At 60.6% G+C, this 57,671-nt stretch carries 42 protein-coding genes and 1 pseudogene (2 of these 43 only partly in view); 32 read left to right on the top strand and 11 right to left on the bottom strand.

Annotation, left to right across the window (positions count from 1 at the left end):
• The 7 genes from L0Y14_RS03195 to metG form a co-directional block, all read left to right on the top strand.
• Positions 1 to 253, top strand: partial view of a hypothetical protein gene (locus tag L0Y14_RS03195; RefSeq protein ID WP_005965676.1) — the final stretch only. It extends 524 nt beyond the left edge of the window; the window shows 253 of its 777 coding nt (coding positions 525-777); the start codon falls outside the window, past its left edge; its stop codon occupies positions 251 to 253.
• Positions 254 to 299: 46 nt separating this feature from the next.
• A complete protein-coding gene (locus L0Y14_RS03190; RefSeq protein WP_005965674.1) occupies positions 300 to 863 on the top strand; it encodes a hypothetical protein in 564 nt (187 codons plus the stop codon).
• A 3-nt stretch (positions 864 to 866) separates the two neighbouring features.
• Positions 867 to 1,808 (top strand): hypothetical protein, encoded by a 942-nt coding sequence (locus L0Y14_RS03185; protein ID WP_006474320.1) that lies wholly within the window; start codon positions 867 to 869, stop codon positions 1,806 to 1,808.
• Positions 1,805 to 2,461 (top strand): hypothetical protein, encoded by a 657-nt coding sequence (locus tag L0Y14_RS03180; RefSeq protein ID WP_006474321.1) that lies wholly within the window; start codon positions 1,805 to 1,807, stop codon positions 2,459 to 2,461. The genes L0Y14_RS03185 and L0Y14_RS03180 overlap by 4 nt, the downstream gene beginning before the upstream one ends.
• Positions 2,458 to 3,648: a PASTA domain-containing protein gene (locus L0Y14_RS03175; protein WP_006474322.1), complete on the top strand. Its 1,191-nt coding sequence runs from the start codon at positions 2,458 to 2,460 to the stop codon at positions 3,646 to 3,648. Before L0Y14_RS03180 ends, L0Y14_RS03175 begins: the two co-directional genes overlap by 4 nt.
• A 21-nt stretch (positions 3,649 to 3,669) precedes the next feature.
• Positions 3,670 to 4,347, top strand: coding sequence for a PASTA domain-containing protein (locus L0Y14_RS03170; protein WP_006474323.1), 678 nt, complete (start codon positions 3,670 to 3,672; stop codon positions 4,345 to 4,347).
• A gap of 151 nt (positions 4,348 to 4,498) precedes the next feature.
• Positions 4,499 to 6,553, top strand: a complete 2,055-nt coding sequence (gene metG, locus L0Y14_RS03165; protein ID WP_005966497.1) for a methionine--tRNA ligase — start codon at positions 4,499 to 4,501, stop codon at positions 6,551 to 6,553.
• Between the two features lie 108 nt (positions 6,554 to 6,661).
• Here metG and L0Y14_RS03160 read toward each other — a convergent pair whose 3' ends face one another.
• Positions 6,662 to 20,632 carry a glycoside hydrolase family 9 protein gene (locus L0Y14_RS03160; protein ID WP_251859246.1) on the bottom strand — a complete coding sequence of 4,657 codons (13,971 nt, stop codon included), beginning with the start codon at positions 20,630 to 20,632 and terminating at the stop codon, positions 6,662 to 6,664.
• Positions 20,523 to 24,551 (bottom strand): PKD domain-containing protein, encoded by a 4,029-nt coding sequence (locus L0Y14_RS03155; protein ID WP_006475757.1) that lies wholly within the window; start codon positions 24,549 to 24,551, stop codon positions 20,523 to 20,525. Before L0Y14_RS03155 ends, L0Y14_RS03160 begins: the two co-directional genes overlap by 110 nt.
• Before the next feature lie 431 nt (positions 24,552 to 24,982).
• Between L0Y14_RS03155 and rsxA the strand changes: the two genes are divergently transcribed.
• The 8 genes and pseudogenes from rsxA (at position 24,983) to L0Y14_RS03115 (ending at position 31,382) form a co-directional block, all read left to right on the top strand.
• Positions 24,983 to 25,564, top strand: coding sequence for an electron transport complex subunit RsxA (rsxA, locus tag L0Y14_RS03150; RefSeq protein ID WP_005965747.1), 582 nt, complete (start codon positions 24,983 to 24,985; stop codon positions 25,562 to 25,564).
• Between the two features lie 10 nt (positions 25,565 to 25,574).
• Complete coding sequence (gene rsxB, locus L0Y14_RS03145; protein ID WP_005965746.1) at positions 25,575 to 26,144, top strand: electron transport complex subunit RsxB; 570 nt, start codon at positions 25,575 to 25,577, stop codon at positions 26,142 to 26,144.
• A gap of 4 nt (positions 26,145 to 26,148) precedes the next feature.
• Positions 26,149 to 27,783, top strand: a pseudogene (gene rsxC, locus L0Y14_RS03140) (electron transport complex subunit RsxC); the annotation flags it as partial.
• Positions 27,784 to 27,795: 12 nt separating this feature from the next.
• The gene (locus L0Y14_RS16575; RefSeq protein ID WP_240992121.1) at positions 27,796 to 28,269 is read left to right on the top strand and encodes an Hpt domain-containing protein; all 474 of its coding nucleotides are present in this window, start codon (positions 27,796 to 27,798) and stop codon (positions 28,267 to 28,269) included.
• A gap of 3 nt (positions 28,270 to 28,272) precedes the next feature.
• Entirely contained in the window at positions 28,273 to 29,310 is a 1,038-nt protein-coding gene (gene rsxD, locus L0Y14_RS03130; RefSeq protein WP_005965742.1) for an electron transport complex subunit RsxD, read from the top strand.
• Complete coding sequence (rsxG, locus tag L0Y14_RS03125) at positions 29,307 to 29,960, top strand: electron transport complex subunit RsxG (protein WP_005965741.1); 654 nt, start codon at positions 29,307 to 29,309, stop codon at positions 29,958 to 29,960. Before rsxD ends, rsxG begins: the two co-directional genes overlap by 4 nt.
• Positions 29,953 to 30,645: an electron transport complex subunit E gene (locus L0Y14_RS03120; RefSeq protein ID WP_039960535.1), complete on the top strand. Its 693-nt coding sequence runs from the start codon at positions 29,953 to 29,955 to the stop codon at positions 30,643 to 30,645. The genes rsxG and L0Y14_RS03120 overlap by 8 nt, the downstream gene beginning before the upstream one ends.
• Before the next feature lie 2 nt (positions 30,646 to 30,647).
• Entirely contained in the window at positions 30,648 to 31,382 is a 735-nt protein-coding gene (locus L0Y14_RS03115; RefSeq protein ID WP_005965738.1) for a 16S rRNA (uracil(1498)-N(3))-methyltransferase, read from the top strand.
• Positions 31,383 to 31,388: 6 nt separating this feature from the next.
• Here L0Y14_RS03115 and L0Y14_RS03110 read toward each other — a convergent pair whose 3' ends face one another.
• The 8 genes from L0Y14_RS03110 to L0Y14_RS03075 all read right to left on the bottom strand — a co-directional run bounded on the left by L0Y14_RS03110 (position 31,389) and on the right by L0Y14_RS03075 (position 43,548).
• On the bottom strand, positions 31,389 to 31,862 hold the full coding sequence (locus L0Y14_RS03110; RefSeq protein WP_005965736.1) for a chemotaxis protein CheW: 474 nt from the start codon (positions 31,860 to 31,862) through the stop codon (positions 31,389 to 31,391).
• Positions 31,859 to 38,374 (bottom strand): hybrid sensor histidine kinase/response regulator, encoded by a 6,516-nt coding sequence (locus tag L0Y14_RS03105; protein WP_251859245.1) that lies wholly within the window; start codon positions 38,372 to 38,374, stop codon positions 31,859 to 31,861. Before L0Y14_RS03105 ends, L0Y14_RS03110 begins: the two co-directional genes overlap by 4 nt.
• A gap of 96 nt (positions 38,375 to 38,470) precedes the next feature.
• Positions 38,471 to 40,507: a methyl-accepting chemotaxis protein gene (locus tag L0Y14_RS03100; protein WP_138921933.1), complete on the bottom strand. Its 2,037-nt coding sequence runs from the start codon at positions 40,505 to 40,507 to the stop codon at positions 38,471 to 38,473.
• Between the two features lie 62 nt (positions 40,508 to 40,569).
• On the bottom strand, positions 40,570 to 41,175 hold the full coding sequence (locus tag L0Y14_RS03095; protein WP_240991742.1) for a chemotaxis protein CheW: 606 nt from the start codon (positions 41,173 to 41,175) through the stop codon (positions 40,570 to 40,572).
• A gap of 195 nt (positions 41,176 to 41,370) precedes the next feature.
• On the bottom strand, positions 41,371 to 41,763 hold the full coding sequence (locus L0Y14_RS03090; protein ID WP_269747089.1) for a response regulator: 393 nt from the start codon (positions 41,761 to 41,763) through the stop codon (positions 41,371 to 41,373).
• A 142-nt stretch (positions 41,764 to 41,905) separates the two neighbouring features.
• The gene (locus L0Y14_RS03085; RefSeq protein WP_050798746.1) at positions 41,906 to 42,265 is read right to left on the bottom strand and encodes a response regulator; all 360 of its coding nucleotides are present in this window, start codon (positions 42,263 to 42,265) and stop codon (positions 41,906 to 41,908) included.
• Positions 42,266 to 42,356: 91 nt separating this feature from the next.
• Positions 42,357 to 43,085 (bottom strand): rhodanese-like domain-containing protein, encoded by a 729-nt coding sequence (locus L0Y14_RS03080; protein ID WP_040820136.1) that lies wholly within the window; start codon positions 43,083 to 43,085, stop codon positions 42,357 to 42,359.
• 76 nt (positions 43,086 to 43,161) lie between these two features.
• Positions 43,162 to 43,548 (bottom strand): hypothetical protein, encoded by a 387-nt coding sequence (locus L0Y14_RS03075; protein WP_039960219.1) that lies wholly within the window; start codon positions 43,546 to 43,548, stop codon positions 43,162 to 43,164.
• Positions 43,549 to 43,881: 333 nt separating this feature from the next.
• Between L0Y14_RS03075 and gshB the strand changes: the two genes are divergently transcribed.
• From gshB to L0Y14_RS03015, 12 genes are all read left to right on the top strand, one after another.
• Entirely contained in the window at positions 43,882 to 44,829 is a 948-nt protein-coding gene (gshB, locus tag L0Y14_RS03070) for a glutathione synthase (RefSeq protein ID WP_006475713.1), read from the top strand.
• Positions 44,826 to 45,857, top strand: a complete 1,032-nt coding sequence (locus tag L0Y14_RS03065) for an FAD:protein FMN transferase (protein ID WP_005963201.1) — start codon at positions 44,826 to 44,828, stop codon at positions 45,855 to 45,857. Before gshB ends, L0Y14_RS03065 begins: the two co-directional genes overlap by 4 nt.
• Before the next feature lie 8 nt (positions 45,858 to 45,865).
• Positions 45,866 to 46,750: an energy transducer TonB gene (locus tag L0Y14_RS03060; protein ID WP_005963203.1), complete on the top strand. Its 885-nt coding sequence runs from the start codon at positions 45,866 to 45,868 to the stop codon at positions 46,748 to 46,750.
• Positions 46,751 to 46,791: 41 nt separating this feature from the next.
• Positions 46,792 to 47,355 (top strand): YqgE/AlgH family protein, encoded by a 564-nt coding sequence (locus L0Y14_RS03055; protein WP_005963206.1) that lies wholly within the window; start codon positions 46,792 to 46,794, stop codon positions 47,353 to 47,355.
• Positions 47,352 to 47,747 carry a Holliday junction resolvase RuvX gene (gene ruvX / locus L0Y14_RS03050; protein WP_005963208.1) on the top strand — a complete coding sequence of 132 codons (396 nt, stop codon included), beginning with the start codon at positions 47,352 to 47,354 and terminating at the stop codon, positions 47,745 to 47,747. Before L0Y14_RS03055 ends, ruvX begins: the two co-directional genes overlap by 4 nt.
• Before the next feature lie 49 nt (positions 47,748 to 47,796).
• Positions 47,797 to 48,357, top strand: coding sequence for a bifunctional pyr operon transcriptional regulator/uracil phosphoribosyltransferase PyrR (pyrR, locus tag L0Y14_RS03045; protein WP_005963210.1), 561 nt, complete (start codon positions 47,797 to 47,799; stop codon positions 48,355 to 48,357).
• Positions 48,354 to 49,334 (top strand): aspartate carbamoyltransferase catalytic subunit, encoded by a 981-nt coding sequence (locus L0Y14_RS03040; protein WP_006475714.1) that lies wholly within the window; start codon positions 48,354 to 48,356, stop codon positions 49,332 to 49,334. The genes pyrR and L0Y14_RS03040 overlap by 4 nt, the downstream gene beginning before the upstream one ends.
• Positions 49,335 to 49,338: 4 nt before the next feature.
• A complete protein-coding gene (locus L0Y14_RS03035; RefSeq protein ID WP_006475715.1) occupies positions 49,339 to 50,634 on the top strand; it encodes a dihydroorotase in 1,296 nt (431 codons plus the stop codon).
• A gap of 32 nt (positions 50,635 to 50,666) precedes the next feature.
• Positions 50,667 to 51,539, top strand: a complete 873-nt coding sequence (locus L0Y14_RS03030; RefSeq protein ID WP_006475716.1) for a dihydroorotate dehydrogenase electron transfer subunit — start codon at positions 50,667 to 50,669, stop codon at positions 51,537 to 51,539.
• A gap of 88 nt (positions 51,540 to 51,627) precedes the next feature.
• Positions 51,628 to 51,954 carry a BolA family protein gene (locus tag L0Y14_RS03025; RefSeq protein ID WP_040820132.1) on the top strand — a complete coding sequence of 109 codons (327 nt, stop codon included), beginning with the start codon at positions 51,628 to 51,630 and terminating at the stop codon, positions 51,952 to 51,954.
• Between the two features lie 24 nt (positions 51,955 to 51,978).
• Positions 51,979 to 52,284 carry a glutaredoxin family protein gene (locus L0Y14_RS03020; protein WP_240991744.1) on the top strand — a complete coding sequence of 102 codons (306 nt, stop codon included), beginning with the start codon at positions 51,979 to 51,981 and terminating at the stop codon, positions 52,282 to 52,284.
• 194 nt (positions 52,285 to 52,478) lie between these two features.
• A complete protein-coding gene (locus L0Y14_RS03015) occupies positions 52,479 to 52,871 on the top strand; it encodes a hypothetical protein (protein WP_005963222.1) in 393 nt (130 codons plus the stop codon).
• Between the two features lie 22 nt (positions 52,872 to 52,893).
• On the opposite strand, the gene L0Y14_RS03010 is transcribed toward L0Y14_RS03015, so the two are convergent.
• A complete protein-coding gene (locus tag L0Y14_RS03010; protein WP_005963223.1) occupies positions 52,894 to 54,234 on the bottom strand; it encodes an alanine/glycine:cation symporter family protein in 1,341 nt (446 codons plus the stop codon).
• A 184-nt stretch (positions 54,235 to 54,418) separates the two neighbouring features.
• Between L0Y14_RS03010 and L0Y14_RS03005 the strand changes: the two genes are divergently transcribed.
• The 5 genes from L0Y14_RS03005 to L0Y14_RS02985 form a co-directional block, all read left to right on the top strand.
• The gene (locus L0Y14_RS03005; protein ID WP_006475718.1) at positions 54,419 to 54,781 is read left to right on the top strand and encodes a hypothetical protein; all 363 of its coding nucleotides are present in this window, start codon (positions 54,419 to 54,421) and stop codon (positions 54,779 to 54,781) included.
• Between the two features lie 28 nt (positions 54,782 to 54,809).
• Complete coding sequence (locus L0Y14_RS03000) at positions 54,810 to 55,661, top strand: TRAP transporter TatT component family protein (protein ID WP_005963227.1); 852 nt, start codon at positions 54,810 to 54,812, stop codon at positions 55,659 to 55,661.
• Positions 55,662 to 55,801: 140 nt separating this feature from the next.
• The gene (locus L0Y14_RS02995) at positions 55,802 to 56,800 is read left to right on the top strand and encodes a TRAP transporter substrate-binding protein (RefSeq protein ID WP_006475719.1); all 999 of its coding nucleotides are present in this window, start codon (positions 55,802 to 55,804) and stop codon (positions 56,798 to 56,800) included.
• A 9-nt stretch (positions 56,801 to 56,809) separates the two neighbouring features.
• Positions 56,810 to 57,145, top strand: a complete 336-nt coding sequence (locus tag L0Y14_RS02990) for a cupin domain-containing protein (protein WP_305790619.1) — start codon at positions 56,810 to 56,812, stop codon at positions 57,143 to 57,145.
• Positions 57,146 to 57,206: 61 nt separating this feature from the next.
• Positions 57,207 to 57,671: the 5' portion of a TRAP transporter small permease gene (locus L0Y14_RS02985; RefSeq protein WP_005963232.1), read on the top strand. Its footprint extends 24 nt past the window's final position; 465 of the gene's 489 nt are visible here — the first part of the coding sequence; its start codon is at positions 57,207 to 57,209; its stop codon lies beyond the right edge, outside the window.

Below are 57,671 nucleotides of genomic sequence, written 5' to 3'. Positions count from 1 at the left end.
CAGCTTCTGGGGCACCAGTCGCTCCTCATCAAACCGCACCCAGGTCTCCACCTCCCAGGTCGATGCCACCTACGCCTCGAAATACTCCTACACCGCCGAGGGGGCCAGCCTACTGCGCACCAAGCTCAGCCCGGTGCCGCCTCCACCAATGCTGGAGGAGCGCATCCGCGGCCTGATGGATAACGAAGAGGCACGCCGCCAGGCCAGCCTGGAGAAGAAACGCACGGAACTGGGGCTCGACACACCCAGCTGATCGACAACTGAATCTGCTGGACCTCACAAACAACGGAGAGTGATAGATGAGCGTCGGAACAGACCTTTTGAATGCACCCTTCCCGGAGATGGTCAAGACCCTCGGCGTCGGCATCGCCGAGGCACAGTATGAGCTTGATTTGGTATCGATGAAGATCGCGCGAATGATGGCTGGGTATCAGCCAGACGAGGAGCCCGAGGATGGCAGTGCGCCTGCCCCCTCGGCCAGCGGGCCAGAGCGCACGCTGCTGGTTCCACTCGGCGACGGCAACCAGTACAGCCTGCTGGAGCTTGGCTTCACCCCCAACTTCTACCAGTTTGTCGACACCATGATCGAGCTGAAGATGTCAATCTCCATGTCACGAGAGACCAACATCTCCCGCTCGTCCACCACGGTGAACGCCAGTGTAAAAGGTAAGGTGGGGTTCTTCTCCGCCTCGGCGAAGATGCGCGTCTCCACCGTCAGCGCAAGCTATGCATCGAAATACCAGTATTCGGCCGAAGGCAGCTCGCTGATGCGCACCAAACTGGTGCCGGTGCCGGCGCCAGCGCTCCTCGAGGAGCGCATCCGCGCCATGATCGCAGCCAGTTCACCCGCCCCTGGAGGCTGACCGATGCCCGGACGCACCTGGCGGGATCTGCAGCACAATCCCGCGCCCGGCCCCAGCGACCAGTCGATCCCGGTCGGCGACAGAGCAAGTGGCACAGCACGAGCCGTGCAACAGTCACCGCGGCTGGCCGCCCTGCTGCAACAACGCAAAGCCCTGGAGAGCCGCTTGCACACCCTCACCTCCGGCGAAGGGGAGCCGCTCGACCCTCGCGATGCGGCACGCTTTCAGGTACCGAGCTTCGCTGAGCGCCGCACCCAACAGCGCGCCTGGGAGGCACATCGCGAGGCCCTGCAAAGACGCTCCGCCGAGTTGCGAAGAGCAGCACGCAGTGGCAGCAGCCGGCCCGGCTCAGCAGCCCCCTCAACTAGCACCACCCGCTCCGACGCAACCAGTCATGGCAGCTCGGTCAACCAGTGGCTGGCACGCCGCGACACCCAACGCCAGACCCTGCGGGAGGCGGCGCGGGACCGGCTATCGCCCCTCAACAACCTCGCCAATGTTGGCCGGCAACTAGGCGGCTCGCTCTCCCGCACCTCTGCACAGCTGCGGAATCTCGATCGACAGCTGGCCGAACATGGCCTTGATCAGGAGCGTGAGGAGCTGCGTAAACTCGGCGCCGACAAACTCTCCAAGGCCACCGCCCAACTCGACAAATACACCAAGATGGCAGAAGCTCCGCAGCGTGCGGTGGAGAAGATCGATCAATTCTGGCAGGACCGCCAGCGGCAGATCAGCGGCGCAATGGACCAGACCGGGCCCTATGCGGAGCGCACGCGACGGCGCCTCTCTACCGACAACGGCGGCTCTGGCGACCTGTTCGAGCGCATGCAGCGCAACCGCATGCGTGCACTGCAGCGACGCCAGGAGCAGCGCCGTGAGGAAGAACGCGACCAGGCCCGCCGTGATCGCGCACGACACAACCGCCAAGGAGCCTTAAGCAGATGAGCACTCCGAGCCGTTTCATTGCAGAATCACTGGAGGAGCTGCTGGTGTCGATCGCGGATGGCGTTCGCGAGGCGCAGGACGCACTCAATAGCGCCCCACCACTGGATCGTTTCGGCCGCCCCCTGCCCAGCTACCACCTCCCCTATCTCGACTTCCAACTACAGGCCACGATGGAGACAGTCAGCAGTAATAGCGGCGCAGTGCGACTGCGCATCATCCCACTCAATGGCAGCAACACTGCAACTCAGGAGATCTCCAGCACCCTCTCCGGACGGTTGGTGGCGGTACCGCCGGGTGAGGGCTTGCCAACGCCGATCCTCAGCCTCTCATCAACTCGTGAAAACGCACGCCGCCACACCATCAGGGTCACAGCCAGCAACTCGGCGGGCGAGATCCTAGTCGGCCAGACGATTGAGCTGAATCTCAACATGGAGGCCTCCAAGCAGCTTTCACTGATCCAAGGCATCACCCTCACCAGCCAGCGGGCCGGCACCCGTCTGGCCGATGCGCTGCTGGTAACCGACGCAACCGGCAGTGCCGAAACGCGCTTCGATATCGACCCCGGCATCCCCGCCAAGGCGGTGTTGGTGGTAAGCGCTGAGCTTGGCAGCGAGGTCGCCCATCTGAGCCTGCCGGCGGGAGGTGGCGCATGAAGGTCATCGAGGCGTTCGCCCGCATCCTCAGCGATGAGGGCGCAGATGCTGTGGGGGTCACCGTCAATCTCGAGGTTTATGTGCTCAGCTCGCGGCGCTGGGTGCGACTCGCCTCGGCCAAATCAGCAGCCAAAGGCATCTGGCAGGCCAAGGCGACTCGTCTGCGCTCGGGCGCCTTCTATGCCCCAATGCTGCGTCTGACAGAAGCGGGCAATCCGGCACCGCGGGTACTGGCGCAGTCGGGCAAGCTCAGCTACAACGCCACCAGCCAGGTGCTGAGTGTCGATTTCGGTCAGGTGGAGCGGCTCGCAGAGACCGCCTATCCGCTGAGCGCCTCGAACAGCCGCTTCAGCCGGATCCAACATACCGTAGCCGGTCAGGCGAAACGGGCCGAAGTCTCCAGCGCCACCCTGATGCGCAATATAGCCCTTGCATCCAACATCAACCTGTCACGCACCACCGCGGCAAGCACCGGCAATGCAACAGTTGCGACAGGCAACACCACACTCCTCGATACCTACAACGCTGAGGTACTGAAGCTCAGATCAAACGAGGCAAAGCTGCAATCTCAGCTCAGCCAGAAAGATCAACTGCTCGCCACACGCCAGCAGGATCTAAGCAAGGCCAGCAGCCGCATCGCAGAGCTGGAGAGCACGCTCGCCAAAAGCCTGGCTAACGAGGCCAAGCTGAAGGAGGAGAACGCGAGCTTCAGTGCCGCAGCCAGCCACAAGGCGCCGATCCAGGACATCGCGGCCAACATTGGTGCCGAGGTCGATGCCGCGAACCGGCGACTGCACGATGCACAACACGGCTATCGTTTTGGCAAGATCGAACTCGACCTGCGCGGCAGCGGCAGCGACGACGGTCAATCAATGGCGTTGGCAAGTCTGGTCGACCTGAGCCGGCTCAGCGCTGGCGTTGCCCTGCCCGGAGTGAAGCTGGAACTGCTGCCAAAGCGTGAGCGCCCCATCACCAGTGACAACGTCAAGGTACCCGATGTCAGCGGACTGACCGAGACCGCGGTACGGCGTCTGCTTCAGGCAGCCGGACTGCGCCTGGAGCCCGTCAGCAAATCACTCGGCCCCAAACCGAAGATACCGGTCGGCCAGGCGATCCAACAGTCGCCCAAAGCTGGCGCCGAGATTGCCCGGGGCGAGCGGGTGCTGGTGGTGTTTGCCACGCCCTGATTGCAGAGAGGAGAGATAGCGATGAGTGGAGAGATCCGGGATCTGGTTCGCGATGTAGTGGCCTCGCCACTGGGCGACATCATCGCCTCAGTGGGTGAGGGCGTAGCTGAGGCGCAACAGGTGCTGGATGACGGCGCACTGGCCAAGACCCTGGAGATCTACTCCGAGGGCGGCGAGGCGGCACTCGCGCTACTACGCGATATCGGCTACCGCCCCACCTTCTATGCGCTGCCTGAGACCACCGGCGAGGTGCGGGTCTCACTGCACCTGGGTCGATCGATACAGGGCGGCGCAACGCCGACATCCGCAACCGCGCCTCAACCTGCGGTCGCGACACAACTCTCGCGGATCGGCCGCAATCTCGGTATCAGGCCGCGCCTCTACGCGACACCGGTGGATGCCGGATACGCCAACCGCTACGGCTACCAGGCCAACATCAGTGCAAAACTGACCTTTAAAATCATCCCGGTTCCGGCGCCTGAGGGGGCCGACGAGCTGCGCAAGATGCCGAACCTGGTCGGCCACAGCCTCATCGAAAGCCGCACCATCGCCGACTCGCTCGGCCTGGAGATCCGCCTGCAAGACAGCCAGGGCGACCCACTCGATACAGCAGATGAGGCCAGCCTGGTCACCGCTCAGCAACCGGCTGGGGAGCAGATTGTGCGCCTTGGGGATGAGATCCTCCTGACTCTCGGTTGAACTGCCCCCCCCGTCACCCGATCAACCTGAGCCACTGAAAACGGCTCAGGTTCAGCGCGTTCCCCCTCATCCCATCAGCCGCTTTGTGGCATAATGCGGCGCTTTCAGCGGCCCAACGGCCTGATCAAACCGCTCCCGGAAACTGACGCAGATGAACGCCACACCTCGCAAGATTCTCATCACTAGCGCCCTGCCCTACGCCAATGGACCGATCCACATCGGCCACCTGGTGGAGTATATCCAAACCGACATCTGGGCCCGCTTCCAGAAGATGCGCGGCCACCAATGCCACTATGTCTGCGCCGATGACGCCCACGGCACGCCGATCATGCTGCGCGCCCGCCAGGAAGGAATTGAGCCGGAGGCGCTGATCGCCCGGGTTAGTGAGGAGCATCAGGCCGACTTCGCCGCCTTCCGCATCGGCTTCGATAACTACCACTCGACCCACTCCGAGGAGAACCGCGAGCTCTCCAAGACGATCTATGAACGCAACCGGGACGCCGGCCATATCGCCAAGCGCATGATCACCCAGGCCTATGATCCGGTGGAGAACATGTTTCTGCCCGACCGCTTCATCAAAGGCACCTGTCCCAAGTGCGGCGCCGAGGATCAGTACGGCGACAACTGCGAGATATGTGGCGCCAGCTACTCCCCGGCGGAGCTGAAGGACCCGGTCTCGGCGGTCTCCGGCGCCAAACCGGAAGAGCGCGAGTCGGACCACTACTTCTTCAAGCTGGCCAACTTCGAGGCGATGCTGAAACAGTGGACCCGTGCCGGCCACCTGCAGCAGGAGATGGCCAACAAGCTCGGCGAGTGGTTCGAGTCTGGCCTGCAGGAGTGGGACATCTCCCGCGACGCCCCCTACTTCGGTTTCGAGATCCCCGACCATCCCGGCAAGTTTTTCTATGTCTGGCTCGACGCACCAATCGGCTACATGGCTAGCTTCAAGAACCTCTGTGAACGCACCGAGGGGCTGGCGTTCGACGACTACTGGCAGGCCGACTCCGACGCCGAGGTCTATCACTTCATCGGCAAGGACATCGTCTACTTCCACTGCCTGTTCTGGCCGGCAATGCTGGAGGGGGCCGGCTTCCGCAAGCCGACCGCAGTCTTCGCCCACGGCTTTCTCACCGTGGACGGGCAGAAGATGTCCAAGTCCCGCGGCACCTTCATCAAGGCCCGCACCTATCTGGACCACCTCAATCCGGAGTATCTGCGCTACTACTTCGCCGCCAAGTTGGGCGCCGGGGTCGACGACATCGACCTCAACCTGAAGGACTTCGCCCAGCGGGTGAATTCGGACCTAGTGGGCAAGGTGGTCAACATCGCCAGCCGCTGCGCCGGCTTCATCAAGAAGCGTTACGATGGCAGGCTATCCAGCCACCTCGCTGAGGCCGACCTGTTCAACCAGTTCGTCGAGGCAGGCGACAGCATCGCCGAGCGCTTCGAAAAGCGCGAGTTCAGCCGCGCAGTACGCGAGATCATGGCGCTGGCCGACCGGGCCAATCAGTACATCGACGAGAAGCAGCCCTGGGTGATCGCCAAGCAGGAGGGCAAGGAACAGGAGCTACAGGATATCTGTTCCGTGGGCATCAACCTGTTCCGGGTGCTGATCGGCTACCTACGGCCAATCCTACCCGCCACTGCCACCGCCTCCGAGGCCTTCCTACAGGTCAAACCGCTGCTGTGGGACGACCTGCAGAACCCGCTGATCGGCCACCAGATCAGTAAATTCAAGCCACTGATGACCCGGGTCGAAGAGAAGCAGATTGCGGCGATGCTGGAGCATTCGAAAGAGGATTTGAAGCAGCAGGCGACGCAGCAGAGCAAGCCGAAGAAGACTGCCACCGAAGGCCACCTGAGCAATGATCCCATTGCCGACACCATCGAGTTCGGTGACTTCGCCAAGCTCGACCTGCGCATTGCACGAATCGTTGAGGCCAACCATGTGGAGGGGGCAGACAAGCTGCTGCAGCTGACCCTCGATCTGGGCGGCGAGCAGCGCAACGTCTTCGCCGGCATCAAATCCGCCTATCAGCCCGAAAACTTAGTGGGCAGACTCACCGTGATGGTGGCCAACCTGGCACCGCGCAAGATGCGCTTTGGCGTCTCTGAGGGGATGGTGCTGGCCGCCGGCCCCGGTGGCAAGGATCTGTTCATCCTCAATCCCGATGAAGGCGCCGAGCCGGGGATGCGGGTCAAGTAGAGCGGTTTGCCGGCGGGGGCATTGCTGACCGCCGTGGTTGTCGGCACTGTCGCTGTCGCTGTCCAAGGAGACGTCGGTGGGGTCGAGGCGGTTGAGGTCGTAGTTCTCCTACCAGGTATCGGAGAGGATGTCGTTGCCAGCAGCGTCCGTGCCGCTACTCTCGTTGGGGACGCCATCGCCGTCGTTGGCGATGCCCAGATAACGCATCAGCGCCGCGTACTTGGGCGAGCTCTCCTGCTCCAGATACTCCAGTGCCCCCCAACTGCCCCACTTGCTGGGGCGGCCAATGTCGCTGAAGTTCATGAACAGCGCCCCACCACGGGCCTCCCATCCCGCCAGGTAGCGGTCGTAGAGAGTGCCCATGCGCGGATCGCGGTTAGCGGCGATGAAGAGATCGGTGAGGGCCTGGTTGTTCTCCAGCCCCAACACCCCCACCAGGTGCTGCCCCCCCTCATAGCTGTAGAGGGGCAGGCCGTACTGGGCCGCTAGGGCGATATGGGTGTCGATGGCCGAGAAGGTGGCCGCCAGTTGCCCACCGGGGGGGCCATCGCTCAGCTCGCCGCCCTGCTCCAGTTGGTTGAAGAGCCTGGTCAGGCCGCCGTCGGCCTCCTGGGTCCAGGCCTCTACCTCGGCCTCGTAGCGGGCCAGCCCCAGGTTGTCGATGTAGGGGGCGATGGCGAGGGCGTCGATGCCGTGGTCGATGCAGGGGCCTTCGTCCCAGAGGGGGCACTCCAGAGCCTGCTCGGCGACCCGGCTCCAGGCCGCCTGGGCCCCCATGACGCAGGTGACGCGATAGGCGTCGTTGCCCCACACCTGCTTCCAGAGATGGCAGATCTCGGCGGTGCGCTTGCCGAACCAGTTAAGCAGCTTGGTGTGACCGTCGGCTACCGCGTCGGGCCAGAGTGCCTCACCTTGGGAGCGCACCCAGCCGGACTGCTCGAACTGGCCGTTCCACACCTCGTTGGAGTACTCCAGGTAGACCTGCAGGGTGGGGTCGAGCTGCTCCTTGGCCAGGCGCGCAAATTGGCGCACGAAGTCGTCGTCGGCCTGGTGCGGCAGGGTGAACCAGGGGGGGCGCTGGAGGGTATTGGAGAGCTCGGTCATCACCTCCAGGGGTACCCCGTAGTCGGTGGTGTAGCGGGCATCCAGCGGCTCCGGCCGGTCGGCCCACCGCCCCAGGGGGGAGTTGTTGGTGCGCATCATGTCCATGAAGCGCAGCACCTGGTAGGGGCGGGTCTTCTCCAGGAAGGCGGGCTTGAACAGCGGCACCGGCTCGCCACTGGCGGCCAGCTCCTCGGCCAACGCCTCGGGGATGATACGGATGTTGCGGATGTAGTCGCCCGTGCCCTCGGGGTCGGTGGCGGAGATGGTGAGGGTCGCCGACTCGCCCGGATCAAACACCACCAGGTGGCGGCCTGGGCTCGACTCCGCATCGATCTTGTGCGCCCCCAGGCCATAGCTCATGGTCCCGGCGCCGTCATAGAGCACCACATAACGGCCGCCGGGGAACTGGGGATAGAAGGCCCAGTAGGTGGTGACGCGGGTGAAGATGGGGGCGTCCGCCGGGGCCGGCATGGAGCGCACCCAGCCGTGTTCGTCCAGGTCCAGCAGCGCCTGCTCTCCGGTATCCCATGAGTTCTCCGCGCTGCAATCGGGCTCGGGCTCATTGGCCCAGAAGTCGCATTGGGTGAGCCATTCGCGCGACATTTTGAAAAGGTCGATGAAGGGGGACTGGCTGGTCCAGTCGACGATGCCGCCCAGGTTGCCGCCCAGGCGCGGTGGTGGCCCCTGGTCGCGGGTGGGGTCGGTGCGACCGATGAACTCGGCCAGGTTATCTACCCCGTCGCCGTCCGGGTCCTGGTGGGCGTCGTTGGGATCGTTGGGGTTGAGGCCGAAGTGGCGCTCCCAGTCGTCGGCCATGGCGTCGCCATCCACATCCTCGTCGAAGATCTCCAGGCGCAGGGATTGGCTGATGGGGCGCAGCCCGGCGCTCACGCTGACGATGGTGATCTGGATGTTCTCGCGCCCCTCGATCTGGTCGTCGTCCAGGGCGGTGAGGGTCACGCTGGCCGAGGTCTGGCCGGTGGGCAGGGTGACAGTGTGGCTCGCCAGGGTGTAGTCGCTCCCCTCCTGGGCGCCCCCCTGGAGGCCGAGCTGAACGGTGACATCACTCTCGTAGGGGCGGTCCAGGTTGACCCGCAGCGCGGCCGCCCCCCCCTGTTCGCTGATCTCGCCGGCGGAGAGATCGAGGGAGACCACCGACTCATAGGGGGTGCCGTTGAGGTAGCCCAGCAGGGCGTCGTACTTGGGCGAATGGGTGTCGGAGAGGTTCTCCAGGGCCGACCAACTACCGTACTGACTAAAGGCGCCTATGTCCTTCTGGTGCATGAAGAGGCCACCGCCGCGCGCCGCCCAGCCGTCCAGCAGGTCGGTGTAGGCGCGCCCCATGCGTGGGTCGCGGTTGGCGGCGATGAAGAGCTGGGTGATGGGTTCGTTGTAGATCACCGCGCCGTTACCGGCGATGTGTTCGCCGCCGCGCGAGCCCACTAGCGCCATCCCGTAGCGGTCGGCCACCGCCTTCTGCGCCCCCACGTCCTCCATCACCGCGGCCAGGGCGCCGCCGGGTGGGCCATCCTGGATCAGCCCCCCCTCGTGCACCTCGCGGAAGAGGCTGGTTAGGCCGCCGTCGGCCTCTTGGGTCCAGGCCTCCACCTGCTGCTCGTGGGTGGTGATCCCCAGGTAGCTGCCGAACTGGGGGGTGATGGCGAGGGCGTCGAGGCCGTGGCCGGCGCAGGGGGCGCCCTCCCACAGGGGGCACTCCAGGATCTGCTCGCTGATCCAGCTATTGCCGATCTGGCTCTCCACCACGCAGTGGACCCGCCCCGCCGACCCGGCCCAGACCGATTTCCAGATGTCGCACATCTCGGCGGCGCGCTTGCCGTACCAGTAGAAGCGCTTCTGCAGGTAGCTCTCGCTGGCCTCGGGCCAGGCTGCCTTGCCCTGCTCCTCGATCCAGCCCCCGTTGGCGCTGAACATGAAGTTGTGGGCGTACTCCAGATAGACCGGTAGATTGGGCCGCAGCCGGTCCCGCACCAGGGTGGCGAACTGGCGCACATAGTCGTCATCGGCGTTGTGGGGCATGTTGAACCAGGGGGCGGCGTCCGCCGCGTCGGCCAGCGCCACCATCACCTCGGCGGGCACGCCCTCCTCCCCGGCGTAGCTCAAACTGTCCATCAGCGGGCGCTCGGCCCAGGTGGCGGGGGGGGTGCCGTCGATGCGCATCCAGTATTTGAAGTTCAGCACCTGGAAGGGGCGCGTGCGCTCCAGGAACTCCGGGTTGAACAGCGGCAGGGGGTCGACCGACTCGAAGGCCTCGGGGATGAGGCGCATGTTGCGGATGTAGTCGCCAGTGCCATTAGGGTCGCTGGCGCGGATGCGCAGGTGGAAGCCACCGTCGGCCCGGTCCAGCATCACCACATGCCGTCCCGGTGTCGACTCCTCCTCGATCAGGCGCATCCCGCCCAGGTACTCTAGGGTCCCCTCACCGTCGTAGAGCAGCAGATAGCGCCCGGCGGGGAACTGGCGCGGCACGTCCCAGTAGGTGGCCACGGAGGTGTAAACGGGGTCCGCCCCGGGGGTGGGTACGGAGCGCACCCAGCCGTTCTCGTCCAGATCCAGCAGCGCGTTTTCGCCAGTATACCAGGCGGTATCGGCGGTGCAGCCGGGGTCGGGATTGTTCACCCAGTAGTCGCACTGGGTGAACCAGGGGCGCGCTAGCTTGAACAGATCGATGAAGGGGCGCTGGCCGCTCCAGTCGCGCACATCGGTGAGCACGGTGCCGAGGCGATGCTCTCCAGTCGGGGTGGAGCTGGGGTCGGTGGGGTCACTATTGGCCTGGAACTCGACCCGATTGGAGAAGCCGTCACCGTCGGCATCACTGGTGGCATCGCTGGCATCCAGGGGATTGAGGCCGTAGCGGCGCTCCCAATCATCGGGCAGGGTGTCGTTGTCGTCGTCGGCATCGAGGGCGTCCGGGATGCCATCGGCATCATAATCCGGCAGCAGGTGTTCGATATGTGCCGCGGCCTGCTGACGCAGCCCGTCCAGTTCTGCCTCGCTCCAGGCGTGGGGCCGGTCGTGGCCGACCTCCATCGCATCGAGGGTCGCCTGCAGCCAGGCCTGGGCCTCTGTCTTGGCGGCCGAGTCATCACTGGCGGCGATCTGCTGCTCCAGCTTCAGCAGGTAGCGATAGTCGTCCACCGCTTCACGGTAGCGCTCCAGCTCCAGAGTGTGGCGCAGGCTACCGTCGGCATGGGTGAAGACGGCGGCCTGTTCGCTTTCGCGACCGTCCAGGTCATACCAGGGGTCGGCATGCACCGAGCTCCACATAAACTGCATGTGGCCCCGGCAGCCGAACTCCCGCGCCAGCTTGTACTGATAGACGCCCCGGTGGTAGCGGCTGCGCAGGTTGTAGCTGGCACACTCGCTGCCCTGATCGACGATGTGCTGCAGCCCGGCGGCGCTGTGGTGGGTGACATAGATGCGATCGACCACCCCGGCGAAGGCGGCGCGGGGATCGCTGGCCGGATCGGTGAGGCTGGAGAAGACGCTGGTGCGGCTCTGGGGGTCGGCTTGGTGGAAGGCCTGGGCGGCTGCCAATGAGTCTTGGATCACCTCACCCGCAGGCTCGTCACCAACCGTGTGGATCAGCGACAGCCAGTTGTTGGCCGCGCCGTGGGACTCGATCGCCGCCAGCAGGTCGGCCAGCACCTCCACATAGGGTTTGCCATAGGCGCTGGTATCCTGGGTCGAGTAGGTCGAGAGCCCTTGGATGCCGATGCCGCCGTAGCTGTTGATCTCGCCGCTGTAGAGGCCCTGCAGGGCCGCCATGGTCTTGTCGGCCTGGCTGAAGTCGATCACCGGCTGGCCATCGCTGTAACCCTTGAACAGCGGGCCACCGATGCCGCCATCGACGCCGGTCATGCCGTAGCGGTGCAGCAGCGCGATCGAGGCCTGCAGCTCCGCCTCCTGCTTCGCCGCCACCTCGGGGAAAACGCTACCGGGGTATTGGGGCGCCAGCCCCAAGTAGCCCAGCGGCACATCGGCAGCGGGCAGACTGTAGGGGCGGACCTCTACCGCGACCGGCAGCTCCTGGCTCTGGCCGTTGCTGAAGCTGAGGCGCAGGCTGCCCTCGATGGTGCCTGGGGCGAGCTCTGCCGGGGCGTGCAGATCGAACCAGAGGCGGCGCGACTGTCCGGCGGCCAGCTCCAGCGGCAGCTGCAGCGGGTCGAGGATGCGCGGCCGGCTGGTGTAGACCGAGCCATCCTGGGTGACCCGGGAGAGCTTGTTGCGCACCTGGCTGGCCGTCACCTCCACCCCCGGTAGCTCCAGCACCGCGTCGGTCAGCTGCTGAGCCTGATGGGCATACAGGCTGATCGTCAGCGGCTCATACTCGCCCTGGGCCAGAGAGACGCTGAGTGCGTCGACCTGCTCCGCGGCATCTGGCCAGTCGGTAGCATAGACATCCAGCGCCGAGCTGCGTTGGAACAGAGAGAGCGCACCATCCAGGGCGTTGCCTATCGGTTTGACGTGTTGCGGCAGAGGTGGCGCAACCTGTTTATATTCGTAGCCATACTGCTGCTTCAGCTGCTGCCAGAGCTCGGCGAGAAAGGCCTCGCCCCGGGCCGCCTCGCTGGTCGGATAGATCACCAACGCCGAGAGGGCCAGAGTGTAGGGGCTGTCGTTGCCCTCGAAGCGCAGGTTGAGCTGGCCGTCGCTGACCAGCACATCGAACTGCAATGGCTGGTAGCGGGCCGGGATGTAGCGCTGCCAGATGTCGTCACCGGGCAGATCCTCCGCGTCGTCGTAACGGTAGTATCTGGCCCAGAAATCGGCCACCGTCGGCTGTTCGTCCAGAACCTTCTCGCCCTCGGCGTAGACCGCCCGGTGTTCGTAGTTGGGGTAGTACTCCCAGTAGCCGGGGTCCTCCAGCACCATCCAGACGTGGTATTCACCGTCCGGTAGGTCGAAGTCGAGGCCGCCGCTGTTGAGCGAGATCCAGTCGCGCAGCAGGTTCTCCGGGTGGCGGCGATCCTCGGTACGTTTAATCTCCGCATCGGCGGAGAAGCCGTAACCGCGCTGGGCACGGTAGCTGGTGGAGGCGTAGAGCGGCGTGAACTCGTGGAACAGTGGACTTTCGAGACTACCGGCGTCGAGCTTGATCAGACGTGGAAAGTCGTTGCTATAGGCAGGCTCAGGCTCCAGTCGCACATCATCGATGGTGAGGGCGACAGCGGCATCCGCGGCGGAGAGCACCAGCCGGGTGATGTTTGCCAGGTCGAGACGGCGGCGCTCCCTGATCACCGACTTCTCGCCGACAAAGATCTGCAACGGCACATGGATGGTGGAACGCCCCGGCGCGGCCACCGTGTACCAGTTGACCCGCGACCAGTAGTCGTTGGACTTTACGTCGCGGATCTCGACATAGAAGCGCTGCGGCTCCGTCGAGGGGTTGTCGACCTCGAAGCGCAGCCAGTCGTAACCACGCCAGTCGGACGGGATACCCTGGGCGTTCCAGCCATCCAGGTAGCGGCCCGGCTGCAGCAGGCCAGAGCGTTCACCATTGAGCGCCTGATCGGTGTAGTCCCAACCGCTCTGGATGAAGGGCGGCGTGCTGCCCTGCTCGAAGTCGGCCAGCAGCCGCGGCGCAGCGGCATGTTGCGGCTTGAGGCTGTCGATATCCACACCCTGCAGGCGCTGGCAGACCTCGCGCCCGGCAAAACCCTCATCGTCACAGTAGCCGTGCAGCAGGATCTCCTCAAAGCTGACCGGCGGGTTGTAGTCGAGGGGCTTGAGGCTGGTCTCGTCCAGGCTGAAGCCCTCCTCCGGCTGGGCGCAGGCCTCCACCAGGCTAAGGCTGACATCATCGACAAACAGGCTGCCGGGGCCGTAGTTGAAGAAGTAGAGGGTGACCTGATCCGCTTCTGGTACCCGGAACACCAGCTCCATCTGGCGCCAGTCGCTGTCCCCTTCCAGCAGGGTCTGGCTGATGGTCTCGCGGCTGTCAAACTCCAAGTAGAGCAGGCTAGTCTGGCCCCACAGCCCCTCACGCAGATCCGCCGAGGCCAGCTTGGCCCGCAGCCGGTAGGTGCCGGCGGGCAAGCTCAGGTTCTGGTAGATCGCCGCCTTGGCCGGGCCATAACCCTGGATCAGCGCCGAGCGCTCGCCGGCAAATGCGGCCAGGTCGGTGTGGTTGAGCTGGATATCACCCTCCCAGCGGAAGTCGGTCCAGCCGGGGATATGCAGCGGGTCGGCATCGAACTGCTCCATCCCGCCGTTGGCGATCAGCTCCGCACCTGGCGCGCCGGTCAAACGGACCGGCAGCTCGATCTGGCTGCTGCGACCCTGCGCATCGCTGACACTGAGACGGACGCGGGTCAGGCCGCAGGCCGCCCCCTGAGGGGTCAGGGTCAGCTGGGCACCATCCAGGCTGGCAGTCAGGTTGGCGTCATCGACTGACTCGACCGCCCAGCTCAGGCCCGCACCCTGCTCCAGATCGAGGGCCAGACCAGTCAGATCCAGGCTCCAAGCACCCGCTGCCATCGGCTGCACGATCTCGACAAAGTCGGCAGGATCGAACAGCGGGGCCAGATCGTAATCGAGCCGATAGACCCGGCGACTGTTGGCCGGCAGGGTCTCGCTGAAGCTATCGGCCTGGCTCTGCAGGCTGCGCTGCTCAAACACTACCTCGACCGGGCTGTTGGCGCTCAGCCCTGGCAGCTGGGCGGTGAACAGCTGCTCGCTGTGGTGGTCGTTTCTCACCAGGATCAGCAGTCGGCCGTCAATGCCCTTATGGATCGAGACATCCAGCGCCGGATTGGGAAACAGGCTGCCCAGCGGATAGGCACGGCGGCTGGCCGCATCCAGCGGTCTCAGGTCGGCGCGGTCGCCCAGGCCATCGCCATCGGAGTCGGCCTGGACCGGATCGGTGCCGAGCAGCGCCTCCTCCTGGTTCAACAGGCCATCGCCATCCTCGTCGTGGCGAATAGTCAGGCCCTCGAAGACGTAGCGGTAGCTGTCGTTGTAGTAGGCATCCACATAGACGTTGACCCGGGCCGGCCCCTCCAGCAGGAAGGCGCCCGGCTCGGCCTGGTTGATCTGCAGCCACTGATCGTTCTGATCGAGGATGTAGCCGCTGACTACCCCGTCCCGGCGCAGCAGACGCAGCTTGCCGCTGGTCCTGCGCTGCGGAAAGCTGGCGCCCACACTCTGGCCCTGGTCATCCCACTGGTAGAACCAGGTGTAACCGGGGATGCCCGAGTGGATCTTGTGTTTGACGCTGACATGGCGGCCGTTGAGGGTCTGTTGGTCGAACCCATCGTCGGTGAGGCGCAGGATGAGGTTCGGCTGATAGGCGTTTTCGGAGAACTGGCTGAGACTGGCGTACTCCAGGATCACCTCCAGGTCGCCACGATAGCTCTGCTCGCTGAGCAGGCCGGTGTGCTCGACCCCATTGGTGGCGGTGCGCTCAAACACCAACTGGCCATCGACCAGGCGGATGCCCGCCTCGCCCAGCAGGCTGAAGCCGGTCAGCACATCCAGATCACCCTCGAACTGGGCCTGGGTCAGCAGCCTCGGGTTGCCGCTATCGGCAGGGATCAACCGATCACTCTGTACGGCTGTTCTGTAGGCGGAGTAGCCCTTCTCACCCGTGGCCACCGCCTCATCACCATAGCTGCCTGCAAAGATGGCCCAGTCGTACTCCTTGTCCTCGTTGAACCAGGAGAGCATGCCGATATTGTTTTGGCTCAGATAGGCGAACAACAACTGGATCCAGCTATTCTTCTCCACCAGATTGGCCCCTGCATTGGTCTGGGTCGCCACCTCATTGATCGCTACGGGTTTGTCTGCAAGGGCACGCAGACGCGCCAGCATCGCATCGAACACCTGGGCCGGTGTGCGCCAGGTCTGATCGGCGGCACGACTGGCCCAGTTGTAACCGTCGATGCCGAACCAATCTACATAGGCATCTCCCGGATAGTAGTCTTCCGCAATCCAGCCATAGCTGCCGTGATCACTGGCATTGACCGACCAGACCCACTGCACATGTTCCCGGCCCAGGCCGATCGCCGTTGCCGCATCGTGGACATGCCGCCACATGGCGATATAGTCGGCCGGGTTCTCACCCACAGAGCGGGCCGACCAGGGATACCAGTCGCCATTCATCTCATGGGCCAGGCGTATATAGACCCGCCGGTCATCCGTCGTGCCAAACTGTCCATCCGGACCACTGAGAAAGCCCTTTAGCCCATCCATCCAACTGGTGAGGTAGGCATCATGGTCACCATTGGCGATATCCGCCTCGATGCTCTCCGGATCGACCCCATCCAGATAGGGTTCCCAGCTAATCAGCGGCACATTGCCGTTATTCCAGATATTGGGCAGTTGGTAGGTCACCAGATTGTTGCGCTGCGACTCGCCAAAGCTGGTGAAGAGGGTGACCACCGCGTGCTTCTTATCCTGCTGCCAGGCCTCCATGGCTTGCAGATCCGGGATCGCCCACCCCTGGTTGCCGTGGTAGACGCCCAACAATGTCTTGCCGGCACTCCCTTGGCCCGGAAACGCATTGGCATCCAGCGGGCTGGTTGCGGCATAGAACTCGCTCAGGTTATAGAAGCCATCGCCATCCGCATCGAGACCGGCATCTGTTGCATCCAGGGAATCCAAACCATATTGGAGTTCCCACTCATCAGGCATCCCGTCATTGTCATCATCGGGGTCCAGGCTATCCAGGATGCCGTCACCATCGGTGTCGGTCTGGTCCTGTAGCACAACATTGAAGCGGACCTCATCAACCCAGCCCTGGAAATTGCCGAACTTCAGCTCGATGTCACGCTGGTCGAACAGCTTGTCCTGATTGTCGTGGGCGACCTTCACCAGCTCTTGGCCGTCAACCTGCAGGATGTAGTGACTGCGGTTGTAGATCATTTGGACGTAATGCCATTCATGCGGGCGCAAGGCGTTGTCGATTGCATCGCCTGAATTCTGCGTCTTGCCCAAGTCAGCCCGGATATGGCTGGTCCAGTTGTAGCGGGTCAACTGCATGCCGCTGCCCCAAGACTGGCGCAGGTAGAGAAGGTTCAGCACATCGTCATTGACCGGTCCCAGGGAGTCAAAATAGAACAGCCCGTCGATAGTGACCTCGGCGACATCCTCATAGCGCTTGCCCTCGGGCAGGTAGTCGCTGATGTTGAAGCTGACTTGGGCCTGATCGCCGAAACCGTCGAAGCGCAACGCGGAGCCCGCCGGATTCTGCATCCAGTACAAGTCACCGTCATCAAAACGGGCGTTACCCGATAAGGTCAGGTCGGCCATCACCCCGTTGGCGTCCGCTAGGCTGCCGTCCAGATGGAACAGGGTGGAGGCACTGTCATCGGGGAACGGCTCCAGGGGAATATCCGTATTGCCGTAGTCGCGGGTGTTGATGCGGGTTTCGGCATACCAGCGGCGGCCTTCCGCGGTAATCACCTCGGCAGCCAGTTTCCACACGGGCCGGCTGAAATCCTGGCGCAGGAGGTAAGCGGGATCGGCGCTGACGGGCTGGTCGTTTTCATGCCAGAGGATCCGGTAGCTTTGGGGTTCGCCATTTTTAAACGCCAGAATGGGCCTAAACACCCCGTTCTCCACCGGTTCCACCGACAGGGTGAATTCAGGGTGGGGATACTGCTCGTCATCGCGGGGGGTCAATACCGCCAAGGCGGTCAGCATCCCCGCCATTTTCTCAATGGTGAACTCACCGTTGATGTTCCAGCCGTCATAGCTCTTTTCGAGCAGGCCGTAGACTTCACCCCCCGTATCCCAATCGGGATTATCCAACGGCCAGGTGTAATCGCTGATGTCCCGCTCGTAGGTGTTGCTCCAGCTATAGCCGGTTACCATGGGCGAAACCGGCAAGCCGGTTACGGGGGCTTCGATGCCGTCGTGTAGCGATTCCTGGTCAACGGTTGAACGCAGGCGTTTATAGCCCATGCCCGTGATATAGGTCATGTTGGAGGGATTGGCGCCCAGGGTGAAATGGATCTGGTCCTGGGCCGTTTCCAGGTAGTCCAGGTCACCGTAGAGTTCGTGGGCGAGCAGCAGATCCCAGCCGTAATCGCTCACCGGGAAGAACCAACCCACCAGATTCCACCGTTTCACCGTGCCGTTGACGAACAGGTCGTAAGGGGTTTCATTGGCGGCGTCCACATACCAGTCCACCGCCTGCCGGAAACGGGCCACCGACGTCTGTTTCAACACCGCGTCCACCGGGTACGCAATGCCGTCGCGTTCCCACAAGGCCAGGGTGCGGGTGGCGTAGCCATATCCCATGTTCATCAGGTACACGCCGTCATACCGCAGCAGGGGCTTGTGGTAGCGCACGAAGGCGTCGTGGTAACGCTGTTCCCCGGTGAGGGCGTAGAGTTCAATGGCCGCCCAGGCGCGGGCGTGTTCATGGCCTTCATCCCCGTCCCGGGCATCCCCCTTGCCGTAATGGTGATAACCATGCATCCCCGGGTTGGCCTCCAGCCAATCCCACGCCTTGATGGCACGTTGTTTGAGCAGGTCGGCCAATGCCGGGTCATGTTGGCGCAATACGGGGCTGCGCGCCGCCCGAGCCAGGGCCGCCGCGTAACCGCCGGTAACGGTAGTGTCCTTGGGGGACAGATAGCGGGTCAGATTGGGGGTCTCCCCCGGCATGGTGGACTGGTAGTTCATCTCCTTGGGCTTGCTCATGCCAAACACGCCGCCGTCCACCGGATCCTGCATCTCCTTGAGCCAGTTGATCTCGAGCAGGAATTCCTGCAACAGATCGGGAACGCCGTCGCCAGATTCCGGTACCCCGAGGTTGTCGTGCATCACCCGTTCGCCGTACACGTCCAGGGTGGTGATCAGGGTCCAGGCCGTCAGGGAACTGTTCCAGGTGTAGGGCGAATAGTCCCCGGCATCCATGTGCCCGCCGCTGATCTCCACATGTTGGCCTTCCTGGGTGGTGGGGTATCGGATGGTGTCCGGCGTGACGCCCAAACCAGCCAGGAAGGGATCCAGATCGGTGCTGTCGTAAACGTAGGTCTGATCTTCCACCGTCGCCTTGTGGGTGAAGCGAGTATAGGGCTTGATCAGCTCCTCGCCGCGCCGCTGGTGGTACATACCCAACGCCAGGGTGTTCAGGCTGCCGCGGTAGACATCGCTGTGGATGGGGAACGGCTGGCTGATGCCCGTACGGTGGCGCAGGTAGTATTCACCCGGGGTGGTCAGGGCGGAGAAATCCAGTTGGTAAACCTTGTTGTAAGGATGGTTGGTGAAGGTTTCACGCCAGCCTTCCGAGGCTTCCAAGGTGCCCGTACCCTGGAACACCACCTGGTGGTCCTGGGTACGCACCACTTCAAAATCCAGGTCGGTGGGCTCGTATTCGCCCGCGCTGCCCATCATCAATCCCAGATAGGCCTTTTTACGATCCGCCGGACGGTAGCCGTATGGATCCACGTGCAGCAGGTCACTGAGCTGTGATTCCGGTTCGAAGCGGAACCTGGCATGGATGGCGGTTCCGGTCAGTTGGGTATCCACATCCAGCGCGTATTCCTGTCCGGCACTCAGCGGTCGGCCCAGGTGAATGAAGATGTTTTCCCCAATGCGCAGATCACCGACCCGGTAGGGGGCGTAGAAGGTGCGCCGTTTTAGGCCAGTTCCCACCACCGGCACACTGTCACCCGCGCTGTCGGTGACGCTGAAGAGGGCCGGGTTTTCCGCTTTGGCGATCTCCACCGGGGGGCGTATGAAATCGGTATTGTTTTCGTTGCGGGTCGGAACCAGGGTCAGGCGCAGCCACTGATCGGACACGGCGTGTATCCGCACTTCGCCCGGTTCCTGCATCCGCACCAGCGTTTCCAGTGCGCGCTGTTGTTCCCCGCTCAGAACGGGGCCCGCCCCCCCGGCCGGCGGCTGGGTCCGGGGCGTGGAGGCGGCATCATCGGGCAGGGAACCACTATGGTATTCCACAAGATCGCTGAAGCCGTCACCATCACTGTCGGCGGCGGCGTTGGCCGCATCCAACGGCTGCAGATCGCGCCCATCGGCAATGCCGTCGTTGTCGTCATCCTGGTCGGCGTTGTCCCCGATGCCGTCACCGTCATTATCCCCCCATTCGGCCCTGTCGAAGGGGAAGACATCCTGCCCATCCTCCACGCCGTCGCCGTCATCATCCGGATCGCGTTTATCGGGGAGGCCGTCATCGTCGGTGTCGAAATCCAGGTTGAAACGGATTTCATCCGCCCAGCCGTGGAAATCGCCGAAGCTCAGGCGGATGTCCTCGTGCCCATACAGGTTCAGCTGTCCCCGGCCGTGGGCCACCTTGAGAATTTCCTGCCCGTCCACGTACAGCAGATAATGGGTACGGTTATGGGTCAGCTTGATGTGATGCCACTGATTCCGGCTCAGGGCGGTGTTGACCGCCTCCCCGGAGTCCCCATAGCTGCCCAGATAGGCGCTCAGGTCGGTCATCCAACTGTTGCGGCGGATTTCCACCCCGCTATCCCAGCTCTGACGCATGAACAGCAGTTCCAGCCGGTTCTCATCCCACATGTCGATGGTGTCGAAATAGAAGCGGCCTTCGATGCTCACCTCGTCGATGTCTTCCACCGTCCTGTCTGCCGGAAGGTAGGGATCGACGCTGAAGGTAACTTCGGCCCGGTCGTTGAAACCGTTGAATCTCAGGGCGGCGCCGGCGGGGGTTTCCATCCAACCCAGGTTGCTGTCGTCGAAGCGCGCATTGCCGTTCAGGGTCAACTCAGGCATGACGCCTTTGCCATCCTGCAGGCTGTTGTCGAGATGGAACACGCTGGAGATCAAGCTGTCATCGTAGATAGTCTGACTGCTGGCGCTCAGCAGCAGATCATCGATCAGCACCAGCGTCGTTTCATTGGCCGCGGTCTTTTTATTGTTGTAGCCGCCGATGATCAGCCGATGGCTGCCGATGGCTGCCGATGGCGAGATTGCCCAGATCCAGCTCCACCTGACGCCAGCCGGTGCTCTCCTCCGGACCACCGTTGCCGTTACCCTGCACTTGATCGATGTAGTCATTGGGCGTAACGCCGATCAGCTCTCCATCCAGGCTCACCAGCAGCTGGCTCTGTTCATCCTGCTCGTAAAAGGGACTCTGGCTCAGCCGATAGCGGAAACTCAACACCACCTTACTCAGACCGTTGAGCTGGAAGTCGCGTTGCCAACCGCCGGAGAGGCCGAAGATGTCGGCACTGTTGATGCCACCCAGGATGATCTGCAAGGCACCACCGCTGTAGCCGCCATCAGGGAGCAGACTACCGTCGGCATAGCCCGGCGCACTGCTGCCACGGAACGGGTCGTCAACATAGCTGAAGCCAGCGCTATCTGTATCAAAACCGTCCTCGATCAGCAGACTCGGCTGGTTGCCAGTAGTGGCCGCCACCGCTACGCCGGGCTCGCTCTGATTACCCGCGGCATCGTAAGCGCTGACCTGGTAGCTGTAGCGGGTCGACGGGGTGAGGCCGCTGTCGCGGTAGCTGGTGATAGCGCTGTTGGCGATCTCAACACCATCGCGGAACACCCGGTAGCCGATGATGCCGACGTTGTCACTCGCCGCCTGCCAGCTGAGTTCAATGATGTCGGAGCCGGAGGGGATGGCGCTAAGTCCGGCCGGAATCTCAGGGGCCTCAGTGTCAGGCTGGTCGCTAACGCTGATGCCGACACTGGCGCTGGCAGTCGCCCCCTGGTTGTCGGTTACGCTCAGGGTCGCGGTGTAGTCGCCGGGCGTAGTGTAGCTGTGGAGCGGGTTGGCCTCGGTACTGCTGCTGCCATCCCCAAACGCCCAGCTAACATGCTCGATGGTGCCGTCAGGATCCGTGGAGCCGGCGCTGCTGAAGTTGACGACCAACGGGACCACGCCTGTCTGCGGGTCGGCACTGGCCACTGCACTCGGTGGCAGATTGACCGGTAGGCTACTGCTGCTACGCAGCAGCAGGTCATCAATCAATACCACGGTCGTTTCGTTGGCCGCAGTCTTCTGGTTGTTGTAGGCGCCGATTATCAGCCGGTGGCTGCCTGCTGCCAGGCTCCCCAGATTCAGTTCCACCTGACGCCAGCCGGTAGTCTCTTCGGCACCACCGTTGCCGTTGCCGCTAATTTGGTCGATGAAGTCATTGGGCGAGACACCAACCAGTACCCCGTCGATGCTTAGCAGTAGTTGACTGTATTCGTTGCGCTCGTAAAAGGGAGTCTGGCTCAGCTGGTAGCGGAAGCTGAGGCTCACCTCACTCAGCGCATTAAGCTGGAAGTCGTGTTGCCACCCCCCCGACATGCCGAAGATGTCATCACCGTCGATACCGCCGAGAGTGATCTGCAGGGCACCGCCGCTGTAGCCGCCGGCACCGAGATAGCTGCCGTCGGCATAGGCCGGTGCGCCACTGCCGCGAAACGGGTCGTCGAGATAGCTGAATCCGGCACTGTCGCTGTCGAAACCGCTATCGATCAGGTTGGACTGGCGAATCACGGTCAGGCTGGCAGTGGCTCTGACACCATCCTGTTCGGCCAACACGGTGAAAGGCCCGCCTGCCTGGCTGGCGCTGAACAGCCCCGTGCTGTCGATGACGCCACCGCCGTTGACGCTCCATGTCGGGTTGACCACGATCGTGTTGCCGTATTGGTCAAACCCGCTGACGTTGAACTGCTGACGCAGGCCGATATTCAGCTGAGCAGAGGCCGGGGTGAGACTAAGACTCGTCAGGGTCGGCTGTGCGCCGGTGGTAGCCGCCACCGCTACGCCCGGCTCGCTCTGATTACCCGCGGCATCGTAAGCGCTGATCTGGTAGCTGTAGCGGGTCGACGGGGTGAGCCTGCTATCGCGGTAGCTGATGGTGGCGCTGCTGGCGATCTCAACGCCATCGCGGAACACCCGGTAGCCGGTGACGCCAACGTTGTCGCTGGCTGCCTGCCAGCTGAGTTCAATGGTGTCGGAGCCGGAGGGGATGGCGCTAAGTCCGGCCGGAATCTCAGGAGCCTCAGTGTCAGGTAGGTCGCTAACGCTGATGCCGACACTGGCGCTGGCAGTCGCCCCCTGGTTGTCGGTTACGCTCAGGGTCGCGGTGTAGTCGCCGGGCGTAGTGTAGCTGTGGAGCGGGTTGGCCTCGGTACTGCTGCTGCCATCCCCAAACGCCCAGCTAAAATGCTGGATAGTGCCGTCAGGATCACTGGATCCGACACTGCTGAAACTCACCTCCAGCGGTGCAATACCGGCTGTCGGGGCGGCGCTGGCCACGGCACTCGGCGGCAGATTGCTGCTGTCGCTGCGCAGCACCAGATCGTCGATCAGTACCTCGGTCGTTTCGTTGGCCGCAGTCTTCTGGTTGTTGTAGCCGCCGATGATCAGTCGGTGACTACCGCCGACAAGGCTACCCAGACTCAGCGCCACCTGGCGCCAGCCGGTGGTCTCTTCGGCACCACCGTTGCCGTTGCCGCTAATTTGGTCGATGTAGTCATTGGGCGAGACACCAACCAGTACCCCGTCGATGCTCACCAGCAGCTGGCTCTGCTCATCCTGCTCGTAGAATGGGCTCTGGCTCAGTCTGTAGCGAAAGCTGAGGCTCAGCTCACTCTGGCTGGTGAGTTCGAAGTCGCGCTGCCAACCGCCGGAAAGGCCGAAGATGTCATCACCGTCGATACCGCCGAGGGTGATCTGCAGGGCACTGCCGCTGTAGCCGCCGGCGCCGAGATAGCTGCCATCGGCATAGCCCGGTGCGCTAGTGTTGCGAAACGGGTCGTCTACATAGCTAAAGCCGGCGCTGTCGCTATCGAAGCCGCTCTCGATCAGGGGGACCAACTGATTGCCGGTGGTGGCGGCCACCACCTCGCCGGGCTCACTTTCGTTGCCCGCGGCGTCGTAGGCGCTGACCCGGTAACTGTAGCGGGTCAGCGGGCTGAGTCCGGTATCACGGTAACTGGTGGTGGTGCTGCTGGCGATCTCAACGCCATCACGGAACACCCGGTAGCCGGTGACGCCAACATTGTCGCTCGCCGCCTGCCAACTGAGCTGGATGGTATCGGCGCCGGAGGGGATGGCGCTGACGCCAGCCGGGATTTCGGGCGCTGCGGTGTCAGACAGGCCGCTGACGTTGATCATTATACTGGCGCTGCCGGTAGCGCCCTGATCGTCAGTCAGGATCAGGGTGACAGTGTAGTTGCCTGCTGTGGCGTAGCTGTGGAGCGGATTAATCTCGGTGCTGCTGTTGCCATCACCGAACACCCAATGATAGCCAACGATGCGCCCGTCAGGGTCCGTGGAGCCTTCGCTGCTGAACTGCACCTGTAGCGGCGCCACACCAGCCGTCGGGTCGGCGCCGACCACTGTGCGTGGCGGAAGATTGCTGTTGCCGCTGCTCAGCAGCAGGTCGTCGATCAATACCTCGGTCGTTTCGTTGGCTGCGGTCTTCTGGCTGTTGTAGCCGCCGATGATCAGCCGATGGCGACCCGCCGCCAGGCCACCTAGGTTGAGTTCCACCTGACGCCAGCCGGTGGTCTCTTCGGCACCGCCGTTGCCGTTGCCGCTAACCTGGTCGATGTAGTCATTGGGCGAGACACCAACCAGTACCCCATCGATGCTCACCAGCACTTGACTGTATTCATCTCCCTCGTAAAAAGGGCTCTGGCTCAGTTTGTAACGGAAGCTAAGACTCACCTCGCTCAGGCCGGCAAGTTCAAACTCCTGCTGCCAGCCGCCGGAGAGGCCGAACAGGTCAATTGTGTCACGCCCACCCAAGATGACTTGCAGCGCGCCGCCACTATAACCGCCGACGCTGAGGTGGCTGCCATCGGCATAGCCAGGGGCACTACTGCCATGGAACGGATCGTCGACATAAGTGAAGCCGGCGCTGTCGTTATCAAATCCGTCCTCGACCAGCACCTCCGCAAAGACACTGAAGCCTGCGAACAGCAAGATTGGAAGGAGTAGGATGGAGGTTATCCGTTTAAGAGGGTATGCCTTTTCCATGTCAGTGCCGAGCTGATGTCGATAAGGATTTTATTTCTTACACAGGATTGTCACTGTTTTTCGTGGCTGATCAACGCCATTCTCCAACGCATCGATAAAGTGTGACGTGGTTCTCATGCCCAGTTTGCCCTTGATGCCGAACGTTTGCTGGCAGTTGACGCATCGTGATGGTGAGCAACCGGGGCAGCACATAAAATGCGCTTCGGGATCTCGGCAACTATCTCGTGTGATATCCCCCTCCCTGATGCAGGTTTGCGTTTTTTCAATGTAAAGAAGCGTGAAAACAACAACAATCGCCAACACACAAAGGCCGTGGTGTTGTAAGCGTCTGATCTGGCGCTTATGCTTAGCGGCTTAAACAGACAGCTCATGATCTAATGAAAGAGTACGCCCTCATACTGATCAGCACGGTGCTGGTAAACAACTTCGTGCTGGTGAAGTTCCTGGGGTTGTGTCCGTTTATGGGGGTCTCGCGCAAGCTGGAGACCGCCACGGGGATGGGGCTGGCGACCACCTTTGTACTCACCCTCTCCTCCATCTGCAGCTACCTGGCCAACGAATATCTGCTGGCCCCGTTGGGGCTGGAGTTCATGCGCACCATCGCCTTCATCCTGGTGATCGCCGTGGTAGTGCAGTTCACCGAGATGGTGATGCACAAGACCAGCCCGATGCTCTATCAGGTGCTGGGCATCTTTCTGCCACTGATCACCACCAACTGCGCTGTGTTGGGCGTCGCGCTGCTCAACGTCCAGGAGCAACACAGCTTCGTCGAGTCGGCACTCTACGGCTTTGGCGCTGCTGCCGGCTTCTCCCTGGTGTTGGTGCTGTTTGCTGGCATCCGCGAACGGGTGGCGGTATCCGACGTACCGGAACCCTTCCAGGGCAACGCCATCGCCCTGATCACTGCCGGCCTGATGTCGATGGCGTTCATGGGCTTCTCCGGCCTGGTGGCGAATTAAGGATGACGCGGTGCTGATCGCCATTCTTGCCATGACCGGGCTTGCCGCCGCCTTTGGCTTGCTACTGGGTTACTCCAGTATCCGCTTCCATGTGGAGGGGGATCCGATCACCGACCAGATCGAGAAGCTGCTGCCACAGACCCAGTGTGGCCAGTGTGGCTACGCCGGTTGCCGCCCCTACGCCGAAGCGATCGCCAGCAGCGAGGCGGAGATCAACCTTTGCCCCCCCGGCGGCGAGACCACCATGGTCGCGCTGGCCGACCTGCTCGGGCGCGACCCAGTGCCGCTGGATGCCGAGTTAAACGCCGATAAGCCGCGCGCGGTCGCGCTGATCAAGGAGCAGGAGTGCATCGGCTGCACCCTCTGCATCCAGGCCTGCCCGGTGGATGCCATCCTCGGCGCCGCCAAACAGATGCATGTAGTGATCAGCGAAGAGTGCACTGGCTGCGAACTCTGCCTCGCACCCTGCCCGGTGGAGTGCATCGTCATGGAACCGATCGCGGAAGCGGCTGACAATTGGCACTGGCCCTTTCCCGACTACAACAACCCAGAAATCGCTGCGCAACCGCAGCCCCACTAGCCGTATGTACGTCGAATCATCCAAAGGAAAGGCGCGTCAGATCTGGCGTTTTCGTGGCGGGCTGCATCTGCCGGACAACAAGGCTCAGTCACTCAGCACACCGCTGCGCCAGGCCGAGCTTCCCGATCTGTTGATTCTGCCGCTGCAGCAGCATATCGGCAGCCCAGCGATCCCTCTGGTAAAAAAAGGCGAACGGGTACTTAAGGGGCAGAAGATCGCCGACAGTGATGAACCGGTCTGTGCGCCGATCCATGCGCCCACCTCAGGTGAAATACGCGGGATCAGCCAACAACCGCTACCCCACCCTTCCGGGCTGAGTGGCCCCTGTATCCTGCTCAAGCCGGATGGCAAGGATGAGTGGGGCGAACTGCCGGAGCCGATCAGTGACTTTCGCACCGTCCCTGCTGAGATCCTGCGCCAACGGATTCGCGAGTGCGGCATCGTCGGCATGGGCGGAGCGACCTTTCCCACAGCGGTGAAACTCGATCCCGGCAAGCCGATCAAGACCCTGATCATCAACGGCGCCGAGTGCGAACCCTACATCACCTGCGACGACCGGCTGATGCTCAACTTTCCCGACAAGGTGATCGACGGCATCCGCATCCTGCAGTATCTGCTGGGAGCCGAAGAGTGCCTGATCGGCATCGAGGACAACAAACCCGAAGCGATCCTCGCCATGCGCCAGGCACTGCGCAATCAGGATACCGCGGAAGTGGTGCGCATCCCCACCCATTACCCCAGCGGCGGCGAGAAGCAGCTGATTCGCATTCTTACCGGCAAGGAGGTCCCCAGCGCCGGACTACCCGCCCAACTCGGCATCATCTGCCATAACGTCGGCACTGCTGCCGCCATCGCCGATGCGGTGCTCACCGGCCGACCTCTGATCTCCCGACTGGTCACAGTCACCGGCGAAGGGGTCGCACAGCCCTGCAACTTGGAGGTACTGATTGGCACCCCTGCAGGCGAGCTGATCGAGCAGGCTGGTGGCTACACCGATGCTGCCAGTGGACTCATCTATGGCGGCCCAATGATGGGTTTTCGGCTCAGTACCGACCAGATCCCAATCACCAAGGGGGGCAACTGTCTGCTACTGCCCAGTGTCGCGGAGAGCCCACCCCCCGAGTCGGTGCGCGCCTGCATCCGCTGTAGCCGCTGCGCGGATGTCTGTCCGGTGCAACTGCTGCCGCAGCAGATGTATTGGTACGCCCGCGCCAAGGAGCTGGAGAAGGCGCAGGACTACAATCTGTTCGACTGCATCGAGTGCGGTTGCTGTTCCCACGTCTGCCCCTCACACATCCCACTGGTCCACTACTTCCGCTATGCCAAGACCGAAAGCTGGGAGCAGGAGGAGGAGCGGCGGCGCTCTGAACACGCCAAGATGCGCCACGATTTTCGCCTCGCCCGCATGCAACGGATGGAGGCAGAACGTAAGGCGCGGCTGCGCAAAAAGAAAGAGGACCTGGCGAAGAAACCAGCCAAGGGCAAAGCTGCGGCAAAGGATCCAAAAAAGGCCGCTATCGAGGCGGCGCAGCAACGTGTTGCTGCGAAAAAGGCCGCCAATAAAAGCAGCCCAAAAAACACCGACCATCTGCAGCCCGCACAGCAGGCCCAGATCGATGCCGCCGAACAGCGCCGTCAGCAGGCAGAACCCGTGGAGGAGGCGCCACCGGCCAGCGGCGGCATCGAGAACGATCCAGAGCTGCAGGAGATCTTCAAACAGGAGACCAGCTCACACTTTGCGACCATCAGCGGCTTCATCGAACAGACTCGTGCGGGGAACAACGATGCAGCACAGATCCCCGCCGAGATCCCCAGGGCTTTCCACACCATCTGTGGCAGTGCCCGGATGGTCGGTCTGATGCCCCTGGCCAGCCTCAACAAATCACTGGAGCTCTATACCGACAGCCTGGTGGAACAGCAGCAGGCACCTGACAAGACTGCACTCGCGTTGATGGAGGATGGGGTGGATACCGGCAAAGCACTGATCGCCTGGCTGTTCGACAAGAGTCAGGCTGAACCCAACATCGAGTCGCTGCTCTCTCGTATCGAGGCCGCCGGCCAGCGACGCAGGCCCTCAGCGCCTAAAAAACAGCCGACTACCGATACCCCGCCAGAGAGCAACTAGCCAATGCAGTTCCAGACTTTCAGCTCACCCCATAGCCCGCGCCCCAACCGAGTCGACCGAATTATGCTCCAGGTGGTTCTGGCTCTGCTGCCGGGCATCCTCGCGATGGTGATCTTTTTCGGCTGGGGTGTACTGATCAATAGCGTTATCGCCATCGCGAGCGCCCTGCTGTTCGAGGCGCTCGCGCTGCGGCTGCGCAAGCGGCCGGTAACACCAGCACTGATGGATCTGAGCGCTGTGGTCACGGCGATGCTGTTCGCCATTGCCGCGCCACCACTGTTGCCCTGGTGGCTGACAGTGATCGGCATGGCCTTCGCCATCATCCTGGTTAAACAGCTCTACGGCGGCCTCGGCTATAATCCATTCAATCCGGCGATGGCCGCCTATGTGTTCCTGCTGATCTCCTATCCGGTGCAGATGACCACTTGGCTGCCGCCGGAGATGCTCAATACCCAGCCACTCAGCTTGCTGCAAACCGTTCAGGCGATATTTTTCAACAGCCTGCCAGAAGGGCTCAGCTTCGACACCATCAGCAGCGCCACACCACTGGACCAGATGCGCACCAGCCTGGATCAGAACCGGATGATCAGCGAGATCATGCAGAACCCTCTATGGGGGGATTTCGGCGGGCAAGGCTGGGAGTGGGTCGGCAACTGGTTCATCATGGGTGGGCTCTGGCTGATCTACAAGCGGGTCATCAGCTGGCATATTCCGCTCTCTTTGTTTGCGGGACTCTTCAGCCTTGCATTGCTCTTCTACCTGTTCGACCCAGAGAGCCACCCCTTCCCGCTGTTCCACATCTTCAGTGGTGGCGTGATACTCGGCGCCTTCTTCATCGCCACTGATCCTGTCACCGCCTGTACCACCAGGCGCGGTCAAATCATCTATGGCGCCCTGATCGGCATGTTGGTCTATGTAATTCGCACCTGGGGCGGCTACCCTGATGCGGTTGCCTTCGCCGTGCTCCTGCTGAATATGGCTGTCCCCACTATCGATCACTATACTCAGCCACGCACCTTTGGACACGGAGGTGCCCGTTGACCAAGCACCCTGTTGTAATTGCTGGCTTTGTGCTTGCCATGTTTGCAGTGGCTGGCACGGCATTGGTCAGCTTCACCCACCAGGCAACCAAGGCACGCATTGCCAGTAATGAGCGCCAGGCGCTACTGCGAAGTCTCACGGCGCTAGTCCCGGCGGCGAGTATCGACAACGACATCATCTCCGATGTCATGACGGTCAGCGACCCAGAACTCCTGGGCTCTGAAAACACGACTGTCTACCGTGGGCGGTCTGGCGGCCAACCGGTGGCGGTGGTGCTGACGCCGGTGGTGCCGAACGGCTACAGCGGCCCGATCAAGCTGCTGGTGGCGGTGCGCTACGACGGCACCCTGGGCGGTGTACGAATCATCTCCCACAAAGAGACACCCGGCTTGGGCGATAAGATCGAGGAGAGCCGCTCTGACTGGATCTATAGCTTCACCGGCAAGTCATTAAACAACCCGCCCAAGGCACAGTGGGGTGTGAAGAAGGATGGTGGCGTATTCGACCAGTTTACCGGCGCCACCATCACGCCACGCTCGATCGTGGCTGCGGTAAAAAAGAGCCTGCTCTATGTCCAACAGCATCAGCAGCGGCTCTATGACCGCACGCCGTTACAGGAGGCCACTCCAGGAGAAAATAACGATGGCTAGTGCGAGTTACGCAAGAATCATCCAGGACGGTCTGTGGAGCAACAACCAAGCGCTGGTGGCCCTGCTCGGGCTCTGCCCGCTGCTCGCTGTCACCAATACTGCGGTCAATGGCCTGGGGCTGGGCATCGCCACCACCGCGGTGCTGGTCGCCTCCAATGTCACCGTTTCACTGATTCGCAATCTGGTGAGGAACGAGGTCCGACTGCCAGTGTTTGTGATGGTCATCGCCTCCTTTGTCACCGCTATCGAACTGGGCATGAATGCCTATTTCCATGAGCTGCACAAGATTCTTGGCATCTTTATCCCGCTGATTGTCACCAACTGCGCCATTATCGGTCGCGCTGAAGCGTTTGCCTCGAAAAACAACCTGCAGCGTTCACTGGTGGATGGCCTGAGTATCGGTATCGGCTTTACCCTGGTGCTGCTGACTCTGGGCGGACTGCGAGAACTGATCGGCCAGGGCACACTATTCTCCCAGGCGCACCTCATGTTCGGCAGCGGAGCGGAAGCGCTAACCCTCACCTTGGGAGAGGGGTATCACGGGATGTTGCTGGCGATCCTTCCACCCGGCGCATTCATCGGCTTGGGGCTGCTGATTGCCATCAAGAGCGTGATCGACAAGCGATTGCAGCAGCGTGTCCTTGCAAAATCAAGCCACTTGGCGAACTCGGAAACGGCCACCTGAGTGTGCGCACGCCAAGAATCTTCACCTCGCAACCACTGCAGACAGGCCATCATATTCAGCTGGAGGCCGAGCCCTCCCACCATCTGCTCAAAGTACTGCGACTCCGCAGCGGGGCGCAGTTGCGTCTATTTAATGGGGATGGTCGCGAGTTTTCCGCCAGCCTGATCAGCAGCGACCGCAATCGGGTCGAGGTTGAACTGCATCAGTGCCTGCGGAAAGAGGCGAAGGATTCCCTGCCAATTACACTGGCAATCGGCATCTCACGTGGGGAGCGTATGGATTTTGCTTTGCAGAAGTCAGTAGAGCTTGGGGTGAGTGCCATTGTTCCACTGGTAACGGAGCGCTGTGTGGTGCGCCTTGATCCACGACGCCAACAGAAACGGATGACTCACTGGCAGAAGATTGTAATCAGCGCCTGCGAGCAGTCTGGACGCTGTCGCGTCCCACAGCTGGAACAACCAGGCCGGTTTGACGAGATGTTGCAGCAGCTGCCCGCCACAATGCGACTTATGCTCGACCATCGAGCCTCGGAAAGCCTGCATGACCTCTCTTCAAGGCCGGACGCAATCGTCCTGCTGGTGGGGCCTGAAGGGGGACTCAGCCCGGAAGAACGACGCCTAGCGCAACAGGCGGGATTCAAAGGAGTGAGGCTGGGGCCCAGAGTGCTGCGGACAGAGACCGCGCCACTGGCCGCCCTCGCAGCCATCCAGACCCTGTGGGGGGACTTTATGACCTGAATCTGGTCACTTCGTTTCGAACGCTTCAAGCAGCATGAACTCCACCTCGTCCAGGTCGGGGATCATCGCCGTCTCACCATTCACCAATACCGACTTCTGCACCACCGGGCTGATCTCACCATCGCTTTCGCTCGGCATGATGTTCTCGGTGGTGATGCGCACCAGACTAGGCACAGACTGACAGACAACTCCAAAACAGGGGAGCGAAGCATCTCCATTGAGTGTGTGGACAACTGCGATACGTCCCCGGTTGCCGGGCTCCCTGATCCACTCCTCTTCCAGCATCCCTTCAAAGGCGATCAGCGGGATCTTGATCCTGCGCCACTCGACAATGCCCCGCAGCCAGGCCGGAGCATCGTCCAGAGGCTCAGCTTGCTGGTAGGCAGCAACCTCCGCCACTACGGCATTTGGCAGCAACAACCGCCCCGACACCAACGGAATCAGGACACTCCGAACCTCGCCTGCGATCGCCTCACTCATGTCTCAGATTCCGCCAACACGTCTTTAATATTCTCAAGCAGTTCCGCCTCTTGGTAAGGCTTGCCGAGACAGCGCCTGACACCAAGAGCAAAGGCACGTTTGCGATGTTTTTCACCAACACGCGACGAAATCATGATGATTGGCAGTCCATAATACTCGACTGAATTATGGACATGCCGTGCCAATTCGAAACCATCCATGCGCGGCATCTCAATATCCAGCAACATGATATCCGGAATCTGTTCCTGGAGCAGCGCTACCGCATCCACACCATCTTTTGCTGTCACCACATCCATATCGTGACGTTCCAACAGTCGGCTGGTAACCTTGCGCACAGTGATCGAGTCGTCCACCACCATCACCCGCACACGACGCTCCTCTTCCCGTTTGGCAGCCTTCCTTCCCTCTTCAACCTGTTCCTGTAGGTGCGCAGTGCCCAGACGCACCAGTGCGCCGACATCGAGGATCAGGGCGACACGGCCATCGGCCAGGATCGTACCACCAGTGATCCAGGGCACACTGCTGACCTGCTTGCCAACCGATTTCACCACGATCTGGCGGGTGCCGAGCAACTCATCGATACGCAAGGCAACGCGACGCTCTCCAGACTGGACCAGTAGCAGAGGGATCCACTTTTCAGTCTCGTGGGGCAGACTGTCACTTAAGCCCAACATGCTGCCCAGATAGAAATTTTTGTAGGTGCGCCCTGCGTAGGAGAAACCCTCCTCCTCGCCCGACTCACAGGCAATCAGTTTGCTGCGGCTGATCCGGACCACACCCTCGACGCTGCCATGGGGAATGGCAAATACATCATCGCCTACGCGCATCAGCAAGGCGTCGGTGATCGCCAGGGTCAGCGGCAAACGAATGGTAAAACTGGTGCCGCGTCCCGGCTGGGAGTCGATATCGAGTGAACCACCCAGCTGTTTCACCTCGGAGGAGACCACATCGAGCCCCACGCCACGTCCAGCGATCTGGGTAACCTCGCTAGCAGTGCTAAATCCCGGCATCAAGACACACTGCATCAGATCGTCATCTTCGACCTGGGCGTTTGGATCGATCAGATTCTGCGCAATTGCTTTCTCACGAATCGCATTGATATCGAGACCATTGCCGTCATCCGAAAGCGTTAGCACAATATCTGTCGCTTCACGGGTCATATAGAGGGAGATCCGCCCAGCCTCATCCTTCTCGGCAAAACGACGCGCCTCAGGCTTTTCAATACCGTGTGACACGGCATTTCGCAGCAGATGCTCAAGCGCCGGGATCATTCGGTTAAGAATGGTACGGTCCATCTCGCCATCTGTACCGTAGGTCTCCAAGTTGGCCTTTTTGCCAAGCTGATCTGCTGTCTGACGCACCACGCGCTGCAACCGCGGCACCAGCTGCTGAAACGGCACCATACGGGTGCGTAGCAAGCCATCTTGCAGGTCGGTGGAAATACGCGACTGCTGCAGCAGCAGAGTATCGGTCTCCCGCTGCAGATCGGCCAGCAATCCATTGATGCTGCCCAAGTCGTTAACTGTCTCCATCAATGCCCGCGAGAGCTGTTGCATGGTGGAGAAGCGATCGAGCTCAAGCGGGTCGAACTCCGCCCGATTCTTGTCATCTTGCCCATGGTCGCGATCCCAACGATAGAGAATCTGGGCCTCGGTCTCGATCTCCAGCTTGCGCAACTGATCGAAAAGACGGGTAATGGTTTGCTCCAGCTCCGCAAGGTTGAAGCCGAGCACACCGTTCTGCTGCTCCAGACGCGCCCGGTAGATGCTGATCTCACCCGCATTGTTTACCAGGCGGTCCAGCAGCGTGGCACTGACACGCACCTGGTCACGGGCAGGTCGAAACGCCGTCCCCTGCGGCAGATTTTCCTGCGCGGGCGCGGGTGGTTGCTGTGGTTGCTTGGGAAAACGGATAATCCGCTTCAGCGCTTCAGATTCCCCCGGCTCAGGTTCAGGCTCCACTTCCGGTTCAAGCGCAGACTCCGCTCCCTCAGTCTCCGCTGTTTCCTCAGACTGAGTCGTCTCCTCCGCAAGATCTGTTGTCAGGCCGGCATCCAGCATCGCAAAGTCACTGTCGGCCTCGAATTCATCGATGGAACTGGGCGCCAGCAAACTATCTGTCGGCTCAGCGGCAAATGACGAAATCTCTGCGCTGGCCTCTTTTGATCCAAGGATCGACTCCAGCTGTTTGACCAGCTTGCCAGCACGGGAAAGGGCGCCACCGGTTGCGACCTCGTCGATCTGGTGCGCAATACGGTCGATCGCCTGTCGGGTCAGCTCGAGCAATCTTCCGGTTATCAGAACATTTTTATCGGCAATCTTTGAGAACAGAGACTCGAGCGCATGACTCAGATCACCGACTGGCAGGATCCCTGAAAGCCGCGCGCTGCCTTTCAGGGTATGCAGAATGCGCTGGATAGCGTCGATGGCCGACTCATCGGACTGGTTATCCATCCAATGCTGATAGCTCGATTCTATCTGCTCCAGCAACTCTTTCGCCTCTTCGACGAAAACTTCGACCAACTCTGGGTCTTCTGCGACGGCAAACATGCCATCCTCTTCGACCTGGCTCAGCGCCTCCTCTTCAACCCGCTCAATCAGCGCCGAGTCGGCTTCATCACCGGCGGCGATAAACAGTTCTTCCGCCTCTTCGTCAGGCAACTTCTCGAACTCTTCAGCTGAGATGGGCTCGGCTTCGGCTTCGGCTTCGGCTTCGGCTTCGGCTTCGGCTTCGGCTTCGGCTTCGGCTTCGGCTTCGGCTTCGGCTTCGGCTTCGGCTTCGGCTTCGGCTTCGGCTTCGGCTTCGGCTTCGGCTTCGGCTTCGGCTTCGGCTTCGGCTTCGGCTTCGGCTTCGGCTTCGGCTTCGGCTTCGGCTTCGGCTTCGGCTTCGGCTTCGGCTTCGGCTTCGGCTTCGGCTTCGGCTTCGGCTTCGGCTTCGGCTTCGGCTTCGGCTTCGGCTTCGGCTTCGGCTTCGGCTTCGGCTTCGGCTTCGGCTTCGGCTTCGGCTTCGGCTTCGGCTTCGGCTTCGGCTTCGGCTTCGGCTTCGGCTTCGGCTTCGGCTTCGGCTTCGGCTTCGGCTTCGGCTTCGGCTTTCAGGATCATCTCAGCGGCTTCCAGGCGAGCCACAAGCCCTTTGATATCGGGCTCCGCCTCATTGCTACCGAGCAGCCAACCGAGGGTTCCTTGGGTAGCAGCAATGCCGTCTTCGATAAAACCAAGTACCTCATCATCGGCAATCGTTCGCTGAGCAATTACCTGATTGATGTAGCTTTCCAATACTTGGTTGATCTCGGCTATCGGCGTTAGCCCCGTCATGTGTGCGCTGCCACGCAGCGTGTGAAAAGCCCGAGGAACGGTCTCATCAACCTGCGGCCGCTGAGTCTGGAGTCGTGCGTCGTCGATAAACCGATGCAGGGTTTCAAAATGGGCCGCTGTCTCTGCCTTGAATACAGCAAGCAGTTCGGTATCGAGCTCAAACACCAGATCCGAATCTGAAAATCCGCTGAGCTCGGCTTCGGCTTCGGCTTCGGCTTCGGCTTCGGCTTCGGCTTCGGCTTCGGCTTCGGCTTCGGCTTCGGCTTCGGCTTCGGCTTCGGCTTCGGCTTCGGCTTCGGCTTCGGCTTCGGCTTCGGCTTCGGCTTCGGCTTCGGCTTCGGCTTCGGCTTCGGCTTCGGCTTCGGCTTCGGCTTCGGCTTCGGCTTCGGCTTCGGCTTCGGCTTCGGCTTCGGCTTCGGCTTCGGCTTCGGCTTCGGCTTCGGCTTCGGCTTCGGCTTCGGCTTCGGCTTCGGCTTCGGCTTCGGCTTCGGCTTCGGCTTCGGCTTCGGCTTCGGCTTCGGCTTCGGCTTCGGCTTCGGCTTCGGCTTCGGCTTCGGCTTCGGCTTCGGCTTCGGCTTCGGCTTCGGCTTCGGCTTCGGCTTCGGCTTCGGCTTTCAGAAGAGCCTCTTTTACCGCCGCTTCTACGGCAAGCCTTGCCGAATCAGGCTCCTGAATGCTTGCCTCGATTTCAACCGGTTCGTCTAGAGGAAGCTCTTCAACGTCGATCGTCTCATCTTCCAGAGGCGCCAGCTCGATCTCTTCACTGGATGACTCAAACAGATCGAACGATTCCACCGAACTTGGCTCTTCTAGCACCTCGCCCTGAGCCTCCGCCAACTCCTTTGTGGTTTCGCCCTCTGCGATTTCAAGCGTGCTCTTTGCTGCGGCGCTGGAGCGGCCATCGATCAGGGCGAAAGCCTGATCCATGACCGCAACCACATTCAGATCGGGCAAAACCGAGCGTTCCTGGCAGTCGATCAGCACCGGCAGCATCTGTTCGACATCGGCCAGAATGGAGAGTACTTCAGGTGTAACCTCGATGGTCTCGTCGATGATCCGGTTGAGCATATTCTCGACCGACCAGGCGAGCTCACCGATCATCTTGGCACCAACCAGACGACCGCTTCCTTTCAATGTATGGAAGGAGCGGCGGATGGTAATCAGGGCATCCTTATCATCAAAATTCCGACGCCAGCGCGGCAGATTTTCCTGGACCACCTCCAACTCTTCCCGTGCCTCTTCGACAAAGATCTCGAGGATCTCCGGGTCGATCTCTTCCAGCGCGGGCTTTTCCGCAGAGGGAATAATCTCGCGCGCCTTTTCCTCCTCTGTCAAAGGCGCATACAATCCTTCCGAATCGGGCTCCTCCTCTACAGGCCCTTCCTCAACCGCTTCCGCCTCTTCCTTCTGCTCCAGCTCAAACAACTCCTCAGGCTGAGACTGGGCTTCGCGTACGCTAGCAATTTCAACCACCGGGGCGGGAACGGGCTCCTCCTCCGGCATGCCCGGCACTTCTTGCACCAGCCCAGAGAGCGCAGTCCGCGCTATCTCTATGATCTCTTTGCGATCGCCCACACCGTCGACCAAGGCTTCGAGGAAATATTCGATGCTGCTGATCACGTCCGCCAGTGAGTTCAACTGCTGGCGGCCTGGAATCTGATGCCCCTGGATCAGATTTTTATGAATGAATTCAGTGGTGCGTCGCGCAATCTCTGCCGGTTCGGAAAAATCGAGCAGTTTTAGGGCGCCATAGACACGGGTGAATTGTCCAAAGACCTCTTCGAGAACCGCTGGATCATTGTCAGTTTCGGTGTAATTGACAATTGCCTCTTTTGCCTTGGCAATATCGATCTTGGCCTCTTTGACCGTCTGTTTGACCAGGCCTTCAAATTCACCGACTGGCAGCGTTTGCCCCCAGTTACTGCTTGAAGCCTCTACATCTTCAATCAGTTGCTGGCCGCTGTGGATGCCACTCAGCGAGGACTCCACAAACAGAATATCACCGGCCATCTCCATCAATTCGAACTCTTCCGGCTTGGAGGAGCGTTTGGCAAACGACTCGAGCTTTTCAGCCTGACGAATCAGCCGGGACCGCAATGCGCCCTGGCCGATCATTCCCAGGGTATCGGCCAAGCGCTGCATCGGCACCTGAAGGCGATCGAGCGTGCTGGGGTCTGCCTGCTCACCACGCATGAACAAGTCGAGGATATCTTTGACCTGTGTTAGCTCAGCGTAGATCGCCTCTCGCACCGAGTGGACCAGTTCGGCATTGGTACCGGTGAGGCTCTCCCGCCCCTTCGCCAGTGCCGATTCACTCGGCAACACGCCGCTCAGATTATAGGCCTCTTTTACCGCAAGCAGATGTGGATGTTGTGATTCAGCCCGCCCCACATAGTAGAGGAGGTTTTTGATCAGTTCGTGGGGGGGATCATCGACCAGTGCACGCTCACCCTGATCGATGATCAGCCTCAATTCGCGATCCAGCTTTCCTAGCAGTTGCTTGACTGCGACACCACCCTGGATGCTGCCCTCGATCAAACCCTGGATGACGGCTCCAGCCACCCACATCAGGCGATGCACTTGTTCGGTACCAGCCCCCCGCTCGAGCTCTTTGGCTACATCAAGCAGGTAACTCCAACCCTTTTCCAGGTTGAGTTTGCGATACCAGTTGAGCAACCCAAGATGGTACTTTTGGCGTACACGACGCACCAAGTCAGGGAGCTCGTCGTTCGGCTCTCCTGTAATGCGATCAGGTACTGCAACATTTTCCAGATCAGGATTGAAGAGTGCCGCTTCAGAGAGCAGGGGGGCATCACGCACGGCACGCAGGTCATTCAACAGGGGCAGCACGATGAGTGGGACATCTTCATCACCTGCCTGCAGCTTTTCCAGATAGTCCGGCAGCTGGATCAGTGCCAGCATCAGCGCTTCAGCAGCATCCTCATGCTGACGCACCTTCCTCTTGAACATGGCACGGGCAACCTGCTCCATCTCTTCTGCCAGCATTGCAGGGCCATAGGCCTCCACCATCTGCAAGACGCCGGCAATTTGATGGAGGCTCTCGGCACACAGCTGAAGCGATGCACCACTGCCAGCATCATCAACCTGCTCCTCCAACGCCCGACGGGCCTGACCGATCGTTGCATCGATCTCGTCTTTTACCCAGTTCAGCGCGCCGAAGTCACGGACATTGGTCATTCGCGTTCCTCACACTTCCATCACGAGCGATAGCGAAACTTGCTTGGAGCTAACAGCTAACTGCACTCAGTTTCGCGACGGGGCATCATCGCTCCATCAAGGCAAACGGAAACCGGCTACAGACTTCTGCAGCTCGTCTGACAAGTCGGCCAGCGCACCGATCGATGCCGCGGTTTGGCTAGTACCATCGGAGGTCTGCGTGGTGATCTCCTGGATCACGTTCATGGTGGCGTTTACACCTACTGCAGCTTCCGACTGCGCCTTGGCAGACTCCGCAATCTTACCGGTAAGGTCAGAGATATATTGAGATACGCTTTCGATCTCCATCAGAGCCTCACCGGCATCCTCTGCCAACTTCGCTCCTCTCACCACACCCGAAGTACTGGCTTCCATCGAGGTAACAGCCTCGTTGGTATCTGCCTGAATTGTTTTAACCAGTGCCTCAATCTGCTTTGTTGCGTTAATCGAACGTTCTGCAAGACGCTGGACCTCGTCCGCAACCACCGCAAAACCACGACCCGCTTCACCGGCCATGGCTGCCTGCATGGCAGCGTTCAGTGCGAGGATATTGGTCTGATCTGCGATATCGTCGATCAGCTCCACAATATCACCGATTTCCTGAGAGCTCTCACCAAGACGCTTGATTCGCTTCGAGGTCTCCTGAATCTGTTCGCGAATCGCATCCATGCCCTGGATGGTATTACGTACGGTCTCGGCTCCGTTGCTTGCAATATCCACCGAGCGGAGGGCAACCTCTGCCGATTCGGCTGCATCATTCGACATCTGATCGATTGCTAAGGACATCGATTTGATGGCGTCATTGGCATCGGTTATCTGCTCCGCCTGATGGACACTTGCCTCGGCCAGATGCATGGCCGTAGCACGGGTCTCCTGGGTTGAGCTGGATACCTGCTCCGCGGTCTGGTTGATGGTGGTTACCAGCTCGCGCAACGCCTCGATCGCGTAGTTGATCGAGTCGGCGATCGCACCGGTAATATCCTCGGTTACGCTGGCCGTTACCGTCAGGTCACCATCAGCCAGATCACCCATCTCGTCGAGTAGACGCAGAATAGCCCGCTGGTTGCTCTCGTTTTGCTCCTTACTCGCCTCTTCCCGACGGCGTGCATCCAGTACCAACCGAAAACCAAGGATGATCAGGAAGGCCGCCGCTAAGCCACCAAAGGCAGCCACCATACCGGGGCCCGCCTTGACACCGAGAATCTCGATACGCCCGGGAGACTCGCCATACACCTTAATCAGGTTTTCGGTTGCCTCACTGGTTCTGTCCGAAATCTCATTCATGCTTGAGGCGGCTTCCAAGGCGGGCAACACTGCTGGAATATTTTCGATAATCTCATCAGCATGGTCACTCACCGTCCCAAACAGTGTGGCGATATCCCTCAACCGCTGCTCTGCAACTGGATCTGCCACCTTAGTAACCCCCAGATCAGGATCGCCCTCAAGAAGGCCATCGAGTACACGGCCGAACCGATCCGCATCCCGTGTAAATTGGTCGATCGCCGCTGCCGTTTGCTGCCCACCAGCCAGCACCAAGCTCACCTTCGCCTGGATACGTTCAGCCAACATCCGCTGCTCGGAAGCGATAAAGATCTGCTGCGGAGACGCATTTTTCTCGATCAACACCTGCGCAACCTCTTCTGAGAGTTCCTGCAATTGGGGAACAAATTCAGAAATCACACCGATGAACTCACCGATCGCCAGAATTGGCTCTTGTGCGGCTAGGATTTCGTCCGCATTCTGACGCAGTTCCAGCCAGGCATTTTCCACCTTTCGCAAAGGAAGCATGACCTGCACCGGTGACCCCGGCAGGTCGTCGGCCTCTGAGCCATTTTTCAACTCCGTCATTACGGTTTCGAACTGGTCACGGGCTGATCGTAGAGGTGCAAATGCCTGGCGGTCGCCCCGTGCAGCAGAGATCGCAAATTTGGCGATCCGCTGCGCCAACACTCGCTGCTCAGCTGTGCGCAACAGATACTGTTCCTCGTAACTTTCCTGCTGCGTCGTATGGATAAACGTCACAAGCCCCAAAAATACAGAAGCAATCAGGAGCACAGTTAACACCGTCAAGGCCCTTTTCGACGGCAAGCCTCCGCCCACACCTCTTACCTTCATTGCCATGTCTCCTGAAAGCTCATATATGCCCGTAAATCAATTAATGTCTAAACCGTTTAATTCTATCTGGCCGCAACCTGGAATGCCGGATCATCCGCCAGACTGGAGAGACTGAAAACCGGCAGGGTCTTCCCCTCTTGACGAAATCCGAACTGGACATAACTACTCAGATTTTCACCAATTCCGCGGACCTCAATCAGATCCTCTTCCGAAAAATGGCGCATACCAACCATCTCCCCAACCAACACGCCGGTAGTCATCTGCGGGCCACTGAAGACCAACACCCGGCTTCTTCTGCCCCGAGCGGTCCTCTCTCCGGTAAGAAACGACTGTAAATCAACAATGGGAACCAGGTTTCCGCGAATATTCGCCAGCCCCAACATCCACGACTTAGTGCCGGGCACAGTGGTGAGCGTTGTAGGAAAATTAAGAATTTCTCTGATCTCAGAAAGCGGAGCAACCATGCTCAGTTTCCCGAGGGAAAACAACACGCCTTCCCAAGCAGACTGCACCTTGTCTTGTTGTGGCAGGGCCAACGTATTCCCATGGCTACGTTGTTCAATCACCTGCAATAACTGGACAAGCTCCTCCGGTGTATCCAACTGCCAGTTAACCATAGTCTTTAGGGAGCCTCTAAACGAATCATGGACGGCAGTCTTGCGGTCCAAATTCCCCGCTGCTGCGTCGTACCCCAAGGGCATTTCCCGCGGGGCAAAATCTAGACAATAGGCCGGCTATTACGCCATACGGGGATGTGCAAGTGCCGCGTCGACAGGATGTCGCTAAGCGACCCTGAGATTTCTGTCTTACAGCGAAAAATTCAGCCTCACAATTCTGTCCGCCCAGATTCATTCAGAGGCCCCTTAGCGATCAAGCACATTGCGAATCTTTGTGATCAACTCTGCAGGTGCAACTGGCTTCACCAGATAATCAGTGGCTCCCTGCCTCATCCCCCAGCTTTTATCTGTCTCCTGATCCTTGGTCGTTACCATGATGACAGGAATCGCTGAAGTGCTCTGATCTTTACTTAATTGTCGTGTTGCCTGAAAACCATTCAGAACCGGCATTACCACATCCATCAAGATCAAGGAAGGACGGATACGCTTGGCCATCGCAACGCCTTCCTGACCATCATTCGCCACTTCAGTGCGGTAACCGTGCTTCTCGAGGATCTTCTTCAAAACATGGACTTCGGTAGGAGAATCGTCAACGATCAGAACCGTCACCCCACCCGAAGATACTGCTTCGCGGTTCACATCCGAGCTCTCGTCTGTCCCTTTGCGAAAAAATCTCTTAATCATGGGTCTTGTGCGCCAGATAGTCATCAACAAACAAACCGCACGAGATGCGGCATAATCACCTACTTCTCACCTACCCCTGCCAAAAACATCCAAGCAATCAAGCCGCTTTATTTGCATAGCGCCTAATGGCACCCAGCAACTCATCTTTGGTAAACGGCTTTGTCAAATACTGCTCAGAACCGACGATGCGTCCTCGCGCCCGGTCAAACAACCCATCCTTACTCGACAGCATGATGACCGGGATATTCTTATATACTTCGTTATGTTTGATTAATGCACAGGTCTGATATCCATCAAGCCTTGGCATCATGATATCAACAAAAATAACATCGGGGTGATGATCCGCGATCAAAGCAAGCGCATCGAAGCCATCAACCGCTGTCATGACCTCGCATCCCACTTTTTTTAGAAGACTCTCAGCAGTGCGTCGAATGGTCTTGCTATCGTCAATAACCATTACTTTTACACCTGAGATATCCGTCTCCGTATCTTCAGCACTCACCGTACAATCCTCACTTGCAGTGCCCTAGAAGTGGACTTGTGACAATCTATTTCTGCGGGACAACAACTGTCAATCCCCACAACTGCCACATCTGCATACCACCTCGATAATAGTAGATTTTATCAGCCGGATAACCGACTCCAAGCAACCCCTTAATGGCTCTGGGAGACTGCCCACAGGCGGGACCATTACACCAGACGATCAAATCCTTAGCATTGCTAAAATCCCACTTTTCTGTCTTCAGCTTACCGTCAAAAAAACCCACCTTTTCCATCTTCTGGGTAAAGAAACCAACATTACCGCGCCGTTTCACACCAAACCTCTGCAACGCTTCAATCATCTCCTGATTTTCAGCATCCCCAGAAAGCACAGTGAACGGTATGTTTATCGACCCTGGAATAGTACCCCGCCTGAACCATTGTGAAGTACGAGCATCAATAAGCAACCCCTTGCCGTCTCTCAGTTCATTTTCCATGAACTCAAAGACCTCAACCTCACCGACAGTCTTCACGCGAGGATCAACTTCAATGGGATGGATACAGAATGGCGGACATTTTCGTGCAGTCTTTGCAAAGTAGCCCTTGAGCACATAGTCAGGATCCTGCACTCGTTGCACTTTGATAGAGCGCCCATCATGCATTACGTGCAGATAGAGCTTGTCAGCGGTCAGACTGATCTTGCCACCTTTACCAACTTCGAGTTCAGCAGCGGAAACGGACCAAGCAGACAAATAGACAAGGCCAGAAAAAAGTGCTCTGACAAAGAGAGATTTCATGCTTTTCCTCAGAATCCAATTATTCGTTATCAGGACAGACTTCACTGGATAAAACATAGCTTTGCAACGCAAATCCTCACCGCTTCAGGAATCGGTCCATGATCTTCTTTCGAATATCACTGATTGCAGCACCATCCCTGTAATCTTGAAATACCTCCTCCTGGCTCGCCGGGGGGAGTTTCATGTAGAAAGTGTAACTCCCCACATATCGAGACTTAAGGTCAGCCTCAAACTCCTCCTGACTTGCTCCTTCGATCGCCACCTCGGAAGCAGCGCTCTCTCCTACGGCATCAGGTTTTGCCCGGTCCAACTTCTCCGCTTCCAGTGAAATTTCAGAGAGGTATGAATCCTCCTCAGCCCCGACCACAGCCCCAAAAACAGGGACCATCAGAAGGAAAAACAACCCCAAAGACCTCAAAAACCGCTTCACCAAACCGCCCCGACTGCTGGTTTGTGTCGGCATATCACACCTCTTTGGTTTATAGAGTTCAGAATATAGCCCACAACTCAGCATCAAAGACAGTGAACCATCTGTTATTCTCGGCTGAATCCATCCTAGCCACCGGAGCTAACCGGGTCCGTGAAAATAGCAAGATGTGCGTTCGTCATCAAGGCTACACGCGGGCTCCTTCGAAATGAAGGAACAAATACCCTAAGCGTGACATATAGCAGACTTTGGTTACTTTTCTTGGGCATATGCGTCAAATCAAAACCACACCAATAATCTTGCCGACGCACCCACTGGACAGATCCAAATCCCCTTAAAACAGAGCCACACACACAGTAGACTGTAGTTATGAATACAACCCTCGGCGTCATCATGGACCCAATCGAGTCCATCAAGGTCCAGAAAGACAGCACCTTCGCCATGCTGCTCGCTGCACAGCATAGAGGCTGGGAACTCCTCTACATGGAACAGGGCGACCTTTCGCTTTCTGACGGAGTCACCTATGCCCGCATGCGCCCGCTAAGGGTACGCGACAACGCCAGCAACTGGTACCAACTTGGCGACCAGCGGCAGGCACCACTCGATTCACTTGATGTGGTACTGATGCGCAAGGATCCCCCGTTTGACATGGAGTACATCTACACCACCTACCTGTTGGAGCAGGCAGAACACCGCGGCTGCCTGGTAGTCAACCGTCCGCAAGCGCTACGGGATGCCAATGAAAAGCTCTTTACCAGCGAATTCAACGACTGCACTCCGCCCACCTTGGTCAGCCGGAGCGCCGCTGAGATCCGCAGCTTCCTCGACCAACACCAGGACATCATCCTCAAACCCCTTGGCGGCATGGGTGGCGCCTCCGTCTTCCGGGTGCGCCGCGACGACCCCAACACCAGCGTCATCATCGAAACCCTGACCCTGCACGGCACCCAGTTCACCATGGCACAGCAATTCATCCCTGAGATCAGCGCTGGTGACAAGCGTATCCTGATGATCGATGGCGAAGCCGTCCCGTACGCTCTGGCGCGCATTCCGGCCAAGGGGGAGACCCGCGGCAACCTAGCGGCCGGCGGCAGAGGCGAAGGTCAACCCCTCTCCGAGCGGGACCAGTGGATCGCCGCCCAAGTCGGCCCCGAGCTGAAGCGTCGCGGCATCCTGTTCGCCGGCCTTGACGTAATCGGCAACTACCTCACCGAGATCAACGTCACCAGCCCCACCTGCATCCGCGAGCTGGACCGTCAGTTCAACCTCGACATCGCCGGCGACCTGATGGATAGGATCGCGGAGCGACTGCAGTGACCCGCAGCCTGCTGCTTGCGCTGCTGCTGGCACTCGCCAGCAGCGGCTGCAGCGAACCACAGCCGGTCCATCACAACCGCTTCCTCGCCTTCGGCACCCTGGTCGATCTCGACATCAGCGGCGTCAGCCAGCAGGCGGCAGAGCAGGCCACCGCCGCCATCCAGGCCGACTTCGACTACATGCACCACGCCTGGCACGCTTGGGACCCCGGCCCGCTCGGCTACGTCAATCGCATGATCCGCACTGGCGAACCATTTGCCGTACCACCCTCGGTGCTACCGCTGATCGAGATCGGCCAGCGGCTATCGCAACAGAGCGAACAGCTATTCGATCCAGCCATCGGTCAGCTGATCGAGCTATGGGGTTTCCACAGAAAAAAGGAGCCGCCCCAGCCACCCGACGAGACAACCATTCAGGCCCTGCTCGACGCCCGCCCCAGCATCACCGACCTCAAACTCAACGGCATCACCCTGCAGAGTGACAACCCCCAGGTGAAGCTCGACTTCGGCGCCTTCGGCAAAGGCTACGGCATCGATCTGGCGATCGACCACCTGCGCCAACTGGGCATCCGCAATGCCATCGTCAACGCCGGCGGCGATCTGCGTGCAATCGGCAATCACGGCGACCGACCCTGGCGCATCGCCATCCGCGACCCCTCGGGTGAAGGAGTGTTCGCGGTGATTGAGATCGACAACGACGAGAGCGTCTTCACATCCGGCGACTACGAGCGCAACTTCGTCTACCAGGGCCGCCGCTACCACCACATTATCGACCCGCGCAACGGCTATCCCGCCACCGGCAGCCGCTCGGTCACCGTCATTCACACTGATGCCACCACCGCCGATGCCGCCGCCACTGCGCTGTTTATCGCAGGCCCCAGGGATTGGTACCGCATCGCCCGCTCAATGAGGCTAAAATACGTATTGCTTGTCGACGACTTGGGCGAACTCCACATGAGCCCCGCCATGGCACAACGAATCGAACTAACCAATCCAAACTTGCAGATCCAACTCAGCGAAGCACTCTGACCTCACCCATGCACTCTGCCGTCCTCCAACCCCATACCGACCGACTTGGCATCACCCTGTTCGCCGCCGCCTGCCTGCACGCGTTCATCATTCTGGGGATCCAGTTCAATTTTCAGGACTACAAAAAGCCGGACCATCGCCAGCAGAGCCTGGAAGTCACCGTGATCCGCCCGAACCTCGACAAACAGCGTCCGGAGGAGGAGAAACCCGACTTCCTCGCCCCCGTCAGCCAGGCAGGCGGCGGCGAGACCGACCTGCCGAAGCGCCCCTCGGTGGAGTCGGCAGAGAGCCCGATCCCCACCTCCAAACCCTCCCCCACTCGCAGCTCCGTGATGGCACCCCCGCCGGCACCACCGCAGCCAGCCAAGCAGCAGGTGATCGCAGCCCCGCAGGCCGAACGCAAACTGCAGGTCGAACAGCCCACTCCGAAACCGACACCGCGCCCCACCGCCGCCCAGTTGCTCTCCAGCAAGACCCTGGAGATCGCCCGCCTCACCGCCGAGCTGGAAGAGAAGACCCAGGCCTACGCCAAGCGCACCAAACGCCGCGCCATCAGCGCCAGCACCAAGGAGTACAAGTATGCCGCCTATCTGGATGCCTGGCGGCGCAAGGTCGAGCGCATCGGCAACCTCAACTATCCGGATGCAGCAAAACGCCAGCAACTCTACGGCAACCTGGTACTGCACGTAGCGGTACGCGCCGACGGCACCATCGAGAAGGTCCGCGTGCTCCACTCCTCAGGCCACAAGATCCTTGACGATGCAGCGATCCGTATCGTACGCCTCGCCGCCCCCTACTCCCCATTTCCCAGCAACATCCGCGAAGAGATCGACGTGCTCGACATCACCCGCACCTGGCAGTTCCTGCGCAGCAACCGCCTCGGCACAGAGTAACGCCGGTTGCAGCCGCTCCGTCCCCGCCGGATACTATAGCCATGACGCCCAATACCGACCTCACCAACCACTTCCTCATCGCCATGCCCGCGCTGGCCGACCCCAACTTCCATCACACCGTCACCTATCTGTGTGAACACCACCAGAACGGTGCCATGGGGATCGTGGTCAATCGCCCACTGGAACTGCAGCTGGGCGACATCTTCCAACAGCTCGAACTGAGCTGCAGCGACCCGCAGACCAACCAACAACCCGTCTACGTCGGCGGTCCGGTACAGAGCGACCGGGGCTTCGTGCTGCATGAGTCGGGACGCAGCTGGAAGTCCACATTGAAGGTTACCGATGCCATCAGCGTCACCACTTCGATGGACATCCTCGAGGCAATCGCCGCCGGTGACGGGCCAGACAAGATCCTCATCGCTCTGGGTTACGCCGGCTGGGGTGATGGCCAACTGGAGGATGAACTGGCGAACAACGCTTGGCTGAGCGGCCCGGCGGATGAAGAAATCATCTTCCGCCTCCCCAGCGAGAGCCGCTGGCAGGCCGCCGCCGACCTGCTCGGCATCGACCTCAACCTGCTCAGCAGCGACGCCGGCCACGCATGACGCTGCTGGGCTTCGATTTCGGCACACGCAAGATCGGTGTCGCGGTGGGCCAGACTGTCAGCGGCACCGCCAGCGCCCTGGAGACCCTGCTGCCGGTCCGGCAGAAGATCGACTGGCAGCGCATCGGCGAACTGATCAAAGAGTGGCAGCCCGACGCGCTGGTAGTCGGCCTGCCACTCGACCTGGACGACAGCGAAACCGACGCCACCCAGCCCGCGCTGCGCTTCTCCCGCCAGCTCGAGGGGCGTTTTCACCTCAAGGTCCACCTGGCCGACGAGCGCCTCACCTCGATGGAGGCGCGCAGCCGCATCGGCCATCGCGCCAAACGCCTGGAAGATTACGACGCCGAAGCGGCCAAATTGATCCTCGAGACCTGGCTCAGCGAACAGTGAGCCACACCACCCGAAACAAAAAAGATTCAGACAGAGAGCAGCCCAATCGATGCAAATAAAGAAGTTCATGGACGCCGACGCGGTGGAGTCACTGATCGACGTGATGGCCGGCAAGCTCTGGAGCCTGCTCAATGAGCGGGGTATCGATGCACCGATGATGATCGGCATCCGCACCGGCGGCGTCTGGCTGGCGCAGCAGCTGCACCAGGAGCTCGGCCTGCAAGAACCGCTCGGAACCCTCGACATCTCCTTCTACCGGGATGACTTCACTCAGATCGGCATGAATCCTGAGGTGCACCCCTCCGACCTGCCGCTGCCGGTGGATGGCCGCCACATCATCCTCATCGACGATGTGCTGCACACCGGCCGCACCATCCGCGCCGCGCTTAATGAGATCTTCGACTACGGCCGCCCGGCCTCGATAATCCTCGCCACCCTGGTGGAGCGCAGCGGCCGCGAACTGCCGATCGAGGCCGACGTGGTCGGGCTTCGCCCCACCCTCGCCGCCGACCAACACATCACCCTCACCGGTCCAAGCCCACTCGGCCTGGTGATCGGCAGCCGTTCCAACCGCAGCTCGCGCAATGGCGACACAGGAGAGGCCCGATGAGCCGTCACACGCCCAACCTGCAGCTAGATGAGCAGGGCCACCTACTGCACTTTCTCACCATCGACGGCCTGCGCCGTGAGCTGCTGACCGAGATCCTCGACACCGCCGAAGGCTTCACCGGGGTCTCTGAGCGTACAATAAAGAAGGTGCCACTGTGCCGCGGCAAGACCGTCGCCAACCTCTTCTTCGAGACCAGCACCCGCACCCGCACTACCTTTGAACTGGCCGAGAAGCGCCTCTCCGCTGACGTGCTCAACCTCAACATCAGCGCCTCCGCCACCTCCAAGGGCGAAACCCTACTCGACACCCTGCGCAACCTGGAGGCGATGCACATGGACATGTTTGTAGTGCGTCACGCCGACAGCGGCGCCGCCCACTTCATCGCCCAGCACGCCACCCCCGGAGTGGGAGTGATCAACGCCGGCGACGGCCGCCACGCCCACCCCACCCAGGCGATGCTCGACATGTTCACCATCCGCCGCCACAAGAGAGAATTCGTCGGCCTGCGGGTAGCGATCGTCGGCGACATCCTGCACTCGCGGGTGGCCCGCTCACAGATCCTCGCCCTCAACACCCTCGGCGTCTCCGAGGTGCGGGTGATCGCCCCCCGGACCCTGCTGCCCCACGATGCCCGCAAGCTCGGCGTGCATGTCTATCACGACTTGCAGGAGGGGATCCGTGACGTCGACGTGATCATCATGCTACGGCTGCAGCGGGAGCGCATGCAGGGCGCACTGCTGCCCAGCGAGCACGAATATTTTCAGCTCTACGGCCTCACCGACGAGCGCCTGGAGGCAGCCGACTCAGAGGCGATCGTAATGCACCCTGGGCCGATCAACCGTGGCGTGGAGATGGACTCACTGGTGGCCGACGGACCACGTTCGGTAATCCTGCAACAGGTCAGCTACGGCATCGCCATCCGCATGGCTGTAATCTCAATGATCATCGGCCGTCAGAACCTACAGGCCCAGGCTTAACCAGATGAACAACAGCAACACCATCAGCATCCTCAATGGCCGTCTAATCGACCCGGCCCACGGTATCGACGCGACCCAGGATCTGCACATCGGCAATGGCAAGGTGCTCTCGCTGGGAGCGCCTCCCGAGGGCTTCAGCGCCGACACCAGCATCGACGCCAGTGACAAGATCGTCTGCCCCGGCCTGATCGATCTCTGCGCCAACCTGCGCCAACCCGGCGCCGAACACAAGGCGACCATCGCCAGCGAAACTGCAGCGGCAGCAGCTGGCGGTATCACCACCCTCTGCTGCCCCCCCGACACCCTACCGGTGATCGACACCCAGGCGGTAGCGGAGCAGATTCAGAGGCTGGCCCGGGCCGCCGGCCACTGCCGTCTGCTGCCCCAGGGGGCGCAGACCAAGGGGCTGGAGGGCAGCCAGCTGAGCGAGATGGCGGCACTCAAGCGAGCCGGCTGCTGCGCTGTGAGCAACGCCTACACGCCTTTGCTCAACACCCTGGTGCAACGGCGCGCACTGGAATACGCCGCCACCTTCAATATCCTCACCATCATCCGCCCCCAGGACGAGCATCTCGCCAACCAGGGCTGCGTACATGAGGGTAAGGTGGCCGATCGGCTCGGCCTGCCCGGCATCCCCGAGGCGGCGGAGACGGTGGCCATCGCACGGGATCTGGCGCTGGCGGAACATGCCAAGGCACGCATCCACTTCCACGCTATTTCCTCTGCCCGTGGCAGCAACATGCTGGCCCGCGCCTGCTTCGGCAAGCAGCAGGTGAGCGCCGACGTGGCGATCCACCAGCTGTTTCTCACCGAGATGGATGTGGAGAGCTTCGACAGCAACGCCCACGTGATCCCGCCGCTGCGCACCAGCGGCGACCGGGACGGACTGCGTCAGGCACTCGCCGACAACCTACTGTCGGCGATCTGCTCCGACCATCAGCCCCATGAGCCAGACGCCAAAGCCGCCCCCTTCCCGGCCACCGAACCGGGCATTTCAGGGCTCGACACCCTGCTCTCCCTGACTCTGAAACTGGTCGAGGAGAGAGTGCTCGATCTGCCTGACGCGATCGCCCGCCTCACCAGCGGGCCGGCGAAGATCCTCGATCTGCCTTTCGGGCAGCTCGCCGTCGGCGCCAGCGCAGACATCTGCATCTTCGATCCGCAGCAGCGCTGGACGGTGCTGTCTGATCAGCTGTTGAGCCAAGGCAAAAACAGCCCGTTCATCGGCTGGGACCTGCCCGGTAGAGTCAGCCACACCCTGCTCGAAGGACGTATCGTCTACACTGCGGAGCCGACCTAAGCCGCCGCCCATTTCGAACCATGAGCCAGACCATGAATAGACCACACCGCGACAGCCTGTTTCTTGAGCAGGCCGAGATCCTCTCCCATGAGGCCTTCGAGGGCGACCAGTTTATCCTGCGCCTGCAGGCCCCAAAGTGCGCCGCGCGCGCTCAGCCCGGCAGCTTCGTCCATCTGCAGTGCGATCCGCTGCAGCCGATGCGCCGGCCGATCTCACTCATGCGGGTGTCGGCCAGGGAAGGCTGGGTGGAACTCCTCTACAAAGCGGTCGGACAAGGCACCCGGTTGCTGTCACTGCGCCAACGCGGCGAATCACTCAGTCTGCTGGGGCCCATCGGGGTACCGTTCAGACCCGATCCGGATCGTTCCCTGCCACTGTTGATCGGCGGCGGCGTAGGCATGCCGCCGATGGTGTTTCTCGCCGACACCCTGCGTAGCGACAAGAGCAAGAAACCCTTTGTCATCCTCGGCTCCGAAGTGCCTTTCCCGTTCCAGCCACAACCTTCGCAACTGCTGATGCCGCAGCTGCCCGAAGGCGTGATCGCCGCAATGCCACTGCTCGATGACTGGGGCATTCCCAACCGCCTCACCAGCCAGCAAGACTTTCCCGGCTGTCACCAGGGCTATGTCACCGAGCTGGCGCGCCACTGGCTCGACGCGCTGGATGCCGATCAGCGGGATCAGGTGGAGATCTTCTCCTGCGGCCCGCACCCGATGCTGGAGGCGGTCACCACCCTGGCAAAAGAGTTCGAGCTGCCCTGTCAGGTCTCGCTGGAAGAGTTCATGGCCTGCGGTGTCGGTGGCTGTGCTGGCTGCGTGGTAGAGCTAGAGACCCCGGCCGGCCCAGCAATGAAGCGGGTCTGTGTCGACGGCCCGGTGTTCGATGCCCGCCAGGTGTTTGTCTGAGCGGTAAAGCCCCCATCATCCCCATGCTTTGCCTCCAGCCACAGCCGCTATAATCGGCAGCATTGAGAAATCCAGACCAGGCAATGCTATGAATACAGAGAGCCGCATCAAAGAGAAACTCCAGAGCGCCTTCCAACCGCTTCACTTGGAGATAACAAATGAGAGCCACATGCACAACGTGCCGCCCGGCTCTGAGTCCCACTTCAAGGTGGTGCTGGTCAGCAGTCAGTTTGAAGGTGAACGCCTGATCGGGCGTCACCGGGCGGTCAACAAGGCCCTCGTCGAGGAGTTGCAGGCCGGAGTGCATGCTCTGGCACTGCACCCCCTGACCCCGGAGGAGTGGTTCAGCAAGGGGGGCACCAGCCCCGACTCTCCGGAGTGCCTCGGCGGGTCGAAGGCGTCGTCTGACAGCTGAACTATGTGGGGACGTCTGTTTGGCATGAAAGCCCTCAATCGTAGCCCCGATGAGCAGACCCGAATCGATCAAGCCTGTCGCAGCCTGGCACTCTACCAGACCAACAGCTGCCCCTATTGCGTCACTGTGCGCCGCACCATCAAAAAGCTGCAGCTGAAGATCGAACTGCGCGACATTCAGCGCAATCCTGTCTGGCGCCAAGAGTTGATGCAGGGCGGCGGCATGACACAGGTGCCCTGTCTGCGCATCGAAGCAGCTGACGGGCGGGTGCAGTGGATGTATGAGTCTGCCGACATCAAACGCTATCTGAGGCAGCATTTTTCCAGCTGACAGCTCTCGCAGTGAAACAAAAGCGGCGGCAAACGAGCGCCGCTCTGGTACAAAATCGCCTTTTAGCTGTCGAAAAACCTTACACCGCCCGCCGCACATCAATCTAAGTCATTGATTTTTGGTACCCATGAATCTGGCATCAGATATGCTGCGTATCTTCTGTAAAGCGGAGAGAAACGCTGAGGAGAGGTCCCATGAGAACTCCAGAACTACAACCCATCGAGGCCATCAAGACTAAACTGGCCAACGAAGAGCGCCAACGGATTCGCCGCGGCATCCTCAGCCAGCTGATCCTGGCGCGTCAAAACCGCCACTTTCACGGCACCTATGGGGTCAGCGATAACAACCGGCATGCTGGTTTCTTGCCCGCTTTTCAGGACCTTAGCAGCGGCAGCTGGATTATCTCCCAGTTTGCCGACGGCCGACCGGCCCCGATGCACCTGCTCGACGGCCTGCCGCAGGAGTGGATCTGCCGACGCGACCAGAGCGGTCGCGCACTCAGCACCCGGGAGGGGATAGTCGCCGGCTTTGTACGTGACGGAATTTTTTACACTCGCGAGGCAGCTGTTCAGGCTGCCGCTCATTGAGATTGCTGCTACCGGCCTCCCCTCAGGCCTCTCTATCGAAGCAGTTCAGGGTAAGCCGGAATACCACCGGCCCCAGCAGCACCAGCGCGATCAGGTTGGGGATCGCCATCAGCGCGTTCAGGGTGTCGGCCAACAACCAGACAAAAGCCAGCTTCACCGTCGCCCCAAGCGGGATCGCCACCACCCAGAGGATACGAAACGGCAGGATCGCCTTCACCCCGAACAGATATTCCACGCAACGTTCGCCGTAGACACTCCAACCGATGATGGTGGTGAAGGCGAAGATCATCAGGCCGAAGGTCACCACCCACTCACCCACCCCAGGCAACCCCGCAGCAAAGGCGGCGGAGGAGAGCGCCGCGCCTTGGGCGCCGCTACTCCACTCGCCGGTCATCACGATCACCAGTGCGGTGATGGTGCAGAGCACCAGAGTATCGATAAAGGTACCGAGCATCGCGATGGAGCCCTGCCGTACCGGATCATCGGTCTTGGCAGCGGCATGGGCGATGGGGGCAGAGCCAAGACCCGCCTCGTTGGAGAAGATTCCGCGCGCCACCCCCATCTGGATCGCCACCATCACCGCTGACCCGGCAAAACCGCCGGTGGCTGCAGTGGAGGTGAAGGCCTGACTGACGATCAGGCCGAGCGCCGCCGGCAGCTCGGTAATATTTGCCAGGATCACCAGCAGGCCACCCGCCAGATAGGCTAGCGCCATCATCGGCACCAGCTTACCCGCCACCTGGGCGATACGACGGATGCCGCCGATCAGCACCAGAAACACCAGCACCGCCATCACAATGCCGACGACCAACTTGTCGAAACCCAGATTGGTGGAGACCGCATCCGCCACCGAGTTGGCCTGCACCATGTTGCCGATGCCAAAGCCGGCGATCGCACCAAAGATGGCAAACGCCGTACCAAGCCAGGTCCAGTGTTCGCCCAAGCCATTTTTGATGTAGTACATCGGACCGCCCACATGGTTGCCCTGCTCATCCACCTCGCGGTATTTCACTGCCAGCACCGCCTCAGCGTACTTGGTGGCCATACCGACCAGCGCAGTGCACCACATCCAGAACACTGCCCCCGGGCCGCCCAGAGCAATCGCGGTTCCCACCCCGGCAATATTGCCGGTACCAATGGTAGCGGAGAGCGAGGTCATCAGGGCGTTGAAGGGGCTGATCTCACCCTTTCCCGTCCCCCTGCGTCCCTGCCAGAGCATGCGAAAGCCGTACCCCAACTTGCGCAGCGGCATCAGTTTCAGGCCCAGGGTCAGAAAGACACCGGTTCCCAGAATAAGCAGCAGCATCAACGGCCCCCAGACAATGCCGTTGACGCTGCTTACCAGTGCGCTTAGTGTCTCCACATCCTCTCTCCTAAATCTTCAGGCCGATTTTTGATTATTCATAACTGTTGACGGAACCAACGCCATACATAGCCACGTCACTGCCCACAAACTATCAGCGTTGCTTGACAACAATCAATGCCCGGTAGACTCTAAAACCTTGATAATCTTGAGAACTGCGATTGCGAATTCAGGGGGCACCACCATGTCAGTCTGTCGAAACCTCAAGGGATTTACCCGCGAACACGAACATCTTGCTGACTTTTGCTCCCTGATGTCGGTCGCCCTACTGTTTGGCACACTCTATGTTGGGGTCAGCTACCACACCCCGATCATGACCTGGATGGGCGAGAATATGCTGCTTCGGATACCGCTGTTCATCGTCACCATCCTGCTCGATCTGTTCCTGATGTTCCTGTTCCTCAACCTTGGCTCCGCCCGCTCTGCAGACGATGACGAAAGCTGTTTCCACACCTTCAAAGGGCGTAGGGGGGATGCCGGTTCTATCGGCAAGATGTTCAGCGGCTGGCTGCACCACATGGAGCAGGTCGGACGCAGACATCGCTGACCTCAGCCCCGCCCAACCGAACAGTCGGATGTTCAAACTCACTCACTGGCGCCTGCCGCTCCTGCTTGCGCTGCTGCTCTCGATGCTCAGCGGCTGCGCCTCTATGGCCACTAACTCGCTCGCCACCAATCTGTCGAGCGCCATGCTCAATCAGAGCGACCCGGAGATCGTACGCAGCGGCGCCCCCGCCTACCTGCTGCTGCTCGACTCTCTAATCACTGAATCGAACGATGATCCAGTCCTACTGTTTGCTGGCGCACGACTCTACAGCGCCTATGGCAGCGGCCTGGTGAAAGACCCGGAACGTCAGAAGGGGCTGGCGCAGAAGGCGCTCGACTACGCCAGCCGCGGCCTCTGCGACTCCCAACCAGGACTCTGCGAAAAACGCTCTGCCCCATTCAGCGAGTTTCAGGCCGAAGTCGCACAGATCGGCATCTCCGATATCGAAGGCCTTTATCTGATGGCCACCACTTGGGCCGGCTGGATCCAGGCCCATCAGGACGACTGGAACGCGGTGGCGCAATTGCCCAAAGTCGAGACGCTGCTGCAGCGGGTCATCAACATAAAACCGGGTTACGAACAGGGTCGTGCTCAGCTCTATCTGGGGGTCATCCGATCGCAGGTCCCACCGGCGCTGGGTGGCAATCCTGAGATTGGCCGGCGACACTTCGAACAGGCCCTGAAATATTCAGAAGGGCGCGACCTTATTGCCAAGGTCGAGTTTGCCCGCCGCTATGCCCGCCTGGTGTTCAATCAAGCACTACACGACCGCCTGCTCAACGAGGTGATCGCCGCCGACCCCCAGGCCCCAGGGCTGACCCTGAGCAACGTCATCGCCCAAAGACAGGCCCGGGAGCTGCTGGCTGATGACTACTTTTGATCAATCGTAGCCCCCCCTGAAACCAGCATCAGCGCCACACGCAGTGCAATTGACACAAAAATGCACCCACACGAGATAGTACTGCCAGGCGAAAGCATCTACCTTTCTACCTGCGTTAAACAACAGATCCGGAGTCCACGATGATCCGCGCGATACTTGCGCTCTTTTTCAGCCTCAGCCTGCTGACCACCGCCAACGCCACCACCCTCAAGATCGCCACCATCGCGCCGGATGGCACTAGCTGGATGAAGACCATGCGCGCAGCGGCCAAACAGATCAAAACGCGCACCGAGGGGCGGGTCAAACTGCGCTTCTACCCCGGTGGCGTGATGGGCAATGACCAGAGCGTGCTGCGCAAGATCCGTGTCAACCAGCTCCACGGTGGCGCCATCTCCGGTGGAGGCCTGACCCAGATCTCCTCGGATGCACAACTCTACGGACTGCCGTTTCTGTTCCGTAACCTGCAGGAGGTGGACCATGTGCGTCAGTCGATGGATCCTTTGATCGCCGAGTCGCTCCATGCCAAGGGTTTTGCCAGCTACGGCATCAGTGAGGGCGGCTTTGCCTATCTGTTGTCCAACAGCCCGGTACGCAACACGCAGGAGCTCAAATCACAACGGATCTGGATCCCCGAGACCGATCAAGTCAGCAGCAACGCCTTCAGCGAACTTGGCATATCGCCGATCCCCCTGCCGCTCACCGATGTCCTGACCGGCCTGCAGACCGGCCTCATCGACACCATTGCCTCCTCACCGATCGGCGCGATTGCACTGCAGTGGCACACCCGGGTGAAATACCTCACCGATATCCCGCTCTCCTATCTCTATGGCAGTCTGGTGATCAAAGAGAAGGCGCTGAAGAAGCTCTCCAGTGCCGACCGGGCCATCCTCAGAGAGGAGATGCTCAAGGCATTCGCGTCGCTGAACACATCCAACCGCAGCGATAACAAACAGGCCAAGGCCGCCCTCAAACAACAAGGCATTGAATTCATCCAGCCGGACCCGGCGGACCGCGCCCTGTGGGAGCAGAAAGCCGCCAATTCCGTCACTCAGGCCGTCCAGGATGGGGCACTCTCAAAATTGCTATTCGAACAGTTGCGGCAACTGATCACAGCATACCGCCGCTCGCACCCCAACTAGGGTTCAGTGTTGCAGGTCTTCAATCTCTTCGATCACGCCTCAGCCAACGGCTCTCAGGAGCGTTTCGAGACCCTGTTGCGCTGCCCCAACCTGGAGCTGGAGCGTATCATCAGCCCCGCCGGCAGCCGCAGCGAGCTGTTTGTTCAGGAGCAGGACGAGTGGGTGGCGGTGATCCAGGGAGAGGCACTGCTGGAGATGGCGGGTGAACAACTCACGCTGTCGCGCGGCGACTCGCTTTTCATCCCGGCCCACACACCCCATCAGGTGCTGCAGACCAGCCAGGATCCCCTCTGCATCTGGCTGGCGCTGCATATCCACTCCTGCCCCCCGCTATCCAGCACCTAAGGGCTGAACTATCCGTATTCCTATCGGGATCTGTCTGTAAAACGCGTATACTGCTGCCATCATGCTGGAACAATTGAAACGGATCCGACGCACAATCCTCGCCATCGAGGACGGCCTGATGGCACTGCTGCTCTCCGCGATGATCCTGCTCGCGGTGGCGCAGATCGCGCTACGCAACCTGTTCGACTCCGGCATCATCTGGGCCGATCCAAGCCTACGCATAATGGTGCTCTGGATCACCCTACTCGGTGCGCTGGCGGCCGCCCGCGAGGACCGCCACATCCGCATCGATCTGCTCTCCCACATCTTCAAAGGACGTGGCCTAGCCTATCTGCAGGCAGCCACCGACCTGTTCAGCGCCGCCGTCTGCAGCCTGATCGCCTGGCACGGTGGCCGCTTCGTCTGGTTCGAATGGCAGGATGGCACAAAGCTGTTCAACGGCATTCCCGCCTGGGCCGGCGAGATCATTATCCCGATCGGTTTTGGCGTGTTGACACTGCGTTTTCTGCTGAACCTGCCGCTGCGC

Source organism: Candidatus Endoriftia persephonae (assembly GCF_023733635.1).
GTDB classification, from domain to species: domain Bacteria; phylum Pseudomonadota; class Gammaproteobacteria; order Chromatiales; family Chromatiaceae; genus Endoriftia; species Endoriftia persephonae.
Note: the sequence above shows the minus strand (reverse complement) of the source record. Positions and strands in the feature narration are given on the sequence as shown.

Bases quoted from the DNA above. Each gene is read 5' to 3' on its own strand.
- L0Y14_RS03190 (WP_005965674.1), top strand. From the start codon at position 300: ATGAGCGTCGGAACAGACCTTTTGAATGCACCCTTCCCGGAGATGGTC.
- L0Y14_RS03185 (WP_006474320.1), top strand. From the start codon at position 867: ATGCCCGGACGCACCTGGCGGGATCTGCAGCACAATCCCGCGCCCGGC.
- L0Y14_RS03180 (WP_006474321.1), top strand. From the start codon at position 1,805: ATGAGCACTCCGAGCCGTTTCATTGCAGAATCACTGGAGGAGCTGCTG.
- L0Y14_RS03175 (WP_006474322.1), top strand. From the start codon at position 2,458: ATGAAGGTCATCGAGGCGTTCGCCCGCATCCTCAGCGATGAGGGCGCA.
- L0Y14_RS03170 (WP_006474323.1), top strand. From the start codon at position 3,670: ATGAGTGGAGAGATCCGGGATCTGGTTCGCGATGTAGTGGCCTCGCCA.
- metG (WP_005966497.1), top strand. From the start codon at position 4,499: ATGAACGCCACACCTCGCAAGATTCTCATCACTAGCGCCCTGCCCTAC.
- rsxA (WP_005965747.1), top strand. From the start codon at position 24,983: ATGAAAGAGTACGCCCTCATACTGATCAGCACGGTGCTGGTAAACAAC.
- rsxD (WP_005965742.1), top strand. From the start codon at position 28,273: ATGCAGTTCCAGACTTTCAGCTCACCCCATAGCCCGCGCCCCAACCGA.
- L0Y14_RS03120 (WP_039960535.1), top strand. From the start codon at position 29,953: ATGGCTAGTGCGAGTTACGCAAGAATCATCCAGGACGGTCTGTGGAGC.
- L0Y14_RS03110 (WP_005965736.1), bottom strand. From the start codon at position 31,862: ATGAGTGAGGCGATCGCAGGCGAGGTTCGGAGTGTCCTGATTCCGTTG.
- L0Y14_RS03105 (WP_251859245.1), bottom strand. From the start codon at position 38,374: ATGACCAATGTCCGTGACTTCGGCGCGCTGAACTGGGTAAAAGACGAG.
- L0Y14_RS03100 (WP_138921933.1), bottom strand. From the start codon at position 40,507: ATGAAGGTAAGAGGTGTGGGCGGAGGCTTGCCGTCGAAAAGGGCCTTG.
- L0Y14_RS03085 (WP_050798746.1), bottom strand. From the start codon at position 42,265: ATGGTTATTGACGATAGCAAGACCATTCGACGCACTGCTGAGAGTCTT.
- L0Y14_RS03080 (WP_040820136.1), bottom strand. From the start codon at position 43,085: ATGAAATCTCTCTTTGTCAGAGCACTTTTTTCTGGCCTTGTCTATTTG.
- L0Y14_RS03075 (WP_039960219.1), bottom strand. From the start codon at position 43,548: ATGCCGACACAAACCAGCAGTCGGGGCGGTTTGGTGAAGCGGTTTTTG.
- gshB (WP_006475713.1), top strand. From the start codon at position 43,882: ATGAATACAACCCTCGGCGTCATCATGGACCCAATCGAGTCCATCAAG.
- L0Y14_RS03060 (WP_005963203.1), top strand. From the start codon at position 45,866: ATGCACTCTGCCGTCCTCCAACCCCATACCGACCGACTTGGCATCACC.
- L0Y14_RS03055 (WP_005963206.1), top strand. From the start codon at position 46,792: ATGACGCCCAATACCGACCTCACCAACCACTTCCTCATCGCCATGCCC.
- ruvX (WP_005963208.1), top strand. From the start codon at position 47,352: ATGACGCTGCTGGGCTTCGATTTCGGCACACGCAAGATCGGTGTCGCG.
- pyrR (WP_005963210.1), top strand. From the start codon at position 47,797: ATGCAAATAAAGAAGTTCATGGACGCCGACGCGGTGGAGTCACTGATC.
- L0Y14_RS03040 (WP_006475714.1), top strand. From the start codon at position 48,354: ATGAGCCGTCACACGCCCAACCTGCAGCTAGATGAGCAGGGCCACCTA.
- L0Y14_RS03035 (WP_006475715.1), top strand. From the start codon at position 49,339: ATGAACAACAGCAACACCATCAGCATCCTCAATGGCCGTCTAATCGAC.
- L0Y14_RS03030 (WP_006475716.1), top strand. From the start codon at position 50,667: ATGAATAGACCACACCGCGACAGCCTGTTTCTTGAGCAGGCCGAGATC.
- L0Y14_RS03025 (WP_040820132.1), top strand. From the start codon at position 51,628: ATGAATACAGAGAGCCGCATCAAAGAGAAACTCCAGAGCGCCTTCCAA.
- L0Y14_RS03020 (WP_240991744.1), top strand. From the start codon at position 51,979: ATGAAAGCCCTCAATCGTAGCCCCGATGAGCAGACCCGAATCGATCAA.
- L0Y14_RS03015 (WP_005963222.1), top strand. From the start codon at position 52,479: ATGAGAACTCCAGAACTACAACCCATCGAGGCCATCAAGACTAAACTG.
- L0Y14_RS03005 (WP_006475718.1), top strand. From the start codon at position 54,419: ATGTCAGTCTGTCGAAACCTCAAGGGATTTACCCGCGAACACGAACAT.
- L0Y14_RS03000 (WP_005963227.1), top strand. From the start codon at position 54,810: ATGTTCAAACTCACTCACTGGCGCCTGCCGCTCCTGCTTGCGCTGCTG.
- L0Y14_RS02995 (WP_006475719.1), top strand. From the start codon at position 55,802: ATGATCCGCGCGATACTTGCGCTCTTTTTCAGCCTCAGCCTGCTGACC.